The organism is Pseudomonas sp. 32_A (assembly GCF_017490905.1).
In the GTDB taxonomy this organism is placed as follows: Bacteria; Pseudomonadota; Gammaproteobacteria; order Pseudomonadales; family Pseudomonadaceae; genus Aquipseudomonas; species Aquipseudomonas inefficax.
Window position 1 is genome coordinate 1 of sequence record NZ_JAFGYI010000039.1, and the last position, 51,449, is coordinate 51,449.

The following is a 51,449-nucleotide window of genomic DNA, read 5'->3' on the forward strand; positions in this document are numbered from 1 at the left end:
GGAGCGGGTTTACCCGCGAAGAAGGCGACTCGGTCTTACAGTGTAGACACTCAGCCACTATCCGGGTGCGAGCATCAGGTTCGGTGCCAGGCGATGAAAGCCCTCCTCGTCCAGGCGAATGTCCAGCGCCAGGCTGGCCAGGTCGTCGGCCAGCGGTTCGGCCGCCGCATCGTTTTCCAGGTAGTTCTGTTTCAGGTAGCTGTCGCACCCCGGGCAACACTCGGCGCGCAGCGGCGCCTTGCCCGGCGCATGGCGGTCATCGTCGAGGCTGGTGTAGCGCAGGTCCTTGCTCGACTCGCAGTACACGCACTTGACCCGCACCACATGCCACTCGCAGGCACACAGTGAACAGGCCAGGTAGCGCAGGCCATTGTGCTTGCCACGGTTGCGCACCACCCCGGCCATCGCCGGCGAACCGCAGGCCGGGCACTGGGCAAGGCTGCCAGCAGGCTTGAGTTCGGGCGCGGGCAATGCCAACAGCCAGCTGGACCACGCCGCCTGCAAGGCCGCGCCAATGAACGGGACCAGCGCTGCGGGTACCGCGTCGTACTGGCCGCCGAGCAAGGCGATGCCCCAGCCCTTGCGCTGCTCGCCATCACTGCCGCGCAGCACCTGCAACGTATCACCCAGCGGACCGCCGGTTTCACCCTCAAAGCGTTCGAGCAAGGCCTGCAACCAGACCAGCCACGGCCCTTCACGCACCAGACTGTCCGCGGCCAACGGCGGCAAGCCATGACTTATGCACAGGCGCTGACGCTCCTCGGCCACCGGCATGCCAGCGGGCGGGTTATCCACAAGCTGCTGCTGGATACGGCACAAACGAGCCACCAGCTTCAGGTATTGGCCAAGGGCATTGCCCTCGGCCAGCTGCTCCAGGCGCGCGGCGCGCAGTTCGAACAGGTTGGCGGGGGGCAGGTGCAGAAACGGCGGCATCACCGCCGACGCTTCGATCTGCCCGGGTTCGAGTATCGTGCTCAAGCGCTCATCCTTCTTTTCGTCCGTGATTGCCCGGCGTCTTGTCACCGGTCACTTCCCGGTACCACAACTCATGGTGCTTGCGCGCCCAGGCGCGGCTGACCCAGCCATGCAGCATGGCGCCGATCGAGCCCTTGATCCAGATGCCGGCGTAGATGTGCACGATGATGCTGAGGATCAGCACGAACGCCGCCAGGGCGTGAAGCAAAGTGGCGAGGCGAATGGCGCCGATGTCGAAGTAATGACTGAACCAGGCACGCCAGATCACCACGCCGCTGATCAACAGCACCAGCATGCACAGCAACAAGGTCCAGAACAGCAGCTTCTGACCGGCGTTGTACTTGCCGATCGGTGGCACGCCGTCCTCCCTGTTCAGCATGACCCGATCGATACGCCGCAGCCATAGCCGATCATTGGCAGTGATGAAGTTCGCGCGCCAGAACCGCAACACCAGGCCGAGGAAGAACACGAACATCGCCACACCCAGGAACGGATGCAGAATACGCGTCCACGGCCCACCGCCGAACAGGTGGCTGAGCCAGAACAGCGCCGGATGGAACAGCGCCAGCCCCGACAGGCCAGCCAGGATGAACAGGATCGCGACGACCCAGTGGTTGCTGCGCTCGTTGGCGTTGTAGCGCAGGATGGGTTTGTTGTCGTTCATGGTCGCTGCTCCCCTTGCCCACCGGGCTTGGTCGGATCATAGACATGGACCGACGGGTCCACCTGTTGCACGCTTTCATCCGCAGGTGTCGGGTGTTCGTCCTCCTCCACCCGCTGTGGCCCGACCCGCACATAGTGGAAGAACCCGGCCAGCACCGCCGCGCCCATGGCCAGCAGCGCCAGCGGCTTGGTGATGCCCTTCCACAGCCCGACCAGCGGGCTGATCACCGGCTGATCCGGCAGGCCGGCATACAGCTTCGGCGTGTCGGCATGGTGCAGCACATACATCACGTGGGTGCCACCGACGCCATCCGGGTCGTACAGCCCGGCATTGTCGTAGCCTCGCGACTTGAGATCGACGATGCGCTCGGCAGCATGCACCTTCATTTCGTCCTTGGTGCCGAACACGATTGCGCCGGTCGGGCAGGTTTTCACGCAGGCCGGCTCCAGGCCCACGGTCACGCGGTCGGAACACAGGGTGCACTTGTATGCCTTGTGGTCCTTCTGCGAGATGCGCGGGATGTTGAACGGGCAACCGGTGATGCAGTAACCGCAACCGATGCAGTGGTCCTGGTTGAAGTCGACGATGCCGTTGGCGTGCTTGATGATCGCCCCCGGGCTCGGGCAGGCCTTCAGGCAACCTGGCTCGGCGCAGTGCATGCAGCCGTCCTTGCGAATCAGCCACTCCAGGTTGCCGTCGTCGCGCTCGTGCTCAGTGAAGCGCATCAGGGTCCAGGTCTCGGCAGTGAGGTCCTGGGGGTTGTCGTAAGTGCCGTGGTTGTGGCCGACCTCGTCACGCAGTTCGTTCCACTCCGAACACGCCACCTGGCAGGCCTTGCAGCCGATGCACTTGGTGGTGTCGATCAGCTTGGCGACTTCCTGCTGCTGGCGTACCGAAGGCGGTACGGTGGTGGTGGCCGAGCGGGCGATGATGTCTTGGCTGGCCATCAGAGTTTCTCCACTTTGACGAGGAACGACTTGGACTCTGGCGTCTGGGTATTGCCGTCACCCAGGAAAGGCACCAGGGTGTTGGTCAGGTAGCCATGCCGCGTAGTCCCGGTGAAGCCCCAGTGCAGCGGGATGCCGATCTGGTGCACGGTCTGGTTGTTGACCTTGAGCGGGCGAATCCGCTTGGTCACCACCGCCACCGCATCGATATGCCCGCGTTTGCTCGACACACGCACCCGGTCACCGGCCTTGATACCTTTCTCGTTGGCCAGGACCTCGCCGATTTCGACGAACTGCTCCGGCTGGGCGATAGCGTTGAGCCGGCAATGCTTGCTCCAGAAGTGGAAGTGCTCGGTCAGCCGGTAGGTGGTCGCCGCGTAAGGGAACTCGTCGTGCTTGCCGAGGGTGTCCCACACCGAGTCGAAAATCCGTCCGGCCGGGTTGCTGGTAGCCTTCTTGTTCTGCGGATGCAGCGGGTTGATGCCAATCGGCGTCTCGAACGGCTCGTAGTGCTCGGGGAACGGGCCTTCGGCCATCTTGTCGATGGCGAAGAACCGCGCCACGCCTTCAGGGTTCATGATGAACGGGTTCATCCCCGCCTCAGGTGGCGAGTCGACCTTGAAGTCGGGCACATCGGTGCCGGTCCAGGCCTTGCCATTCCACCATACCAGGCGCTTCTTCTCCGGGTCCCACGGCTTGCCTTGCGGGTCGCTGGATGCACGGTTGTAAAGGATGCGGCGGTTGGCAGGCCAGGCCCAGGCCCAGTTCTGCACCTGGTGCATGCCGTACGGGTCGCTGTTGTCACGGCGAGCCATCTGGTTGCCCTGCTCGGTCCAGCTGCCGGCGAAGATCCAGCAGCCGGACGCGGTGCTGCCGTCGTCCTTGAGCTGGCCGAAGCCCGCGAGTTGCTGGCCAGCCTTGAGCACTGCGCCAGTCGGGTCGGTGACGTCGGTCACCGCCCAGCCGTTCATTTCCTTGGCAAGCTCCTCCGGGGATGGCTCTTCAGGGACCTTGTATGGCCAGTTGATGTTCATCAGCGCATCTGGGTAGGCGCCGCCCTCGGCCTGGTAGCGTTGGCGCAAGCGCAGGAACAGCTCGCTCATGATGTGAACGTCGGTGCGGGTCTCGCCCGGACCGTCGGCACCTTTCCAGTGCCACTGCAGCCAGCGGCTGCTGTTGACCAGCGAGCCGTCTTCTTCAGCGAAGCAGGTGGTGGGCAGGCGGATCACTTCGGTCTGGATATTGGCCGTATCGACATCGTTGAACGGCCCGGCGTTGCGCCAGAACTCCGAGGTCTCGGTGGCCAGCGGGTCCATGATCACCAGCCACTTGAGCTTGGCCAGCGCCGCGGTGACGCGGTTCTTGTCCGGCAACGCGGCAATCGGGTTGAAGCCTTGGCACATGTAGCCGTTGACCTTGCCCTGGCCCATCATCTCGAACATGCGCAGCACGTCGTAGGCCGGCACATCGAGCTTGGGCAGCCAGTCGTAGCCCCAGTTGTTCTCCGCCGTGGCATTGGCGCCGTACCAGGCTTTCATCAGGCTGACATGGAACTTGCCGTAGTTCTGCCAGTACGACAGTTGCCCAGGGCGCAGCGGCTTGGAGGCGCGCTTGTCGATGTACGCGGCGTAGTCCTGCTCGGCATCGCCGGCCAGGGTCAGGTAACCCGGCAGCGAGTTGGACAGCAGGCCGAGGTCGGTCAGGCCCTGGATGTTGGAGTGACCACGTAAGGCGTTGACCCCGCCACCCGGCATGCCGACGTTGCCCAGCAGCAACTGGACCATGGCCGCACTGCGGATGATCTGTGCGCCGATCGAGTGCTGGGTCCAGCCAAGCGCGTAGAGGATCGTCATGGTCTTGCCCGGAATCGAGCAGGTGGCGATCTCTTCCCAGATCTTCAGCATGGCGTCTTGCGGCATGCCACAGGTCATGCTGGCCAGTTCCGGGGTATAGCGGCTGTAGTGCTGCTTCATCAGCTGGAACACGCAGCGCGGGTGCTGCAGGGTCGGGTCGACCTTGGCAAAACCGTCCTCACCCAGCTCGTACCCCCAGCCGGACTTGTCGGCATACACGCGCTTGGCCTCGTCGTAACCGCTGAACAGGCCATCCTCGAAGCCATAGTTCTCTTTGACGATGAACGACACGTCGGTGTAGTTGCGCACGTACTCGTGCTGGATCTTGTCGTTGCTCAGCAGGTAATTGATCAGCCCGCCCATGAAGGCGATGTCGGTACCGGTACGGATCGGTGCGTAGTAGTCCGCCACCGAAGCGGTACGGGTAAACCGTGGGTCGACCACGATCAGCCGCGCCTTGTTGTGCGCCTTGGCCTCGGTCACCCACTTGAAGCCGCAAGGATGCGCTTCTGCTGCGTTGCCACCCATCACCAGGACCAGATTCGCGTTGGCGATATCGGACCAGTGGTTGGTCATGGCGCCACGGCCGTACGTCGGGGCAAGACTTGCCACCGTCGGGCCATGTCAGACACGAGCCTGGTTATCGAACCCCAGCATGCCTGTTGCGCGGACGACCTTGTGGGTCAGGTAACCAGCCTCGCTGGAAGCGGCGGAGGCAGCGAGAAAACCGGTGGTGAGCCAGCGGTTGACCGTTTGCCCCTGGGCGTTCTTTTCGATGAAGTTGGCGTCGCGGTCCTGCTTCATCAGGTCGGCGACGCGATCGAGCGCCTCGTCCCAGCTGACCCGCACCCACTCCTTGCTGCCCGGCTTGCGTACCTCGGGGTACTGCAGGCGGCTCGGGCTGTGGATGAAATCCAGCAGGCCGGCGCCTTTAGGGCAGAGGGTGCCGCGGTTGACCGGGTGGTCGGCGTCACCTTCGATATGGATGATGTTCTGTTTGACGTTCTTGCCCGCATCGCCCTGGCTGTACATGATCAGGCCGCAGCCGACCGAGCAGTAGGGGCAGGTGTTACGGGTTTCCTTGGTATGCGCCAGCTTGAAGTGACGCACCTGCTCGGCGAATGCTGGTGTCGGGGCCATGCCCAACGCCGCAAGGCTCGAGCCTCCAAGGCCGACGGCGGCGACCTTGAAGAACTGCCGACGGTTCAGGTCCATCGTGCACTCCTGATCAGATGGTGGACGCACGGAACATGGCCGGCGCCTCTTGGTAGTCACGGTGGCGGCCGGTTGATGGCCGCCAACAGGTAAGACTAGCCAAGAATCAGGAAGGTGCGATGACATGGGTCAGCTGAGGGCGCTGTGTTGCCTGATTCGCGGGTGAACCCGCTCCCACAGGTACTGCACATGCCCAAGCCGTCGCGCTTTCCTGTGGGAGCGGGTTCACCCGCGAACACCGGCAACGCCGGTGCCATCCACCACCGGCCGATCAGCAGCGCGGCAGGTTGCGCACCACGTTCAGCGCTGCACTGCTCTGGGCCACCGGCATGATTTCGATGGTATTGATGTTCACATGTGCCGGCTGTTCGGCAATCCAGGCCACCGTGGCCGCAATGTCCTCGGGCAGGATGGCTTGCACGTCCCGGTACAGGGCCTGCACGGCATCCAGATCACCGTTCAGGCGCACCACCGAGAAATCGGTGCCCGAGCACAGCCCCGGCTCGATATTGCTCACCCGCACGCGAGTGCCTGCCAGGTCGGCGCGCAGGTTGAGGCTGAACTGGCGGACAAAGGCCTTGCTGGCGCCATACACATTACCGCCCGGGTAGGGGTAGGTGCCGGCGATCGAGCCGATGTTGATGATCATGCCGCTGTCGGCTTCCACCATCTGCGGCAGGACCTTGTGGGTGACCATGGCCAGGCCGGTAATGTTGGTGTCGATCATCCGCTGCCAGTTTTCTGCGCTGCTGGCCTGGGCACGGTCTACGCCCAGCGCCAGCCCGGCGTTGTTGACCAGCAGGTCGATCTGCAGCGAAGCATCGCGGATTTGCCCGACTGCCGCCTCGAGCGACGCCGGGTCGGTCACATCGAGTGTCAGCGGAATGAAGTTGACGCCCAGTTCGGCTTCCAGCGCCTGCAACTTGTCCATGCGCCGGGCGCCACCGATCACGCGGTAGCCTTTGCCGATCAGGGTACGGCAGATGGCGCGGCCAAAGCCCGAGGAGGCGCCGGTTACGAATGCGGTTTTCATCAGTTTTCTCCTATGGATGGGGTCAGGCCAGGTACTTCACGCCCAGGCTGGTGAACAGGCAGAGCATCGAGAACACCAGCACCTTGCGTACCACTTCGTTGCCCTTGCGCAGGGCCAGGGCGCTGCCCAAGTGGTTGCCGAGGATGTTGCAGGCCACCAGCGGCAACGCCAGCAGGTAGACGACCTTGCCGGCCATGATGAAGGCCACCAGGGCGCCGATGTTGGATGCGAAGTTGAAGGTCTTGGAGTTGGCCGAGCTGGAGACCAGGTCCATGCGCAGCAGGTAATGGAAGGCGATGATGAACATGCTGCCGGTACCAGGGCCGAAGAAGCCGTCATAGAAGCCGATGGCCAGGCAGGTCAGCGGGACCACGGTGAACAGCATCCGCGATGACAGTTCGCGCTCCTCGACCGGGCGATCCTTGGGCGTGAGGAAGATGAGGATGCCCAGCGGGATCAGCGCCAGGATGATCTTGCCCACGGTTTCCTGGGAGATCGACACGATCAGGTGTGCGCCCAGGTAGGCACCGAGCAGCGAAAACGGCACGCCGACCAGCGCCACCTGCCAGACCATCTTGCTGTTGGCCAGGAAGTTGCGGATGGCCGCCAGGGTGCCAAGGGTACTGACCAGTTTTTCCTGGCCGAGCGCCATTTGCGGCGGCATGCCGACCAGCAGGAAGCCCGGCACCAGGAACAGCCCACCGCCCCCGGCGATGCTATCGACGAAGCCGGCGACGAAGGCGATCGCGCCCAACATGAAAAGTGCCAGCAACCAGTGCTCCGCCCAGAAAGCGCCTAACAGCTCCATAACGGTATTTCCCTTACCTTGGCGATTGAATCGATTCAATGATTGTATTTATAGAAATAACATCGATTCAATTGGTTTTTTGCGCGATCACGCAGCCCATTTCAAGTAAAGTCTCAACTTATTGAATCTAATGAATTTTCTGATAATTGTTTGACCGGGCGCTTCGAGATCAAGCGGTACAGATTGCGGAGCAGTACACCTACCTGGGGAACGTGGCCGATGTAATCAAGGTAATTTATGCGCAGCGGCTGAGAATTACACCCCTCAGTCCTTTCATGCTAGGCTTCGGCGTTCTCGCAGATTCTGGTGCTTTCCATGTGGGTTCCTCACTACAGCGACCTGGCGCAGCCGGTCTACCTGATGATCGCCGATGCCTTGGAGCAAGACATTGGCAGCGGCCGGCTGGTGGCTGGCGAACGTTTGCCGACGCTCAAGGACTTGGCCGAATCCCTTGATGTGACCCCTGGCACCATTGGGCGAGCCTATGACGAAGCCGCCAAGCGCGGCTTGGTAGTGGGCGAAGTGGGCCGCGGTACCTTCGTACTGCCGCAACCACACTTGCAAAACCGTGCCCCGGTCATCCAGGCAAAACCCGTGGTTTCCGAGCACGCGAGCGACCAGATTGACCTGTCGATCATCAAGCCCAACGATGCCCACATGACCGACTGGCTGCGCGAAGCCATAATCGAGCTGGCTGCGTCGTCCGACCTGGCGCAGGTACTCGACTACGTCACCGATGGCGGCCATGCGACCCACAAGCAGGCCGGTGCCACCTGGATCCAGCGCTGGCTGCCCGAGGCGCGTTGGCAGCAGGTGGTGCTGACTTCCGGGGCCCAGCACGGCCTGCTGGTGGCCATCAGCAGCCTGTCGAAGAGCGACGATGTGGTGCTGTGCGAGTCGTTCTGCTACCCGGGCATCATCTCCCTGGCGCACAGCATGGGCCGCCGACTGCGCGGCGTGGCCATGGACGAGCACGGCCTGATTCCCGAGGCATTGCGCGCGGCGTGCCTGGAGCACCGCCCTTCCCTGCTGGTGTGCGTCACCACCCACCAGAACCCGACCAATTCGATCATGCCCCACGCACGGCGCCAGGCTATCGCCGAGATCGCCCGAGAGTTCGACTTGTTCATCGTCGATGACGATATCTACGGCTTTCTCGAGCCCGCACCGGATTACCAGCCACTGGCCGCTTATGCGCCCGAGCGCTCGGTGTACCTCACCAGTCTGTCCAAAAGTGTGCTGCCGGCGCTGCGCATCGGCTATCTGTACGCCCCACCGCAAACCCTCTCGCGGCTGTCGTCGATGGTACGCAGCAGTGTCTGGATGCCGTCACCGTTGATGGCGCAGCTGGCCAGTAACCTGATCAACAGTGGCATGGCCGACCAGCTTGTGCGGGAACAACAGGAGGAGGCGGCCGCGCGCCAGCAAATGGCCCGGGAGATTCTTGGCAAGTACAAGATCCGCAGCCAGCCGAACAGCTTCCACATCTGGCTGGAATTGCCGGAGCCGTGGACCAGCGACGAGTTCGCCAACCTGGCACGCAACAACGGCGTCACGGTAGTCAGTGGCAGCCAGTTCCTGCCAGAACGCAGCCACGCCACCTGCGGCGTGCGCATCGCCTTGATGGCGCCCAAGCGCGAGGAACTGGGGTTTGCCTTGACCAAGTTGGCCAGCTTGCTGGATTCCCCGGAGCCGCGGTTGTTCTATTGAAGCGTTGGCTGATTGGACCCGCCCTCACAGGATTGCGCCATAGCAGAAACCCACGCAGCGCTGTGGGAGCGGGCACGCCCGCGAACACCGGCGTAGCCGGTGCCATCCATCGCGTCGCCTGCTTCGCGGGCTTGCCCGCTCCCACAGGGCACGTCCCATGAAAAAGCTTCATCACCAAATGCTGAAATTAGCAACCGGTGATGTACTCGCCGGGAGATGAGCACCTGGCAGCCCTCACCTCCTCTTCTGCATTCCCCACAAATGAAAAAACCCAGGGCAACTGCCCTGGGTTTCTGGTCCTGCTAGACGCTCAAACGCTCTGATCAGAACGGAATATCGTCATCGAAGCTGTCGAAGTCAGCCGCCGGCTGCGGGGCTGGCTGCTGCGGTGCCGGGCGCTGAGGAGCCTGCTGCGGGCGCTGGGCCTGCTGGCGTGGCGGAGCCTGGTTGTACTGTTGCTGCTGGCCGCCACCGTAGTTGCCGCCACCCTGGTTGTATGGGTCACCGCCCTGCTGCTGGCCCTGCGGACGACCGCCGAGCAGCTGCATGGTGCCATTGATGTCGACGATGATTTCGGTGGTGTAGCGCTTGATACCGTCTTTTTCCCACTCGCGGGTCTGCAGCTTGCCTTCGATGTAGCACTGCGAACCCTTGCGCAGGTATTCGCCGGCAATTTCGGCAACCTTGCCGAACAGCGACACACGGTGCCACTCGGTACGCTCGACCTTCTGGCCCGATTGCTTGTCGGTCCACTGCTCGCTGGTGGCCAGGCTCAGATTGGTCACGGCGTTACCGTTGGGCAGGTAGCGGACTTCGGGATCCTGGCCACAAGTGCCGACCAGAATGACTTTGTTAACCCCACGGGCCATAACGTTCTCCTAGGCTTCGCACGCCGAAGAGGCCGGGTTCACCAGGCGCTCGAGGGTCGTACGGTCCAAAATTTTCGTATCCAGTTTGATATAGATGGCAGCTTCTTCCGCCACCACGACGGCGTCGGTCACACCCGGCACGGCCATCAGGCGCTCGATCAGGCCGGCTTCCCGGACCGCCTCTGGCGTCAGCGGCATGCGCAGGCTGGTCACATAGGGCGGCTCGTTCATGCGCAAGGCGACGACCAACCAGATGGCACACAGTACCGCACAACCGAGGAACACCATGTTCAGCCCGCCGTGCTGGAACAACCAGCCACCGAGGATTCCTCCCAGGGCAGCGCCGAGGAACTGGCTGGTGGAGTAGACCCCCATTGCCGTCCCCTTGCCACCTGCAGGCGACACCTTGCTCACCAGCGAAGGCAGCGATGCCTCCAGCAGGTTGAATGCAGTAAAGAATACCACGGTGCCGATCACCAGTCCGCGCAAACCGTCAGCCCACTGCCAGAAGAACACCTCCACCAGCAGCAACACACTGACCGCCCCGGCCAGCACGCGTTTCATCTTGCGCTTTTTTTCGCCATAGATGATGAATGGGACCATTGCAAAAAATGAGATGAACAACGCGGTCAGGTACACCCACCAGTGCTGTTCCTTCGGCAGGCCGCCGCGCTCGACGAAGGCCAGTGGCAATGCAACGAAGCTGGCCATGAGGATGGCGTGGAGGATGAAAATACCCACATCCAGGCGCAGAAGGTCCGGATGGCGCAGGGTCGGGCCGATGGCCTGGCGCGCCACACCTGACTCGCGGTGCTGCAGAATGCTGTGGGCATTGGGCACGACAAAGGCGATCAGCAGGATGCCGACCAGGGCAAGTCCTGCCGTGGCGAGGAACAATCCTGACAACCCGAAGGCGCTGGTCAACAATGGGCCGACGACCATGGCGACAGCAAACGACAGGCCGATGCTCATGCCGATCATGGCCATTGCCTTGGTCCGGTGCTGCTCGCGAGTGAGGTCGGACAGCAGCGCCATGACCGCAGCGGAAATCGCCCCGGCGCCCTGCAGGATACGCCCGGCAATCACCCCCCAGATGGAGTCGGCCTGGGCCGCCAATACGCTGCCCAGGGCAAAGATGACCAGCCCCAGATAAATCACCGGCCGGCGGCCGATGCGATCGGAAATCATCCCGAACGGGATCTGCAATACGGCCTGGGTCAGGCCATAGGCGCCAATGGCCAGGCCGATCAGCGCAGGCGTGGCACCGGCCAGGTCCATGCCGTAGGTGGCCAGCACCGGCAAGACCATGAACATGCCCAGCATACGAAAGGCAAAGACCAGGGCCAGGCCGCCAGCGGCGCGGGTTTCGCCGCCACTCATGCGCTCGTTGTGGGTGTCGTGCATGGATTAACCTCGTGTGAACCGGCGGCGATTCTATCAGTCCGACAGCTTGACGGCATCTACGCGACGCTTTGCCGCGTACTGGCAGGGGGCCGTATAATTCTTTGTTTATGCCCGCCAAGCGAGGCCGCAGTGGACAAGATCCTGATTCGTGGGGCACGCACCCACAACCTGAAGAACATCGACCTGACCCTGCCCCGGGACAAGCTGATCGTGATCACCGGCCTGTCCGGTTCCGGCAAGTCGTCCCTGGCGTTCGACACCCTGTACGCCGAAGGCCAGCGTCGCTATGTGGAATCGCTGTCGGCCTACGCCCGGCAGTTCCTGTCGATGATGGAAAAGCCCGACGTCGATACCATCGAAGGCCTGTCGCCAGCCATTTCCATCGAGCAGAAGTCGACCTCGCACAACCCCCGCTCCACGGTCGGCACCATCACCGAAATCTACGACTACCTGCGCCTGCTGTATGCCCGCGTCGGCACCCCACGCTGCCCGGACCACGATATCCCGCTGGAGGCGCAAACGATCAGCCAGATGGTCGACCTGGTACTCGAGCGACCGGAAGGCAGCAAGCTGATGCTGCTGGCGCCGGTGGTACGCGAGCGCAAGGGCGAGCACCTGGCGGTATTCGACGAGCTGCGCGCCCAGGGCTTCGTGCGCGCCCGGGTCAACGGCAAGCTCTACGAGCTCGACGAACTACCCAAGCTGGACAAGCAAAAAAAACACAGCATCGATGTGGTGGTGGACCGTTTCAAGGTCCGCGCCGACTTGCAACAACGCCTGGCCGAGTCGTTCGAGACCGCGCTCAAGCTGGCCGACGGCATCGCCCTGGTGGCACCGATGGATGACGAGCAAGGCGAAGAGACGATCTTCTCCGCGCGCTTTGCCTGCCCGGTCTGTGGCCATGCCATCAGCGAGCTGGAGCCGAAGCTGTTCTCCTTCAACAACCCCGCCGGCGCCTGCCCGACCTGCGACGGCCTGGGAGTGAAGCAGTTCTTCGACACCAAGCGCCTGGTCAATACCGAGCTCACCCTGGCCGAAGGCGCGATCCGCGGCTGGGACCGACGCAACGTGTACTACTTCCAGATGCTCGGTTCACTGGCCGCGCATTACGGCTTCAGCCTCGAGGAACCATTCGGCCAACTGTCGGCCGAGCACCAGAAGGTGATCCTGCAGGGCAGCGGCAAGCAGAGCGTCGACTTCAAGTACCTGAACGACCGAGGCGACATCGTCAAGCGCTCGCACCCGTTCGAAGGCATCGTGCCGAACCTGGAGCGTCGCTACCGCGAGACCGAGTCAGCCACCGTGCGCGAAGAACTGGCCAAGTTCCTCGGCACCCAGCCCTGCCCGGATTGCCGCGGCACCCGCCTGCGCCGTGAGGCAAGGCATGTGTGGGTGGGCGAAAAAACGCTGCCGGCAGTGACCAACCTGCCGATCGGTGAAGCCAGCAACTACTTCGGCAAGCTGACCCTGACCGGTCGCCGTGGCGAGATTGCGGCGAAGATCCTCAAGGAAATCTGCGAGCGCCTGCAGTTTCTGGTCAACGTCGGTCTCGACTATCTCACCCTCGACCGCAGCGCCGACACCCTGTCCGGTGGTGAAGCACAACGTATCCGCCTGGCCAGCCAGATCGGCGCCGGCCTGGTAGGGGTGATGTACATCCTCGATGAACCGTCCATCGGCCTTCATCAGCGCGACAACGACCGCCTGCTGGCCACCCTCAACCACCTGCGCGACCTGGGCAATACGGTGATCGTGGTAGAACACGATGAGGACGCCATCCGCTTGGCCGACTACGTGGTGGACATCGGCCCTGGGGCCGGCGTGCACGGCGGGCAGATCGTCGCCGAGGGGTCGCCGCAGGAGGTCATGGACCACCCCGACTCGCTGACCGGCAAGTACCTGTCCGGGCGCAAGAAGATCGTCGTGCCGGCCAAGCGCACGCCGCGCAACAAGAAGCTGCAACTCAAGCTGAAGGGCGCGCGAGGCAACAACCTGCAAAACGTCGATCTGGAAGTCCCGATCGGCCTGCTGACCTGCGTGACCGGGGTGTCCGGCTCGGGCAAGTCGACGCTTATCAACAACACCCTGTTCCCACTGGCCGCCACCGCCCTGAATGGTGCAAGCAGCCTGGAAGCGGCGCCGCATGCCAGCATGGATGGCCTGCAGCACCTGGACAAGGTGGTGGATATCGACCAGAGCCCGATCGGCCGCACCCCTCGCTCGAACCCGGCGACCTACACCGGCATCTTCACGCCGATCCGCGAACTGTTCTCCGGTGTGCCGGAGTCGCGTTCACGCGGCTATGGTCCGGGGCGTTTCTCGTTCAACGTCAAGGGTGGCCGTTGCGAAGCCTGCCAGGGCGATGGCCTGATCAAGGTGGAGATGCACTTCCTGCCGGACATCTACGTGCCGTGCGATGTGTGCAAGAGCAAGCGTTACAACCGCGAAACCCTGGAGATCAAGTACAAGGGCAAGAACATCCACGAGGTGCTGGAGATGACCATCGAGGATGCCCGCGAGTTCTTCGACGCCGTGCCGGCGCTGGCGCGCAAGCTGCAGACGTTGATGGATGTGGGGCTGTCCTACATCAAGCTGGGGCAGTCGGCGACCACCCTGTCGGGCGGTGAGGCACAGCGGGTGAAACTGTCGCGTGAACTGTCCAAACGTGACACCGGCAAGACCTTGTACATCCTCGACGAACCGACCACGGGTCTGCACTTTGCCGATATCCAGCAGTTGCTGGACGTACTGCATCGCCTGCGTGATCACGGCAATACGGTGGTGGTGATCGAGCACAACCTGGATGTGATCAAGACCGCGGACTGGCTGGTGGATCTGGGGCCGGAGGGTGGCTCGAAAGGTGGGCAGATCATTGCCTGCGGTACGCCGGAAGAACTGAGCGAGATGAAGCAGTCCTATACCGGGCATTACCTGAAACCGCTGCTGGAGCGGGATCGGGCTTAACAGTAATGGGGGCTGGTTTGCAGCCCTATCGCGACACAAGGCCGCTCCTACAAGCGATCGCGCAAATCCAAATATTTGCGATCGCCTGTAGGAGCGGCCTTGTGTCGCGATAGGGGCGCAAAGCGCCCCCAACATTTACATCTGCGATTGCAGGTAGTTTTCCAGGCCAATTGCCTTGATCAACCCCTGCTGCTTCTCCAGCCAGTAGGTGTGATCTTCTTCGGTATCAGCCAACTGAGCGCGCAGGATGTCGCGGCTGATGTAGTCCTTGTGCAGCTCGCACAGCTCGATGCCTTTGCACAGCGCGCCGCGTACCTTGTACTCGAGCTTGAGGTCGGCCTCGATCATTTCCGGCACGGTGCTGCCCACTTCCAGATCGTCCGCGCGCATGTCAGGGGTGCCTTCGAGCATGAGGATGCGACGCATCAGAGCATCGGCATGCTGCGTCTCTTCTTCCATTTCATGGTTGATGCGCTCGTAGAGCTTGGACAGGCCCCAGTCTTCGTACATACGCGAGTGAATGAAGTACTGGTCGCGCGCCGCCAGTTCGCCCTTCAGCAGCGTAACGAGGTAGTTGATTACGTCCGGGTGACCTTGCATCGCCCTGCTTCTCCATGTGAAAACGTCTATGCCACATAGTGTGAACCAGCTTTTGCCTGCGGTCACTGAGAACCGCGCAATAAGAAGCAAAAAAACGGTTAAACAGTAGTGATATTCATTGAAAAACCGCCCAAATGAGGGCGGTTCTTCTTATCACTTCGACTTAGGCGAGATTGACGCCCAAAGCCTTGGCAACCCCTTCGCCATAAGCCGGATCGGCCTTGAAGAAGTATTGCAGCTGGCGCTGAATCACATCTTCGCTTACGCCTGCCATGGTGCCGGCAATATTGCTTATCAGCAGGGCTTTCTGCTCATCATTCATCAGCCGGAACAGCGCGCCGGCGTGGCTGTAGTAGTCGGTGTCCTCGCGATGGTCGTAGCGGTCTGCGGAACCCTGCAGGGCCAGTGCGGGCTCGGCATGGCGTGGCGACTGCTTCGGTGCATCGCTGTAGCTGTTGGGCTCATAGTTCGGCGCGCTACCGTAACTGCCGGTAGCCATGGAACCATCACGCTGATAGCTGTTGACCGGGCAACGTGGCGCGTTGACTGGCAGCTGCTGGTGGTTGGTGCCGACCCGATAGCGGTGCGCATCTGCGTAGGCGAATACCCGCCCTTGCAGCATGCGGTCTGGCGACAGGCCGACGCCCGGCACCATGTTGCTCGGGCCAAACGCGGCCTGCTCTACCTCTGCAAAGTAGTTGAGCGGGTTACGGTTGAGTTCCAGCACGCCCACTTCAATCAGCGGGTAGTCCTTCTGCGACCAGGTCTTGGTCACGTCAAACGGGTTCTCGTCACGGCTGGCGGCCTCGGCCTCGCTCATCACTTGAATGCATACGGTCCAGCGTGGGTAATCGCCTCGCTCGATGGCTTCGAACAGGTCACGCTGGGCGTAGTCCGGGTCAGTACCTGCCAGGCGTGCGGCTTCTGCCGGTGCGAGGTTCTTGATGCCTTGCTGGGTCTTGAAGTGCCATTTGACCCAGGTGCGCTCACCTTTGGCATTGATCAGGCTGTAGGTATGGCTACCGAAGCCGTGCATGTGGCGGTAACCGTCCGGGATGCCGCGATCGGAGAACAGAATGGTCACCTGGTGCAGCGCCTCGGGAGAGTGCGACCAGAAGTCCCACATCATCTGGGCGTTCTTCAGGTTCGATTGCGGATGACGCTTCTGTGTATGGATAAAGTCTGGAAATTTCAGCGGGTCGCGGATGAAAAACACAGGCGTGTTGTTGCCGACGATGTCCCAGTTGCCTTCCTCGGTGTAGAACTTGACGGCAAAACCACGAGGATCGCGCTCGGTATCAGCGGAGCCACGCTCGCCACCAACGGTGGAGAAGCGCAGGAAGGTTTCGGTTTGCTTGCCAACCTGTTCAAACAACTTGGCACTGGTGTAACCGGTGATATCGCGGGTAACGGTAAAGGTGCCGTAGGCACCCGAGCCTTTTGCGTGTACGCGGCGCTCAGGAATGTTCTCGCGGTTGAAATGGGCGAGCTTCTCGATCAGGTGGAAGTCGTCGAGCAGCAGCGGGCCGCGCGGGCCGGCGGAACGGGAATTCTGGTTGTCTGCTACGGGTGCACCGCTGGCGGTGGTGAGAATCTTGCTCATGGGCTCTCCTTATCGGTCTTCAAGCGCCGGCTAATCGGCTCTGGAGAGAGTATTGACGAGCAAGGTTACAAGAACAAATGCATTACATGACTTGTATCAATAGAAATAAACAATGCAACTAGATACAAAAAACCGGGCACTAGGCCCGGTTCTTTGTAGCAGACAGAACGTCTTACTCAGCAGCTTCTACAGCACCGCCGACCGGACGATCAACCAGCTCGACGTACGCCATAGGGGCGTTGTCGCCAGCGCGGAAACCGCACTTCAGGATGCGCAGGTAGCCGCCCTGACGGGTGGCGTAACGCTTGCCCAGGTCGTTGAACAGCTTGCCAACAGCAGACTTCGAACGGGTACGATCGAAGGCCAGACGGCGGTTAGCTACGCTGTCTTCCTTGGCCAGGGTGATCAGCGGCTCGGCAACGCGGCGCAGTTCCTTGGCTTTCGGCAGGGTGGTTTTGATCAGCTCGTGCTCGATCAGCGACACTGCCATGTTCTGGAACATAGCCTTGCGGTGAGAGCTGGTGCGGCTCAGGTGACGTCCACTTTTACGATGACGCATGATTCATTCCTTACCAAACACTACGTTCGGTGATTACGACGATCAGGCGGTCGCCTTGTCGTCTTTCTTAAGACTTGCAGGCGGCCAGTTGTCGAGGCGCATGCCGAGAGACAGACCACGAGAGGCCAGGACGTCCTTGATTTCAGTCAGGGACTTCTTGCCCAGGTTAGGAGTCTTCAACAGCTCTACTTCGGTACGCTGAATCAGGTCGCCGATGTAGTAGATGTTCTCCGCCTTGAGGCAGTTGGCCGAACGTACAGTCAGTTCCAGGTCGTCAACCGGACGCAGCAGGATCGGATCGATCTCGTCTTCCTGCTCGACTACGACAGGCTCGCTGTCACCTTTGAGGTCGACGAACGCGGCCAGCTGCTGTTGCAGGATGGTCGCAGCGCGGCGGATAGCCTCTTCAGGATCCAGGGTGCCGTTGGTTTCCAGATCAATGACCAGCTTGTCCAGGTTGGTACGCTGTTCAACACGGGCGTTCTCGACCACATAGGCGATACGACGCACCGGGCTGAACGAAGCGTCCAACTGCAGACGGCCAATGCTACGGCTTTCGTCTTCGTCGGTTTGACGGGAGTCGGCCGGCTCGTAACCACGACCACGAGCTACGGTGAGCTTCATGTTCAGGGCGCCGTTCGACGCCAGGTTCGCGATTACGTGATCGGGGTTGACGATCTCGACATCGTGATCCAGCTGAATATCGGCAGCGGTAACCACCCCCGAACCCTTTTTCGACAAGGTCAGCGTAACTTCGTCACGACCGTGCAGTTTGATAGCCAGGCCTTTCAGGTTCAACAGGATTTCAATGACGTCTTCCTGAACACCTTCGATCGCGGAGTACTCATGGAGTACGCCGTCGATCTCGGCCTCGACTACTGCACAGCCAGGCATGGAGGACAACAGGATGCGGCGCAGCGCGTTGCCCAGGGTATGGCCGAAACCACGCTCGAGAGGCTCGAGCGTGATCTTGGCGCGGGTCGGACTGACTACCTGCACATCAATGTGGCGGGGAGTCAGGAACTCATTTACCGAAATCTGCATGGATGCACCTATTTTCTAGCCCTTACTTGGAGTAGAGCTCGACAATCAGGTTCTCGTTGATGTCGGCAGACAGGTCGCTGCGAGCAGGAACGTTCTTGAAAACGCCCGACTTTTTAGCAGCATCCACGTCAACCCACTCAACGCGGCCACGCTGGGCGCACAGTTCAAGGGCTTGAACAATGCGCAGCTGGTTCAGCGACTTCTCACGAACCGCGACCACGTCACCCGGACGAACTTGGTAGGATGGAATGTTTACAGTCTTACCGTTGACGCTGATCGCTTTGTGCGAAACCAGCTGACGGGACTCGGAACGAGTCGAGCCGAAGCCCATACGGTAGACGACGTTATCCAGACGGCACTCGAGCAGTTGCAGCAGGTTCTCACCGGTTGCGCCTTTTTTCGAGGCTGCAGCCTGGTAGTAACCGCGGAACTGACGCTCCAGAACACCGTAGATACGACGAACTTTTTGCTTCTCGCGCAGCTGGGTACCGTAGTCGGACTGACGGCCACGGCGCTGGCCGTGGATACCTGGGGCTGCTTCGATGTTGCACTTCGATTCCAGAGCGCGAACGCCGCTCTTCAGGAACAGGTCAGTGCCTTCACGACGAGACAGTTTGCATTTTGGACCAATGTAACGTGCCATTTATCTGTCTCCTGATTACACGCGACGCTTCTTCGGCGGACGGCACCCGTTATGCGGGATTGGCGTCACGTCGGTGATGCTGGCGATCTTGTAGCCGCAGCTGTTCAGTGCACGAACGGCGGACTCACGACCTGGACCTGGACCCTTGACGTTAACGTCGAGGTTCTTCAGACCGTATTCCAGCGCAGCTTGACCAGCACGCTCAGCAGCGATCTGGGCTGCGAACGGGGTGGATTTGCGCGAACCACGGAAACCCGAACCACCGGAGGTCGCCCAGGACAAAGCGTTGCCCTGACGGTCGGTGATGGTCACGATGGTGTTGTTGAAAGAGGCATGGATGTGGGCGATGCCATCAACCACTGTCTTTTTGACTTTCTTACGAGGACGAGCAGCAGGTTTTGCCATGTCTATATTCCTGGGCGATTACTTGCGGATCGGCTTACGCGGGCCCTTACGGGTGCGTGCGTTGGTCTTGGTGCGCTGACCGCGAACCGGCAGACCTTTACGATGACGCAGGCCGCGGTAGCAACCCAGGTCCATCAAGCGCTTGATCTTCATGTTGATGTCACGACGCAGGTCACCTTCGGTGGTGAACTTCGCGACTTCGCCACGCAGGGTTTCGATTTGCTCGTCGCTCAGATCCTTGATCTTAGCGGCTGGGTTTACACCAGCGTCTGCACAGATCTTCTGTGCAGTAGTGCGACCGACACCATAGATGTAGGTCAGCGAGATAACAGCATGCTTGTTATCTGGAATGTTGACGCCTGCAATACGGGCCATTCAGTGGGACTCCAATTGACAGCTACCTACGCCCCGGAAGCCAAGAAATAGGGCGCGAGATAATATCGCTGTAGAAACGAATAATCAACCCAGCAGCACACTAGCTGCTGGGTTTGAAGCGCAGATCACACTCAGCCTTGGCGCTGTTTGTGACGCGGTTCCGCGCTGCAGATCACTCGTACGACGCCTTCGCGACGGATGATCTTGCAGTTACGGCACAGCTTTTTCACCGATGCACGAACTTTCATTACCGACTCCTCGAACCTTAGGGGCGTATCAGCGCAGCAGACCGCTGCCACCGTAGCCTTTCAGGTTGGCTTTCTTCATCAGGGATTCGTACTGGTGCGAAACGAGGTGCGATTGTACTTGGGACATGAAGTCCATCACAACCACTACCACAATCAGCAACGAGGTCCCGCCAAGGTAGAACGGCACATTTGCTGCCACCACCAGGAACTGGGGCAGAAGGCAGACGGCCATCATGTAAAGAGCACCGAACATGGTCAGACGGGTCAGAACGCCATCAATGTAGCGCGCCGACTGCTCACCAGGACGGATACCCGGAATAAAGGCACCGGACTTCTTCAGGTTTTCCGCTACGTCTTTCGGGTTGAACATCAACGCTGTGTAGAAGAAGCAGAAGAAAATGATCCCTGCACTAAACAGCAGAATGTTCAACGGCTGACCAGGAGCGATCGACTGCGAGATGTCCTGCAGCCAGCCCATACCTTCGGACTGACCGAACCAGGCACCCAGCGAAGCCGGGAACAGCAGAATGCTGCTCGCGAAAATGGCCGGGATAACCCCCGCCATGTTCACCTTAAGCGGCAGGTGGCTGGTCTGCGCAGCGAAGACCTTGCGGCCCTGCTGACGCTTGGCGTAGTGAACGGCGATACGACGCTGACCACGCTCAATGAACACCACGAAACCGATAATCGCTACTGCCAGCAAACCGATAGCGACCAGGGCGAAAATGTTGATATCGCCTGTGCGCGCAGACTCGAAAGACTGCCCGATTGCTCTCGGAAGACCGGCAACGATACCTGCGAAGATCAACATCGAGATACCGTTGCCCACACCGCGCTCGGTGATCTGCTCGCCCAGCCACATCATGAACATCGCGCCCGCCACGAAGGTGGAGACGGCGACGACATGGAAGCCCAGCCCTACAGAAAACGCCACGCCCTGGTTGGCCAGGCCAATGGACATGCCAATGGCTTGAACCAGTGCCAGGATAACGGTGCCGTAGCGGGTGTACTGGCTGATCTTGCGACGGCCAGCTTCACCTTCCTTCTTCAACTGCTCCAGTTGCGGGCTGACCGCCGTCATCAGCTGCATGATGATCGATGCCGAGATGTACGGCATGATCCCCAGTGCAAAGATGCTCATGCGCTCGAGCGCGCCACCGGAAAACATGTTGAACAAGCTAAGAATGGTCCCCTCATTCTGCCGAAACAGATCCGCCAGACGGTCTGGATTGATGCCAGGAACCGGGATATGCGCACCTATCCGATAGACGATGATCGCCATGAACAGAAAGCGCAGACGAGCCCAGAGTTCCGACATCCCGCCCTTACCGAGCGAAGAGAGAGCACCTTGCTTAGCCATTTATTCCTCGAACTTGCCGCCAGCTGCTTCGATAGCCGCACGCGCACCCTTGGTGGCTGCGATACCCTTGATGGTGACTGCGCGAGTGACTTCGCCAGACAGCATGATTTTCACGCGCTGTACGTTCTGGCCGATCACGTTGGCATCCTTCAGGGATTGCACGGAGATCACGTCGCCTTCCACCTTGGCCAGCTCGGACAGACGCACTTCGGCGCGGTCCATGGCTTTCAGGGAAACGAAGCCGAACTTCGGCAGACGACGGTGCAGCGGCTGTTGACCGCCTTCGAAGCCAGGAGCGATCGAACCACCCGAACGGGAAGTCTGACCTTTGTGGCCACGGCCGCCGGTCTTGCCCAGACCGCTACCGATACCACGACCTGGACGATGCTTCTCGCGACGGGAACCCGGCGCTGGACTCAGATCATTGAGTTTCATCGATTAACCCTCGACCTTCAGCATGTAGTAAGCCTTGTTGATCATCCCGCGGTTCTCGGGAGTATCCTGGACTTCTACAGTGTGACCGATGCGACGCAGACCCAGGCCTTTAACGCACAGCTTGTGGTTAGGCAGACGGCCCGAGACGCTCTTGATCAGCGTTACTTTTACGGTTGCCATGATCAGAAGATCTCCTCGACGCTCTTGCCGCGCTTGGCAGCAATGGATTCAGGAGATTGCATGGCTTTCAGACCCTTGAAGGTGGCGTAAACCACGTTCACAGGGTTGGTCGAACCGTAGCACTTGGCCAGAACGTTCTGAACACCAGCAACTTCCAGGACAGCACGCATTGCGCCACCGGCGATGATACCGGTACCTTCCGAGGCAGGCTGCATGTAAACCTTCGAGGCGCCGTGGGCGGCCTTGGTGGCGTACTGCAGGGTGGTGCCCTTCAGGTCAACCTGGATCATGTTGCGGCGAGCAGCTTCCATGGCTTTCTGGATCGCGGCAGGTACTTCGCGCGACTTGCCACGGCCGAAGCCAACACGACCTTTACCATCACCTACCACGGTCAGCGCGGTGAAGGTGAAGATACGGCCGCCTTTTACGGTTTTGGCAACGCGGTTAACTTGAACCAGCTTCTCGATGTAGCCTTCGTCGCGCTTTTGATCGTTATTTGCCATAACTTAGAACTCCAGCCCGCCTTCACGAGCAGCATCAGCCAGCGCTTTGACGCGGCCATGGTACTTGAAGCCGGAACGGTCAAAGGCAACTTGAGATACACCGGCGGCTTTCGCACGCTCAGCTACCAGCTTGCCAACCTTAGTGGCCGCGTCGATGTTGCCAGTGGCGCCATCACGCAGTTCTTTGTCCAAGGTCGAGGCGCTTGCCAGAACCTTGCTGCCGTCGGCCGAAATGACCTGGGCATAGATGTGCTGCGAGGAGCGGAACACGCACAGGCGCACGACTTCGAGTTCGTGCATCTTGAGGCGTGCTTTGCGAGCGCGACGCAGTCGGATAACTTTTTTGTCGGTCATTTGCTAGGCCCTACTTCTTCTTGGCTTCTTTACGACGGACTACTTCGTCCGCGTAACGCACACCCTTGCCCTTGTAAGGCTCTGGCGGACGGAAGTCGCGGATTTCAGCGGCCACCTGACCCACCAGCTGCTTGTCGATACCCTTGATCAGGATGTCGGTCTGGCTTGGGGTTTCAGCGGTGATGCCGGCTGGCAGTTCGTAGTCCACTGGGTGCGAGAAGCCCAGGGCCAGGTTCAGGACGGTGCCCTTGGCCTGTGCCTTGTAACCAACACCGACCAGCTGGAGCTTGCGCTCGAAGCCTTGGCTTACGCCCTGGACCATGTTGTTCACCAGAGCACGGGTAGTACCGGCCATGGCGCGAGCTTGCTGGTCACCGTTGCGAGCGACGAAACGCAGCTCGCCAGATTCTTCGGTAACTTCAACAGACGAGTGAACGTTCAGTTCGAGAGTGCCTTTGGCACCCTTCACCGAAAGCTGCTGGCCGGCGAATTTGACTTCGACGCCTGCTGGCAGCTTAACGGGGTTCTTAGCGACGCGAGACATGCCTATCTCCCCTTAGAACACTGTGCACAGAACTTCGCCGCCGACACCGGCAGCGCGCGCAGCGCGATCAGTCATCACACCTTTGTTGGTGGAGACGATAGACACGCCCAGGCCGCCACGTACTTTCGGCAGTTCTGCGACGGACTTGTACTGGCGCAGGCCTGGACGGCTGGAGCGCTTCAGTTCCTCGATGACCGGACGGCCTTCGAAGTACTTCAGTTCGATCGACAGGGAAGGCTTGGCCTCACCAGTAACCTGGTAGCCAGCGATGTAACCTTCGTCTTTCAGAACTTTGGCAACCGCGACCTTCAGGGTGGAGGAAGGCATGCTTACGACGGACTTTTCAGCCATCTGGGCATTACGGATGCGAGTTAGCATGTCCGCTAACGGGTCCTGCATACTCATGGGCTAGATGCTCCTGATACAAGAATTATTAGCCTTGCGGCTATCACAACCACCTGAGCGGACAGGGCAAAAAACCCAGGCTCAGGTGAGCCGGTCATTCTAGACACAAGGTAGAAACGAAACAAGCCCCATATAGGGGCTTGTTTGTTGGCGAGGTCACCGGCGGTCGGAAGATTGCTCCCCTTCCGCCGGGATCCAGCCTGCAGTGATTACCAGGAGGCCTTGACCAGACCTGGTACGTCACCGCGCATTGCAGCTTGACGCAGCATGTTACGGCCCAGGCCGAACTTACGGTATACACCGTGAGGACGACCGGTCAGGCGGCAACGGTTGCGCAGGCGCGAGGCGCTAGCGTCACGTGGCTGCTTCTGCAGAGCGACAACGGCAGCGAAACGCTCTTCTGGAGAGGCGTTCTGGTTGACGATGGTCGCTTTCAGCTCAGCACGCTTCTTAGCGAACTTGGCTACCGTGAGCTGACGCTTCAGCTCGCGGTTCTTCATGCTCTTCTTGGCCATTTTCCTACTCCAATCAGTTGCGGAACGGGAACTTGAAAGCACGCAGCAGAGCGCGGCCTTCGTCGTCCGAACGAGCAGTGGTGGTCAGGGTGATGTCCAAACCGCGCAGAGCATCGATCTTGTCGTAGTCGATTTCCGGGAAGATGATCTGCTCTTTCACGCCCATGCTGTAGTTGCCACGACCATCGAAGGACTTGGCATTCAGGCCGCGGAAGTCGCGAACCCGAGGCAGGGAGATCGCCAGCAGGCGGTCCAGGAATTCGTACATCTTGTCGCTACGCAGGGTCACCTTGACGCCGATCGGCCAGCCTTCGCGGACTTTGAAGCCAGCGATGGATTTGCGAGCGAAAGTCACGACCGGCTTTTGACCGGTGATCTTTTCCAGGTCAGCTACTGCGTGCTCGATGACTTTCTTGTCGCCGATCGCTTCGCCCAGACCCATGTTCAGGGTGATCTTGGTAACGCGAGGAACTTCCATCACGTTCGACAGCTTAAGTTCTTCCTTAAGCTTAGGAGCGATTTCGTTCCGGTAAATCTCTTTCAGTCGTGCCATGGTCTTCTACCTAGCAGTGTTCAAGCATCAACCGCTTTTTGGGTCGACTTGAAGACACGAATTTTCTTACCGTCTTCTACTTTGAAACCAACGCGGTCAGCCTTGTTGGTTTCGCCGTTGAAGATGGCAACGTTGGAAGCGTGCAGAGGCGCTTCTTTCTCGACGATACCGCCCTGAACGCCCGCCATCGGGTTAGGCTTGGTATGACGCTTGACCAGGTTCACACCACCAACGACCAGACGGTCATCAGCCAGAACCTTCAGCACCTTACCGCGCTTACCTTTGTCTTTGCCGGCGATCACGATGATCTCGTCGTCACGACGAATCTTTTGCATGTCGGATCTCCTTACAGCACTTCAGGGGCGAGCGAGACGATCTTCATGAACTTCTCGGTACGAAGTTCACGGGTCACTGGCCCGAAGATGCGAGTGCCGATCGGCTCTTGCTTGTTGTTCAGCAGAACAGCAGCGTTGCCGTCGAAACGAATGATGGAACCGTCAGCGCGACGTACACCGTGACGGGTACGGACGACAACAGCGGTCATCACCTGGCCTTTCTTGACCTTACCGCGCGGAATTGCTTCCTTGACGGTTACTTTGATGATGTCACCGATGCCGGCGTAACGGCGGTGCGAACCGCCGAGAACCTTGATGCACATGACGCGACGAGCGCCGCTGTTATCGGCCACATCGAGCATGGATTGAGTCTGAATCATAAAATTTCTCCGACCCCTAGCCCTTAGACTTCAACAGCGCGTTCGAGGACTTCAACCAGTGCCCAGGACTTGGTCTTGGCCAGCGGACGGGTTTCACGGATGGAAACCTTGTCGCCGATCTTGCACTGGTTGGATTCGTCGTGCGCGTGCAGCTTAGTCGAACGCTTAACGTATTTACCGTAGATCGGGTGCTTTACGCGACGCTCGATCAGAACGGTGATGGTCTTGTCCATTTTGTCGCTGACGACACGGCCAGTCAGCGTACGGACGGTTTTTTCAGCTTCAGCCATGATCACTTACCTGCCTGCTGGTTGAGCACAGTTTTCACGCGAGCGATGTCACGCTTAACTTGCGAGAGCAGGTGCGACTGCCCCAACTGGCCAGTTGCTTTCTGCATACGCAGATTGAACTGGTCGCGCAGCAAGCCGAGCAGTTGCTCATTCAGTTGCTGTGCAGATTTTTCACGAAGTTCATTCGCTTTCATCACATCACCGTCCGCTTAACAAAGGAGGTGGCGAGAGGCAGCTTTGCAGCAGCCAGGGCGAAAGCTTCGCGCGCCAGCTCTTCAGAAACACCTTCGATTTCATACAGGACTTTGCCTGGCTGAATCTGGGCAACCCAGTATTCCACGGAGCCCTTACCTTTACCCATACGAACCTCGAGAGGCTTCTTGGAGATCGGCTTGTCCGGGAACACACGGATCCAGATCTTACCGCCACGCTTGACGTGACGGGTCAGCGCACGACGTGCGGACTCGATCTGGCGAGCGGTGAGGCGACCGCGAGCAACAGCTTTCAGGGCGAATTCGCCGAAGCTGACTTTGCTACCGCGCAGTGCCAGACCACGGTTGTGGCCAGTCATCTGCTTGCGGAATTTTGTACGCTTTGGTTGCAACATTTGGCGTACCCCTTACTTAGCAGCTTTTTTACGAGGCGCTGGTGCTTGTGGTTTCAGTTCTTCTTGGCGACCACCAATAACTTCGCCTTTGAAGATCCAAACCTTCACACCGATCACACCGTAGGTGGTGTGAGCTTCGTAGGTGTTGTAGTCGATATCGGCACGCAGGGTGTGCAGAGGCACACGACCTTCGCGATACCACTCGGTACGAGCAATCTCAGCACCGCCGAGACGACCGCTCACCTGGATCTTGATGCCCTTGGCACCAATACGCATGGCGTTCTGTACGGCGCGCTTCATGGCGCGACGGAACATTACGCGGCGTTCCAGCTGCTGAGCTACGCTCTGCGCAACCAGCATAGCGTCGAGTTCCGGCTTGCGGATCTCTTCGATGTTGATGTGCACAGGCACACCCATCTGCTTGGTCAGGTCCTGACGCAGCTTCTCGACATCTTCACCTTTCTTACCGATAACGATACCGGGACGAGCGGTGTGGATGGTGATGCGTGCAGTTTGAGCCGGACGATGAATATCGATACGGCTTACGGACGCGCTTTTTAGTTTGTCTTGGAGGTACTCACGCGTTTTCAGATCCTTCAACAGGTAATCTGCGTAAGTAGCACCGTCTGCGTACCAGACGGAGGTGTGCTCCTTGACGATTCCCAGGCGAATGCCAGTGGGATGTACTTTCTGACCCATCTGATCGACTCCGTTACTTGTCCGCAACCTTGACAGTGATATGGCAAGACCGCTTGACGATGCGATCAGCACGGCCTTTGGCACGTGGCATGATGCGCTTCAGCGAACGCCCTTCGTTGACGAAGACGGTGGAGACCTTCAGGTCATCAACGTCTGCGCCTTCGTTGTGTTCGGCGTTGGCAACGGCCGACTCGAGGACTTTCTTCATGATTTCAGCGGCTTTTTTGCTGCTGAAGGCCAACAGGTTGAGCGCTTCGCCCACCTTCTTCCCGCGGATCTGGTCGGCGACCAAGCGGGCTTTCTGGGCGGAGATGCGAGCGCCCGACAACTTAGCGGCTACTTCCATTTCCTTACCCCTTAACGCTTGGCTTTCTTGTCAGCCACGTGCCCGCGGTAGGTGCGGGTACCGGCGAACTCGCCCAGTTTGTGGCCGACCATGTCTTCGTTCACCAGAACTGGGACATGTTGACGACCGTTGTGTACCGCGATGGTCAGACCGACCATTTGTGGCAGGATCATCGAACGGCGCGACCAGGTTTTAACTGGCTTGCGATCGTTCTTCTCCACCGCCACTTCGACCTTCTTCAGCAGGTGAAGATCGATAAAAGGACCTTTTTTCAGAGAACGTGGCACTGTCGTATCCCTCTAGTTACTTGCGACGACGGACGATCATGTTGTCGGTACGCTTATTACCACGGGTTTTAGCACCCTTGGTTGGGAAGCCCCATGGCGATACCGGATGACGACCACCGGAGGTACGACCTTCACCACCACCGTGTGGGTGGTCAACCGGGTTCATGGCAACACCACGAACGGTTGGGCGAACGCCGCGCCAGCGTTTGGCACCAGCTTTACCCAGCGAACGCAGGCTGTGCTCGGAGTTCGAGACTTCGCCCAGGGTCGCACGGCACTCAGCCAGGACTTTACGCATTTCACCAGAGCGCAGACGCAGGGTCACGTAGACACCTTCGCGAGCGATCAGCTGAGCCGAAGCACCAGCGGAACGAGCGATCTGAGCACCTTTACCCGGCTTCAGTTCGATGCCGTGAATGGTGCTACCTACTGGAATGTTGCGCAGCTGCAGGGAGTTACCGGCCTTGATTGGGGCCAGGGCACCTGCGATCAGCTGGTCGCCAGCGCTCACGCCTTTAGGGGCGATGATGTAGCGACGCTCACCGTCTGCGTAGCACAGCAGGGCGATGTGAGCAGTACGGTTCGGGTCGTATTCGATACGCTCGACAGTGGCTGGAATGCCATCTTTGTCGTTGCGACGGAAGTCGACCAGACGGTAATGCTGCTTGTGACCACCACCAACGTGACGAGTGGTAATGCGGCCATTGTTGTTACGACCACCAGACTTCGATTTTTTCTCGATCAGCGGTGCGTGAGGAGCGCCTTTGTGCAGCTCCTTGTTGACCACCTTGACCACGAAACGGCGGCCAGGGGAAGTCGGTTTGCATTTAACGATTGCCATGATGCACCCCTTCCTTACTCAGCACTGCTGCTGAAATCGAGATCTTGGCCTGGCTGAAGGGAGACGATCGCCTTCTTCCAGTCATTACGCTTGCCCAGACCACGTGCGGTACGCTTGGTTTTACCCAGGACGTTAACAGTCGACACGTTTTCAACTTTTACGTTGAACAGGCCTTCGACAGCTTTCTTGATTTCCAGCTTGGTTGCATCGGTAGCAACCTTGAATACGAACTGGCCTTTTTTCTCAGCCAGAACGGTAGCCTTCTCGGAAACGTGCGGGCCAAGGAGGACTTTGAATACGCGTTCCTGGTTCATCCCAGCAGCTCCTCGAATTTCTTCACGGCCGAGACAGTGATCAACACTTTCTCGTATGCGATCAGACTGACCGGGTCGGAACCTTGTACGTCACGTACATCGACGTGCGGCAGGTTGCGAGCAGCCAGGTACAGGTTCTGATCAACAGCGTCGGAAACGATCAGTACGTCGTTCAGACCCATGCCGTTCAGCTTGTTCAGCAGATCTTTGGTTTTCGGCGCTTCAACAGCGAAGTCCTGAACCACGACCAGACGGTCGCTACGCACCAGCTCAGCGAGGATGGAGCGCAGGGCTGCGCGGTACATCTTCTTGTTGAGCTTCTGCGAGTGATCTTGAGGGCGAGCTGCGAAGGTTACACCACCGCCACGCCAGATCGGACCACGAGTAGTACCAGCACGAGCACGGCCAGTACCCTTCTGACGCCATGGGCGCTTACCGCCACCAGCCACGTCGGAACGGGTCTTCTGCTGCTTGGTGCCCTGACGGCCGCCGGCCATGTAGGCCACGACTGCTTGGTGTACCAGCGTCTCGTTGAATTCGCCACCGAAAGTCAGTTCGGAAACTTCGATCGCCTGAGCGTCATTTACATTGAGTTGCATGTCAGTTTCCCCTTAACCGCGAGCCTTGACAGCTGGACGTACAACCACGTCGCCGCCAGTAGCGCCTGGAACGGCACCCTTGACCAGCAGCAGGTTGCGTTCAGCGTCTACGCGAACAACTTCCAGGGACTGAACAGTCACGCGCTCGGCGCCCATGTGACCGGACATTTTCTTGCCCTTGAACACACGACCAGGAGTCTGGCACTGGCCGATGGAACCTGGGACACGGTGCGACACGGAGTTACCGTGGGTGTTGTCCTGGCCACGGAAGTTCCAGCGCTTGATGGTACCGGCGAAGCCTTTACCTTTGGACTGACCAGTAACGTCTACCAGCTGGCCTGCAGTGAAGAGTTCAGCTTTGATCAGATCGCCAGCCTGGAAATCGCCTTCTTCAAGACGGAACTCCCAGACACCGCGACCAGCGGCAACGTTGGCCTTGGCGAAGTGACCTGCCTGAGCGGCAGTCACACGCGAAGCACGACGCTCGCCGACAGTGACTTGCACTGCACGGTAGCCATCGGTTTCTTCAGTTTTGAACTGGGTGACGCGATTCGGCTCGATCTCAATGACCGTGACCGGAATGGAGACACCTTCTTCGGTGAAAATGCGGGTCATACCGCACTTGCGACCGATTACACCAATAGTCATGTTGTAAACCTCATGAGTGTACGGGGCTTTCACCCGCTATGGCCGCCCATTTCAGAGCGTTACACGACTAGACCGAAGTCTTAGCCGAGGCTGATCTGTACTTCCACACCTGCCGCCAGATCAAGCTTCATCAGCGCGTCAACGGTTTTATCCGTTGGCTGGACGATGTCCAGAACACGCTTATGAGTGCGGATCTCGTACTGGTCACGCGCGTCTTTGTTGACGTGCGGGGAAACCAGAACGGTGAAACGCTCTTTGCGGGTAGGCAGTGGAATTGGACCACGCACTTGTGCACCAGTACGTTTCGCGGTTTCCACGATTTCCTGGGTGGATTGGTCGATCAGGCGATGGTCGAAAGCCTTCAACCTGATACGGATTTGCTGATTTTGCATTGGATTTCAGACTCCAGGCTGTTCCCAACGGACGCACTACGCCCGCTAAAAGGAGGCGTGATTCTATAGACGCCCCCATTTAGTGTCAACCCAATAAAAAAAACCCCCGCTGAGCGGGGGTTTTTTCAATCGGTCGAGTGATTACTCGATGATTTTGGCTACGACGCCGGCGCCGACGGTACGACCGCCTTCACGGATAGCGAAGCGCAGACCGTCTTCCATTGCGATGGTCTTGATCAGGGTAACAGTCATCTGAATGTTGTCACCCGGCATTACCATTTCAACGCCTTCCGGCAGTTCGCAGTTACCGGTCACGTCAGTGGTACGGAAGTAGAACTGAGGACGATAGCCTTTGAAGAACGGAGTGTGACGACCGCCTTCTTCCTTCGACAGAACGTAGACTTCTGCGGTGAACTTGGTGTGCGGCTTGACCGAACCTGGCTTGACCAGAACCTGGCCACGCTCAACGTCGTCACGCTTGGTACCACGCAGCAGAACGCCGCAGTTCTCGCCAGCACGGCCTTCGTCCAGCAGCTTGCGGAACATCTCAACACCGGTGCAGGTGGTGGTGGTGGTGTCACGCAGACCAACGATTTCCAGCGGATCCTGAACGCGGACGATACCACGCTCGATACGACCGGTAACAACGGTACCACGACCCGAGATCGAGAATACGTCTTCGATCGGCATCAGGAACGGCTGGTCAACGGCACGAACTGGCTCAGGGATGTAGGCATCCAGAGTTTCTACCAGCTTCTTGACAGCGGTAGTACCCATTTCGTTGTCGTCTTTGCCTTCCAGCGCCATACGAGCCGAACCGATGATGATCGGGGTGTCGTCGCCTGGGAAGTCGTAGGTGGACAGCAGGTCGCGAACTTCCATCTCGACCAGTTCCAGCAGCTCGGCGTCGTCTACCAGGTCAGCCTTGTTCAGGAAGACCACGATGTAAGGAACGCCTACCTGACGGGACAGCAGGATGTGCTCACGGGTTTGCGGCATCGGACCATCGGCGGCCGAGCAAACCAGGATCGCGCCGTCCATCTGGGCAGCACCGGTGATCATGTTCTTCACGTAGTCAGCGTGACCTGGGCAGTCAACGTGAGCGTAGTGACGAATGTTCGAGTTGTACTCGACGTGAGCGGTGTTGATGGTGATACCGCGCGCTTTTTCTTCCGGAGCCGAGTCGATCTTGTCGAACTCAACGACTGCCGAACCGAAAACTTCGGAGCAGACGCGAGTCAGAGCTGCGGTCAGAGTGGTCTTACCGTGGTCAACGTGGCCGATAGTGCCGACGTTAACGTGGGGAAGGGAACGATCAAATTTTTCTTTAGCCACGACAGTGAACCTCTTGCCTAAAGGGGATTAGCCTTGTTTTTTAACGAGTGCTTCGACGATGTTCGACGGAGCTTCGGCGTATTTGGAGAATTCCATGGAGTAGCTTGCGCGACCCTGAGACATGGAACGAACGTCGGTTGCGTAACCGAACATCTCTCCGAGCGGAACTTCAGCGCGGACGACGCGGCCAGAGACCGACTCATCCATACCCTGGACCAGACCACGACGACGGTTCAGGTCACCCATCACGTCACCCAGGTAGTCTTCCGGGGTTACAACTTCGACCTTCATGATCGGCTCGAGAACCACGCCACCGCCTTTCTGGGCCAGTTGCTTGGTTGCCATCGAAGCAGCGATCTTGAACGCCATTTCGTTGGAGTCGACGTCGTGGTACGAACCGTCGAATACCGCGGCCTTCAGGCCGATCAGAGGATAACCGGCAACAACGCCGTTTTTCATCTGCTCTTCGATACCCTTCTGGATCGCAGGGATGTATTCCTTAGGAATCACACCGCCAACGACTTCGTTGGAGAACACCAGACCTTCGGTGATGTTGCCCTTGTCGTCCTGATCCGGCTCCGAGAAACGGATCCAGCAGTGACCGAACTGACCACGACCGCCCGACTGACGAACGAACTTGCCTTCGATCTCGACGTTGGACTTGGTGATCTTCTCGCGGTACGAAACCTGCGGCTTGCCGATGTTGGCCTCGACGTTGAACTCGCGCTTCATGCGGTCAACGAGGATGTCCAGGTGCAGCTCACCCATACCGGAGATGATGGTCTGACCAGTTTCTTCGTCGGTCTTGACGCGGAACGACGGGTCTTCCTGAGCCAGCTTGCCCAGTGCGATACCCATCTTCTCCTGGTCGGCCTTGGTTTTCGGCTCTACGGAGAGCGAAATCACAGGCTCAGGGAAGTCCATACGCTCGAGGATGATCGGCTTGTCGGCGTTGCACAGGGTGTCACCGGTGGTGACGTCCTTCATGCCGATCAGAGCAGCGATGTCGCCTGCACGTACTTCCTTGATTTCTTCACGCTGGTTGGCGTGCATCTGCACCATACGACCAACGCGTTCTTTCTTGCCCTTGACCGAGTTGATGACGGAGTCACCGGAGGTCAGGAAGCCCGAGTAAACACGAACGAAGGTCAGAGTACCAACGAACGGGTCGGTGGCAATCTTGAACGCCAGGGCCGAGAACGGCTCGTTGTCGTCAGCGTGACGCTCGTCGAACTGCTCAGGCTTGACTTCGTCCTTCGGCACGTCGATCAGGTCAGGGTGGATACCCTTGATCGCCGGGATTTCGGTCGGAGCAGGCAGGAAGTCGATAACGGCGTCGAGAACCAGGGGAACGCCCTTGTTCTTGAACGACGAACCGCAGACAGCCGGAACGATCTCGCTGGCCAGGGTGCGCGCGCGCAGGCCTGCCTTGATCTCTTCGACGGTCAGCTCACCTTCTTCAAGGTACTTGTTCATCAGCTCTTCGTTGGCTTCGGCGGCGGCTTCAACCATGTTGTTGCGCCATTCGTTAGCCAGCTCGACCATATCCGCAGGAATTTCTTCCTCGCGGTAGGTAGTGCCCTTGTCGTCGTCGTTCCAGTAGATGGCTTTCATCTTGATCAGGTCGACCTGACCCTGGAAGTCGTCTTCTGCACCGATAGCCAGCTGGACCGGAACCGGGGTGTGACCCAGGCGGTTCTTGATCTGGCCGACAACGCGCAGGAAGTTGGCACCGGCACGGTCCATCTTGTTCACGTAGACAACACGTGGAACGCCGTACTTGTTGGCCTGACGCCATACGGTTTCGGACTGCGGCTCAACGCCGGAGGTGCCGCAGAACACAACGACCGCGCCGTCGAGTACACGCAGCGAACGCTCTACTTCAATGGTGAAGTCAACGTGGCCGGGGGTATCGATGACGTTTACGCGGTAGTTGTCGTACTGACCACGGGAACCTTTCCAGAAGGTGGTAACGGCAGCGGAGGTAATGGTGATACCGCGCTCCTGCTCCTGCACCATCCAGTCGGTGGTCGCGGCGCCGTCGTGCACCTCGCCCATCTTGTGGCTCAGACCTGTGTAGAACAGGATCCGCTCGGTAGTGGTAGTCTTGCCCGCGTCAACGTGGGCACAGATACCGATGTTACGGTAGCGGTTAATTGCTGTAGTACGAGCCATAAAGCCCTCGCAAAATAATTGATGCTTGAATTAGAAGCGGTAGTGCGAGAACGCTTTGTTGGCTTCGGCCATACGGTGCACGTCTTCACGCTTCTTGACTGCAGCACCCTTGCCTTCAGCAGCATCCAGCAGTTCGCCGGCCAGGCGCAGGGCCATCGACTTCTCGCCGCGCTTGCGGGCGTAGTCTACGAGCCAGCGCATTGCCAGAGCGTTACGACGGGATGGACGAACTTCAACCGGAACCTGGTAAGTGGCACCGCCGACACGGCGGGACTTTACTTCGACCAGCGGAGCGATGGCGTCGAGAGCTTTCTCGAAGATTTCCAGGGGGTCGCTGTTCTTGCGTGCTTTGACGGTATCCAGGGCACCGTAAACGATGCGCTCGGCTACGGCCTTCTTGCCGCTTTCCATCACATGGTTCATGAACTTGGCGAGAATCTGGGATCCGTACTTCGGATCGTCAAGGATCTCACGTTTTGCTGCTACACGACGTCTTGGCATGATAAGCCCTCAAACGGTCTTCAGGTTAGCCCGGGACGTGGGTCTTCGACCCCTGCCCGACCTTACTCTTATCGACTCAAATAAATGGATGTCTGCAAACGACCGATTACTTCGGACGCTTGGTACCGTACTTCGAACGACCCTGGTTACGGCCTTTGACGCCCGAAGTATCCAGAGAGCCGCGAACGGTGTGGTAACGAACACCTGGCAAGTCTTTTACACGGCCGCCACGAATCAGGACGACGCTGTGCTCTTGCAGGTTGTGGCCTTCACCACCGATGTACGAGGAAACCTCGAAACCGTTGGTCAGACGCACACGGCATACTTTACGCAGTGCCGAGTTAGGTTTTTTCGGCGTGGTGGTGTACACGCGGGTGCACACGCCACGACGCTGCGGGCAGTTCTGCAGCGCAGGAACGTCGGACTTCTCGACCGAACGCTTACGCGGCTGACGTACCAGCTGGTTGATAGTTGCCATCTACTAGCTCCACTGATTGTCTTGCGACTCTATTGTCTTGCAAGAAAGCCAAAAATTGGCGAGACGGAGCCTCACCAAATTTAAGGGTACAAAAGTCTAAAGAGGATCTTGCACCCAGTCAAGACGAGGCCCCGGCCCTCCCCGCCCGATCATCGGCAACATTTCATGTCGTCGATGACCGTTCGAGGCTTGCCGGGGCCCTGCCCTGTACTTAGTTACCGCTGGAGTTCAGCGCTTCGGTCAGTGCGGCTTCCACCTCACTGGCGCTCACACGCAGCGGCTTGTCGGCATCACGGCGACGCTTGCGCTCGCTGTGGTAGGCCAGACCAGTACCGGCCGGGATCAGACGACCCACGACCACGTTCTCTTTCAGGCCGCGCAGGTAATCGCGCTTGCCGGTTACCGCCGCTTCGGTCAGCACGCGGGTGGTTTCCTGGAAGGAAGCCGCGGAGATGAACGACTCGGTCGACAGCGACGCCTTGGTGATACCCAGCAGCACGCGGGTGAACTTGGAGACGAACTTGTCCTCGGCGGCGAGACGCTCGTTCTCTACCAGTACCTGGGTCAGTTCCATCTGGTCGCCCTTGATGAAGCTGGAATCGCCCGACTCGGAGATCTCGACCTTGCGCAGCATCTGACGCAGGATGGTCTCGATGTGCTTGTCGTTGATCTTAACGCCTTGCAGACGGTAAACGTCCTGGATCTCGTTGACGATGTACTTCGCCAGCGCGCTCACACCCAGCAGACGCAGGATGTCGTGCGGATCGCTCGGGCCGTCGGAGATAACTTCGCCGCGGTTTACCTGTTCGCCTTCGAAGACGTTCAGGTGGCGCCACTTCGGAATCAGCTCTTCGTACGGATCGCTACCGTCGGTCGGAGTGATGACCAGACGACGCTTGCCCTTGGTCTCCTTACCGAACGCGATGGTGCCGCTGACTTCAGCCAGAATCGAGGCTTCTTTCGGACGGCGCGCTTCGAACAGGTCGGCAACGCGCGGCAGACCACCGGTGATGTCACGGGTCTTCGACGTTTCTTGCGGGATACGCGCGATAACGTCACCAACGCCGATCTGGGCACCGTCAGCCACACCGACAAGGGCGTTGGCCGGCAGGAAATACTGGGCAGGTACGTCGGTACCTGGCAGATACAGATCCTTGCCAGAAGCATCGACCATCTTGATCGCCGGACGGATTTCCTTGCCAGCGGCAGGGCGATCCTTGACGTCCAGGACTTCGATGTTGGTCAAACCGGTCAATTCGTCGGTCTGACGCTTGATGGTGATGTTTTCTTCCATGCCCACGAAGGTCACGGTACCTTTCAGCTCGGTAACGATCGGGTGGGTGTGCGGGTCCCACTTGGCGACGATGGCGCCAGCTTCGACCTTGTCACCTTCCTTGACCGAAATCACCGCACCGTAAGGCAGCTTGTAGCGCTCACGCTCACGACCGAACTCGTCGGCAATCGCCAACTCGCCCGAACGCGATACGGCAACCAGGTTGCCATCGGCACGCTCTACCTGCTTCAGGTTGTGCAGACGCACCATACCGCCGTTCTTCACCTGGACGCTGTCGGCAGCCGAGGTACGGCTTGCAGCACCACCGATGTGGAACGTACGCATGGTCAGCTGGGTACCCGGCTCACCGATCGACTGTGCAGCGATAACGCCGACAGCTTCACCGATGTTCACCTGGTGACCGCGAGCCAGGTCACGACCGTAGCACTTGGCGCAGATGCCGTAGCGGGTTTCGCAGTTGATCGGCGAACGCACGACCACTTCGTCGATGCTGTTCAGCTCGATGAACTCTACCCACTTCTCGTCGACCAGGGTACCGGCCGGAACGATGACGTCCTCGGTGCCTGGCTTGAACACGTCACGGGCGATGACACGACCCAGTACACGCTCACCCAGCGGCTCTACAACATCGCCGCCTTCGATGTGCGGGGTCATCAGCAGGCCCTGGTCGGTGCCGCAGTCGATCTCGGTAACCACCAGATCCTGGGCAACGTCTACCAGACGACGAGTCAGGTAACCGGAGTTAGCAGTCTTCAGTGCGGTATCCGCCAGACCCTTACGAGCACCGTGGGTCGAAATGAAGTACTGCAGAACGCTCAGACCTTCACGGAAGTTCGCCGTGATCGGCGTCTCGATGATGGAGCCGTCCGGCTTGGCCATCAGGCCACGCATACCGGCCAGCTGACGGATCTGGGCTGCGGAACCCCGCGCACCGGAGTCAGCCATCATGTACATCGAGTTGAAGGACTCTTGCTCGACTTCCTTGCCTTCGCGGTCGATGACCTTCTCTTTCGAGAGGTTGGCCATCATCGCCTTGGACACTTCGTCGTTCGCCTTCGACCACAAGTCGATGACCTTGTTGTACTTCTCGCCCTGGGTTACGAGGCCGGAGGCGTACTGGCTCTCGATCTCCTTCACTTCGTCGGTAGCGGTACCGATGATGCGGGCTTTTTCATCCGGGATAACGAAGTCGTTAACACCGATGGAAACGCCGGAAATGGTCGAGTAAGCGAAACCGGTGTACATCAGCTGGTCAGCGAAGATCACGGTCTCTTTCAGACCAACCACGCGATAGCACTGGTTGATCAGCTTGGAGATCGCCTTCTTCTTCATAGGCTGGTTGACCACGTCGTACGGCAGACCTGCCGGTACAACCTGGAACAGCAGCGCACGGCCGACGGTGGTGTCGACGATGCGGGTGTTCTTGACCACGGAACCATCACGCTCTTTCACGGTTTCGTTGATACGAACCTTGATTTTCGCGTGCAGGGCAGCCTCGCCGGCGCGGAATACGCGGTCGACTTCCTGCAGGTCGGCGAATACGCGACCTTCGCCCTTGGCATTGATGGCTTCACGGGTCATGTAGTAAAGACCCAGTACCACGTCCTGCGACGGAACGATGATTGGCTCACCGTTGGCTGGCGACAGGATGTTGTTGGTCGACATCATCAGCGCGCGCGCTTCGAGCTGGGCTTCCAGGGTCAGCGGCACGTGAACGGCCATCTGGTCACCGTCGAAGTCGGCGTTGTACGCGGCGCAGACCAGTGGGTGCAGCTGGATGGCCTTACCTTCGATCAGAACCGGTTCAAAGGCCTGGATACCCAGACGGTGCAGGGTCGGTGCACGGTTGAGCAGCACGGGGTGTTCGCGGATCACCTCGGCGAGCACGTCCCACACCTCTGGCAGCTCGCGCTCGACCATCTTCTTGGCAGCCTTGATGGTGGTCGCCAGACCACGCATTTCCAGCTTGCCGAAAATGAACGGCTTGAACAGCTCGAGAGCCATTTTCTTCGGCAGACCGCACTGGTGCAGACGCAGGGTCGGGCCTACGGTAATTACCGAACGGCCGGAGTAGTCCACACGCTTACCGAGCAGGTTCTGACGGAAGCGACCTTGCTTACCTTTGATCATGTCGGCCAGGGACTTCAGCGGACGCTTGTTCGAGCCAGTGATGGCGCGACCGCGACGGCCGTTGTCCAGCAGGGCGTCGACCGCTTCCTGCAGCATGCGCTTTTCGTTGCGCACGATGATGTCCGGCGCCGACAGATCCAGCAGGCGCTTCAGACGGTTGTTACGGTTGATCACCCGACGATACAGGTCGTTCAGGTCGGAGGTCGCGAAGCGGCCACCATCCAGCGGTACCAGCGGACGCAGGTCCGGCGGCAGCACTGGCAAGACGGTCAGGACCATCCACTCAGGCAGGTTGCCCGAGCCCTGGAAAGCTTCCATCAGCTTCAGGCGCTTGGACAGCTTCTTGATCTTGGTTTCCGAGTTGGTCTGCGGAATCTCTTCGCGCAGGCGACCGATCTCGTGCTCCAGGTCGATAGCGTGCAGCAGCTCGCGGACAGCTTCGGCACCCATGCGGGCGTCGAAGTCGTCACCGAACTCTTCCAGCGCTTCGAAGTACTGCTCGTCGTTCAGCAGCTGACCCTTTTCCAGAGTGGTCATGCCCGGGTCGATAACGACGTAGCTCTCGAAGTAGAGCACGCGCTCGATGTCACGCAGGGTCATGTCCATCAGCAGGCCGATACGGGACGGCAGCGACTTCAGGAACCAGATGTGGGCAACAGGCGAGGCCAGTTCGATGTGCGCCATGCGCTCACGACGAACTTTTGCCAAGGCAACTTCAACGCCGCACTTCTCGCAGATCACGCCGCGGTGCTTGAGGCGCTTGTACTTGCCGCACAGGCACTCGTAGTCCTTGACTGGGCCAAAGATCTTGGCGCAGAACAGGCCGTCACGCTCAGGTTTGAACGTACGGTAGTTGATGGTTTCCGGCTTCTTAACTTCACCGAACGACCACGAACGGATCATTTCAGGCGACGCCAGACCGATGCGGATGGCGTCGAACTCTTCGACTTGACCCTGGTTTTTCAGCAAATTCAGTAGGTCTTTCAAGGCCTTTCCTCCTGGCGGAGCAGGGAGCGGGCATTACCTGCCCCACTCCCCTTCGCGTCACGTGTTATTCGGTTTCCAGATCGATATCGATACCGAGCGAACGGATCTCTTTGATCAACACGTTGAAGGACTCGGGCATGCCCGGCTCCATACGGTGATCGCCATCCACGATGTTCTTGTACATCTTGGTACGGCCGTTCACGTCGTCCGACTTCACTGTGAGCATTTCTTGCAGGGTGTATGCCGCGCCGTATGCTTCCAGCGCCCACACTTCCATCTCCCCGAAACGCTGACCACCGAACTGCGCCTTACCACCCAGCGGCTGCTGGGTAACCAGGCTGTAGGAACCAGTGGAACGCGCGTGCATCTTGTCGTCCACCAAGTGGTTCAGCTTGAGCATGTACATGTAACCAACGGTCACAGGACGCTCGAACTTGTTGCCGGTACGGCCATCGAACAGCACCATCTGGCCGCTCTCTGGCAGGTCGGCCAGCTTCAGCATGGCCTTGATCTCGCGCTCCTTGGCACCGTCGAAGACCGGGGTAGCCATTGGCACGCCCTTCTTCAGGTTGTGGGCCAGGGCCAGGATCTCTTCGTCGGTGAACTCGTCGAGGTTTTCCTGACGACCGCCGATCTCGTTGTAGACCTCGGTCAGGAACACGCGCAGTTCAGCGGCCTTGCGCTGCTCTTCGATCATGCGATCGATCTTCTCGCCCAGCCCTTTGGCTGCGAGGCCCAGGTGGGTTTCGAGGATCTGACCGACGTTCATACGCGAAGGTACGCCCAGCGGGTTCAGTACGACATCGACCGGAGTACCGTTGGCGTCGTGCGGCATGTCTTCGACCGGCATGATTACCGAGACAACACCCTTGTTACCGTGACGACCGGCCATCTTGTCACCCGGCTGGATGCGACGGCGGATTGCCAGGTAAACCTTGACGATCTTCAGTACGCCCGGTGCCAGGTCATCGCCCTGCTGCAGCTTGCGCTTCTTGTCTTCGAACTTGTCGTCCAGCAGACGGCGACGGTCGACGATGTACTGCTGAGCCTTTTCCAGCTGCTCGTTCAGTGCATCTTCAGCCATGCGCAGTTTGAACCACTGGCCGTGCTCCAGACCGTCCAGCACTTCGTCAGTGATCACGGTGCCTTTCTTCAGGCCCGCGCCACCGTCGACCACCTGGCCGTTCAGGGCGGAACGCAGACGCTCGAAGGTTGCGCCTTCGACGATGCGGAACTCTTCGTTGAGGTCCTTGCGGATCTCGTCCAGCTGCATCTTCTCGATGGCCAGGGCGCGGCTGTCGCGCTCGACGCCATCACGGGTGAAGACCTGTACGTCGATGACGGTACCCTTGGTGCCGGTCGGCACGCGCAGGGAGGTGTCCTTAACGTCGCTGGCCTTCTCACCGAAGATTGCGCGCAGCAGTTTTTCTTCCGGAGTCAGCTGGGTTTCGCCTTTTGGCGTGACCTTGCCGACCAGGATGTCGCCAGCGCCGACTTCGGCACCCACGTAGACGATACCGGCTTCGTCCAGCTTGTTCAGTGCGGCTTCACCCACGTTCGGGATGTCCGCAGTGATTTCCTCTGGGCCAAGCTTGGTGTCACGCGCCACACAGGTCAGTTCCTGGATGTGGATGGTGGTGAAGCGGTCTTCCTGGACCACACGCTCGGACAGGCAGATGGAGTCTTCGAAGTTGAAGCCGTTCCACGCCATGAACGCGATGCGCATGTTCTGACCCAGTGCCAGTTCACCCATATCGGTGGACGGGCCGTCGGCCATGATGTCGCCACGCTGAACCTTGTCACCCTTGCTCACCAGCGGACGCTGGTTGATGCAGGTGTTCTGGTTCGAACGGGTGTACTTGGTCAGGTTGTAGATATCCACACCTGCTTCGCCGGTTTCCACTTCGTCGTCGGCAACGCGAACAACGATACGGCTGGCATCGACCGAGTCGATCACACCACCGCGGCGAGCAACCACGCAGACACCGGAGTCACGAGCAACGTTGCGCTCCATGCCGGTACCTACCAGCGGCTTGTCGGCGCGCAGGGTCGGTACAGCCTGACGCTGCATGTTCGAACCCATCAACGCACGGTTGGCGTCGTCGTGCTCGAGGAACGGAATCAGCGACGCAGCGACCGAAACAACCTGCTTCGGCGAAACGTCCATCAGGGTGACGTCTTCCGGCGCCTTGACGGTGAATTCGTTCAGGTGACGAACAGCTACCAGCTCATCGATCAGTTGCTTCTTCTCGTTCATCGCGGCCGAAGCCTGGGCGATGACATGATCCGCTTCTTCAATGGCCGACAGGAACACGATGTCGTCGCTGACCACGCCTTCCTTCACCACGCGGTACGGGCTTTCCAGGAAGCCGTACTGGTTGGTGCGGGCATAGGCTGCCAGGGAGTTGATCAGACCGATGTTCGGACCTTCAGGGGTCTCGATCGGGCACACACGGCCGTAGTGGGTCGGGTGTACGTCACGGACTTCGAAGCCGGCACGCTCACGGGTCAGACCGCCAGGGCCGAGCGCGGAGACGCGGCGCTTGTGGGTGATCTCGGAGAGCGGGTTGTTCTGGTCCATGAACTGGGACAGCTGGCTGGAACCGAAGAACTCTTTCACTGCCGCCGCTACCGGCTTGGCATTGATCAGGTCCTGCGGCATCAGGCCTTCGCTTTCCGCCATCGACAGGCGTTCCTTGACCGCGCGCTCGACGCGCACCAGGCCAACGCGGAACTGGTTCTCGGCCATCTCGCCGACGCAACGTACGCGACGGTTACCCAGGTGGTCGATGTCGTCGACGATGCCTTTGCCGTTACGGATGTCGACCAGGGTCTTCAGAACCTCGACGATATCTTCCTTGCTCAGCACGCCCGAACCTTCGATCTCGGTACGACCGATACGACGGTTGAACTTCATGCGGCCAACGGCGGACAGGTCGTAACGCTCGGCGCTGAAGAACAGGTTGTTGAACAGGGTCTCGGCAGCGTCCTTGGTTGGCGGCTCGCCAGGACGCATCATGCGGTAGATCTCGACCAGGGCTTCCAGCTGGTTGCTGGTAGTGTCGATCTTCAGGGTATCGGAGATGAACGGACCGCAGTCGATGTCGTTGGTGTACAGGGTCTCGATACGGACGACCTGTGCCTTGGCGACCTTGATCAGCAGTTCGGTGGTCATCTCGGTATTGCATTCGGCCAGGATCTCGCCGGTAGCCGGATGCACGATGGCCTTGGCGGTAGTGCGGCCCAGGACGTATTCCATAGGAACGTCCAGCTGCTTGACGCCGGCCTTCTCGAGCTGGTTGATGTGGCGCGCGGTAATACGGCGGCCCTGCTCGACGATGACTTTGCCGGTTTCGTCATGGATATCCATGACTGCAACCTCACCACGCAGACGCTGCGGTACCAGTTCCAGGCTGAGTTTCTCGCCGGAAATGTGGAACACGTTGGTGGTGTAGAAGGTGTTCAGCACTTCTTCAGTGCTGTAGCCCAGGGCACGCAGCAGCACCGAGGCCGGCAGTTTGCGGCGACGGTCGATACGTACGAACACGCAGTCCTTCGGGTCGAACTCGAAGTCCAGCCAGGAGCCGCGGTAAGGGATGATGCGAGCGGAGTACAGCAGCTTGCCGGAGCTGTGAGTCTTGCCACGGTCGTGGTCGAAGAACACACCAGGCGAACGGTGCAGCTGGGAAACGATCACACGCTCGGTACCGTTGATAACGAAGGTACCGTTCTCAGTCATCAGGGGGATTTCACCCATGTAGACTTCTTGCTCTTTGATGTCCTTGATCGCTTTGTTCGACGATTCCTTGTCGAAGATGATCAGGCGCACCTTGACCCGCAGTGGGACTGCAAAGGTCACGCCACGCAGGACACATTCCTTCACATCGAAGGCGGGTTCGCCCAGGCGATAGCCTACGTACTCCAGGGCAGCATTGCCGGAGTAGCTGATGATCGGAAATACCGATTTGAAGGCCGCGTGCAGGCCGACGTCGCGGAACTGATCCTTGGATGCTCCCGCTTGCAGGAATTCGCGATACGAATCCAGCTGGATGGCCAGGAGGTAAGGCACATCCATGACGTCCGGCAACTTGCTAAAGTCCTTGCGGATACGTTTTTTCTCAGTGTATGAGTAAGCCATCAGCGTTCCCCAGCTTGGTCACCTGCTTGTTTGGCTTCTCCCGGCGGGAGCAGCCAGAAAATCGTGCAAACCCCTTGGTTTGCGCCACCCACATGGGTGTCTTGCAGCTTGTTATCGGGGCCGGCCTGACCGGCCACCAATAACGGAAAAAGGCCGGTGGCATAAGCCACCAGCCATCAGCCCTTCGCTCAACGCTCGGACTGGAGTCGCAAGGTCGAGATTACTTCAGCTCGACTTTAGCGCCAGCTTCTTCCAGCTTCTTCTTAGCGTCTTCAGCGGCTTCTTTCGAAACGCCTTCAGCTACAACCTGAGGAGCGCCATCGACTTTCTCTTTGGCTTCTTTCAGGCCCAGACCGGTCAGTTCGCGAACGGCTTTGATCACGTTCACTTTCTTGTCGCCGGCTTCAACCAGAACAACGTTGAACTCGGTCTGCTCTTCAACAACGGCAGCAGCAGCAGCTGGGCCAGCAGCGGCAACAGCAGCGGTAACGCCGAAGGTTTCTTCCATAGCTTTGATCAGCTCAACAACTTCCAGAACGGTTTTCTGGCCGATTGCTTCGATGATTTGTTCGTTAGTCAGAGACATGACTTAAATCCTGTATTGGGGTGACAGCCTACGCAGCCATCAAATTAAACGTATGATTTTGAAAGAGTTCGCACGCGTTAGGCGGCGGTAGCTTCTTTCTGGTCGCGAATGGCTGCCAGAGTACGAGCCAGCTTGCTGGTGGCGCCTTGAATAACGCTCATCAGTTTTGCGATAGCTTCGTCGCGGGTCGGCAGGGTAGCCAACACGTCGATCTGGTTCGCTGCAATGAAATTGCCGTCAAACGCAGCTGCCTTGATCTCGAACTTGTCCTGACCCTTGGCGAACTCTTTGAACAGACGAGCAGCAGCGCCCGGGTGTTCGTTGGAGAAAGCAATCAGGGTCGGGCCTTTGAACGCGTCGTTGAGGATCGAGAATTCGGTGCCTTCAACAGCGCGCTTGAGCAGGGTGTTACGTACGACACGTACGTAAACGCCAGCTTCGCGGGCCTCTTTACGGAGTCCGGTCATTGCGCTTACAGTCACACCACGGGCATCAGCCACGACAGCGGACAGAGCGACTTTGGCAGCCTCGTTGACTTCAGCGACGATGGCCTTCTTGTCTTCGAGTTTAATTGCCACGGGTTTACTCCTGGTTTTTACCGTTTCATCTGGCCGAAGCCGGATGTCGTTTTGGTGTCTGATTCGGTAACGAATCGGGAGCACCATCTGCGTGGGCTGGTGTTTTAAGGCTCGCGCCGCCTACGGTCTTGGATAGCCCCCGCCAGGCAGGGACCCCAATTTTTGCAGGTGGCGCGACAAGTCGCGCCACCATGTTCTTACACGTTCAGCGAGCTCTGATCGATGACCAGACCTGGGCCCATGGTGGTGCTCAGGGTAACGCGCTTGACGTAGATACCTTTCGAGGAAGCTGGCTTGATACGCTTCAGATCAGCGATCAGGGCTTCAACGTTTTCCTTCAGCTTGCCGGCTTCGAAGCCGATCTTGCCAACGGAGGTGTGGATGATACCGTTCTTGTCGGTACGGTAGCGAACCTGACCAGCCTTGGCGTTCTTGACGGCGCCGGCTACGTCTGGGGTTACGGTACCAACTTTCGGGTTAGGCATCAGGCCGCGAGGACCCAGAACCTGACCCAGCTGACCTACAACGCGCATGGCATCAGGCGATGCGATGACGACGTCATAGTTCAGGTCGCCGCCTTTCATTTCGGCAGCCAGATCGTCCATACCTACGCGGTCAGCGCCGGCAGCCAGAGCGGCTTCAGCAGCTGGACCCTGGGTGAAGACAGCAACGCGAACGGTCTTGCCAGTGCCGTGTGGCAGCACGGTAGCGCTACGTACGACCTGGTCGGATTTACGCGGGTCAACACCGAGGTTAACGGCGATGTCGTAGGACTCTACGAACTTGGCAGCCGGCAGCGAAGCCAGCAGAGTGGCCGCTTCTTCGAAGTTGTAGGCCTTGCCTGCTTCGATTTTCTCGGCGATTGCCTTTTGGCGTTTGGTCAGCTTAGCCATTACACACCCTCCACGTTCAGGCCCATGCTGCGGGCAGAGCCAGCGATGGTGCGTACAGCAGCGTCCAGGTCAGCGGCAGTCAGATCAGCCTGTTTAGCCTTGGCGATGTCTTCCAGCTGAGCACGGGTAACGGTACCGACTTTAACGGTGTTCGGACGAGCCGAACCACTGGTCAGGCCAGCAGCTTTCTTCAGCAGAACCGAGGCAGGGGTGCTCTTGGTCTCGAAGGTGAAGCTACGGTCGCTGTAGACAGTGATGATCACAGGAGTCGGCAGGCCGGCTTCTTGACCCTGAGTACGGGCGTTGAAGGCCTTGCAGAATTCCATGATGTTCACACCGTGTTGACCCAGTGCTGGACCAACGGGTGGGCTTGGGTTGGCCTGGCCGGCCTTAACTTGCAGCTTGATGTAAGCCTGAATCTTCTTAGCCATGAGCTACTCCAAAATCGGGTACGAACGCCTGATGGCTCCCCGGATGACTTGCGTTTTATCCCAGTGACGACAAAACCCCGCAGCACACAGGGCTGCGGGGTATGGGATGCTTCGTCCGCCTAGACCTTTTCGACCTGGCTGAACTCGAGCTCTACCGGAGTAGAGCGACCGAAAATGAGCACTGCAACCTGCAGGCGGCTCTTCTCGTAGTTAACCTCTTCGACACTACCATTGAAGTCAGCGAACGGACCGTCAATGACTCGAACCACTTCACCCGGCTCGAACAGTGTCTTCGGCTTCGGCTTGTCGCTACCGTCGGCTACGCGACGCAGGATGGCCTCAGCTTCTTTATCAGTGATCGGCGCAGGCTTGTCTGCGGTACCACCAATAAAGCCCATCACACGAGGGGTATCCTTGACCAAGTGCCAAGTCCCTTCGTTCATCTCCATCTGGACCAATACATAGCCAGGGAAGAATTTACGCTCACTCTTGCGCTTCTGGCCGTTGCGCATTTCGACGACTTCTTCGGTCGGGACCAGGATCTCGCCGAAACCGTCTTCCATGCCAGCCAGCTTGACGCGCTCGATCAGGGAGCGCATTACATGCTTCTCGTAACCCGAGTAAGCATGCACAACATACCAACGCTTAGCCACGGATCACCTTTAGCCAACGATCAAGGAGACCGCCCAGCCGAGCAGGGAATCAAGACCCCACAGCAGCAGTGCCATAACCAGCACGACAGCCACGACAATCAGCGTGGTCTGGGTGGTTTCCTGGCGGGTCGGCCACACGACTTTACGAATCTCGGTACGAGCTTCCTTCGCCAGCGTAAAGAACGACTTGCCCTTCGCAGTCTGCAAGGCAACAAAGCCCGCGACAGCAGCCAGGACGAGAAGTGCAAGGACGCGATACAGGATCGGGGACGCGGAGTAATACTGGTTACCCACTACGCCGACAACCACCAAAGCCACTACAGCCAGCCACTTGAACAGATCAAAACGCGATTCTTGGGCTTCAGTTTTGGGAGTCATCGAGGAGGATCCTGTAAGAAGAAAGCCATCACACCGAAGTGAAATGGCAGGTCAGGAGGGAATCGAACCCCCAACCTACGGTTTTGGAGACCGTCGCTCTGCCAATTGAGCTACTGACCTGTAACGCTGTATCAGGCCGGCCATTATACCGGCCTGATCAAGTAAATCAACTACTTATTCAATAATTTTTGCTACGACGCCGGCGCCGACGGTACGACCGCCTTCACGGATAGCGAAGCGCAGACCGTCTTCCATTGCGATGGTCTTGATCAGGGTAACAGTCATCTGAATGTTGTCACCCGGCATTACCATTTCAACGCCTTCCGGCAGTTCGCAGTTACCGGTCACGTCAGTGGTACGGAAGTAGAACTGAGGACGATAGCCTTTGAAGAACGGAGTGTGACGACCGCCTTCTTCCTTCGACAGAACGTAGACTTCTGCGGTGAACTTGGTGTGCGGCTTGACCGAACCTGGCTTGACCAGAACCTGGCCACGCTCAACGTCGTCACGCTTGGTACCACGCAGCAGAACGCCGCAGTTCTCGCCAGCACGGCCTTCGTCCAGCAGCTTGCGGAACATCTCAACACCGGTGCAGGTGGTGGTGGTGGTGTCACGCAGACCAACGATTTCCAGCGGATCCTGAACGCGGACGATACCACGCTCGATACGACCGGTAACAACGGTACCACGACCCGAGATCGAGAATACGTCTTCGATCGGCATCAGGAACGGCTGGTCAACGGCACGAACTGGCTCAGGGATGTAGGCATCCAGAGTTTCTACCAGCTTCTTGACAGCGGTAGTACCCATTTCGTTGTCGTCTTTGCCTTCCAGCGCCATACGAGCCGAACCGATGATGATCGGGGTGTCGTCGCCTGGGAAGTCGTAGGTGGACAGCAGGTCGCGAACTTCCATCTCGACCAGTTCCAGCAGCTCGGCGTCGTCTACCAGGTCAGCCTTGTTCAGGAAGACCACGATGTAAGGAACGCCTACCTGACGGGACAGCAGGATGTGCTCACGGGTTTGCGGCATCGGACCATCGGCGGCCGAGCAAACCAGGATCGCGCCGTCCATCTGGGCAGCACCGGTGATCATGTTCTTCACGTAGTCAGCGTGACCTGGGCAGTCAACGTGAGCGTAGTGACGAATGTTCGAGTTGTACTCGACGTGAGCGGTGTTGATGGTGATACCGCGCGCTTTTTCTTCCGGAGCCGAGTCGATCTTGTCGAACTCAACGACTGCCGAACCGAAAACTTCGGAGCAGACGCGAGTCAGAGCTGCGGTCAGAGTGGTCTTACCGTGGTCAACGTGGCCGATAGTGCCGACGTTAACGTGGGGAAGGGAACGATCAAACTTTTCCTTAGCCATCGATACAATCCTCCGCAGAAGAAATAGTCTTGCGCTGATAAAACAAAGGCAGATATTTTCATATCTGCCTTGTTTATATGGAGCTCTTGAGCGGACTTGAACCGCTGACCTCACCCTTACCAAGGGTGTGCTCTACCAACTGAGCTACAAGAGCGAAACACTTTGTGCAAAATCCAGCAAACTTGGAGCGGGTAGCGGGAATCGAACCCGCATCATCAGCTTGGAAGGCTGAGGTTCTACCACTAAACTATACCCGCGGAGCTTGCGGCTCTCGCTAAAACTGGTGGAGGGAGAAGGATTCGAACCTTCGAAGCTCTCGCAACGGATTTACAGTCCGTCCCCTTTGACCGCTCGGGAATCCCTCCAGATGTGGCCGGCATTCTATTTGTCTGCCGCCCTAGTGTCAAGCGTTTTTTCAAATTTTTTCAATCAAATCTGAAACTTAGCTGCTTTGACACCGCTTCCAGCTCTACCACCTGAGTGGTGTTCCCTGTGAAGCGGGCGCCATTCTATCAAGCTATTCGCCAGTTGCAATACCCTGGCAGAAAATAATTTTGTGTTTTAAGTCTTTGAAATCGTTGGAAAGAATTGCGATGACGGTTTGGTCCAGCAAACGCTCGCTTTCAGCGGCAACCTTGAGCCAACGACCCTCCGCTCCCGCTAGCTGGCCCGCCACCGGTAGCGTGGAAATATCCAGGCTTAACAGACGCTGACGCAGTGCATCGAGCTCCCCCTGACCCATAACGCCGCCGACTACCAGGCACTCATCCCGACGTTTGGGTGGCGCCGACACACCTGTTTCACGCAACAGACGGATTTCTTGCTGATTCCCCTTGTACAGCGAAAGGGGTGCCACTTCCTTGACCTTCAGCGGGGCTTCCTGCTGGTGCCACACGTAATAAAAGACGTTGAGCACCAGTAACAGCAGAAACAACCAACGCATAGGCACCTCAATCCAATGGGCAGGCCATGGCCAAGCCAACGAAAACCAGGTCAGGCACGACGCGCGCCTGCGGCACGGCCTCTTTTACCAACGGCGCATCACCGCCGGTGAGAAAGACTGCAAAATCGTCCCCCCACAGCGCCCGCGCCTGTTCGAGCTGGGTACGCGCGAAACCCTGGAGCATCAAAACGCATCCGCGCTCGACCGCCTCGACAGTCGAACGCCCTGGCGCCAGGCTGGCCAATGCACGCTCAGCCGAGGCATCGTCATAACGGATACGCCGGGTGTGCGTACGCAACTGGCTACGCATCAATGGCATACCCGGGCAGATGTAGCCACCCAGGTGCTCGCCGTCCGCTGCAACGAAATCCGCTTTTGCAGCGGTGCCCAGATCAATGACCAGGCATGAGCGCCCGGCCAGGTGAAAGGCTCCCAACGCCGCCAACCAACGGTCCATGCCCAGGCGCTGGTAGTCGTCATAGCCATTGCGCACACCCGCCAGTTCCTGGGCCGGGTGCGCCACTCGCGCTTGCACGGCAAACGCCTGGGCAATCAGCGCGCAAAGCGCGTCGGTTTCTTCTTCACTGCGCACACTGACAATGCGGCAGCCGGTAAGACGCACGGAAGCAAGTGCAGCCACCTCGGCCACCAGCGCCTGATCGGAGTCGACGATACCGCCGCTTTCGATCGCTGCATCAGCGACATGGATTACCCGCCACTTGATGAAACTGTTACCGCAATCGAGCTCAAGAATCATCGCGCAACCTCAAACTGAGCTCACCACCACTAAAGCTCTTTTCCACCCCGTCCACCTCAAGGCGCAAACCGCCCTGCCCGTCGACACCAAGAACCACACCATCGATATGTGTGTTACCGGCAATCAGAGAAACCTTGCGCCCCTGCCAGAGGTGCGCCTGCTCCCATTCTTCCTGGAATGCAGCAAACCCGTAGCGACGATGCCGCGCCAATTCGTGCTGCAACTGCTGGCTGAGCAACGCTACCAGCCGGTTACGGTCGACTGCCGCCCCTGCTTCGCGGCGCATCGAGGTCCACAGCTGGTCGACCTGATCGTTGAGCTGCATGTTCACATTGATGCCGATACCCAGCACCACATGGCATACATCTGCCGGGTCGCCCACCAATTCCAAGAGGATACCGGTGATCTTCTGTCCGCGAACGAGGACATCATTGGGCCATTTGAGCCCTACATCCTTCACCCCAAACGCCTGCAGGGTACGCATAACCGCCAACCCCACCACTAGACTCAAGCCCTCGAGCTGGCGCATGCCGCCATCCACACGGAGTACCAGGCTGTAATACAGGTTTTCGGCAAACGGGCTGACCCACTGCCGACCGCGCCGACCACGGCCGGCGCTCTGGCGCTCAGCCAGGATCAGGAATGGAGCAATCTGCCCTTCCGCGGCGAGCCGCAGGCCTTCGGCATTGGTCGAATCGATGGTGTCGTGGATAAAAACAGGCCACTGCTCGCCTTCGGTAAACTCGGCAATCGCTTGTGCATCGAGCAAAGCCAGTGGCGCCGATAGCTGATAGCCGCGCCCACGAACCTTGTGAATAGTGAGGTTCAGTTCGCTCTCCAGGTGCTGCAGCTGCTTCCAAACAGCGCTGCGACTTACCCCGAGGGCGGCCCCCAGAGCTTCTCCGGAATGGAACCGTCCATCCTTGAGGAGATTCAACAACTTCAGCATGCCAGTCTCGACTTGGAATAAGGCAGGCATGATAGCTATGGGCTGTTGGCTTGCATAGGAAAAGGGCCTGCCGGCAGGATGGAGGCCACCCCCCGCAGCCCCCCCCCTCGAAGACCGCGCCGCACTTGAGGGCTTTAACCGCGAAGCAGACAGCGCGGTGGATGGCACCGGCTTTGCCGGTGTTCGCGGGTGAACCCACTCCCACAGAGAAGGGTTGTGCAGGCCTGTGGCTTCCGGGCCACAAAGACAAAACCCCTACCTGCATGCGCAGATAGGGGTTTTGCGAAATGAATCTTGACGATGACCTACTCTCACATGGGGAAACCCCACACTACCATCGGCGATGCATCGTTTCACTGCTGAGTTCGG

Annotated in this window: 56 protein-coding genes and 4 tRNA genes; 2 read left to right on the forward strand and 58 right to left on the reverse strand. The window is 59.0% G+C overall.

The annotated features are described in order from the left end of the window. Window positions 1–57: 57 nt before the first annotated feature. From fdhE to J5M58_RS20555, 6 genes are all read right to left on the reverse strand, one after another. Window positions 58–978, reverse strand: a complete 921-nt coding sequence (fdhE, locus tag J5M58_RS20530) for a formate dehydrogenase accessory protein FdhE (RefSeq protein ID WP_112254075.1) — start codon at window positions 976–978, stop codon at window positions 58–60. A 4-nt stretch (window positions 979–982) separates the two neighbouring features. After that, complete coding sequence (locus tag J5M58_RS20535) at window positions 983–1,639, reverse strand: formate dehydrogenase subunit gamma (RefSeq protein WP_112254074.1); 657 nt, start codon at window positions 1,637–1,639, stop codon at window positions 983–985. Further along, on the reverse strand, window positions 1,636–2,586 hold the full coding sequence (gene fdxH, locus J5M58_RS20540; protein WP_112254073.1) for a formate dehydrogenase subunit beta: 951 nt from the start codon (window positions 2,584–2,586) through the stop codon (window positions 1,636–1,638). Before fdxH ends, J5M58_RS20535 begins: the two co-directional genes overlap by 4 nt. Further along, on the reverse strand, window positions 2,586–5,654 hold the full coding sequence (gene fdnG, locus J5M58_RS20545; protein ID WP_207879399.1) for a formate dehydrogenase-N subunit alpha: 3,069 nt from the start codon (window positions 5,652–5,654) through the stop codon (window positions 2,586–2,588). The genes fdxH and fdnG overlap by 1 nt, the downstream gene beginning before the upstream one ends. A 271-nt stretch (window positions 5,655–5,925) precedes the next feature. Beyond that, the gene (locus J5M58_RS20550) at window positions 5,926–6,687 is read right to left on the reverse strand and encodes an SDR family NAD(P)-dependent oxidoreductase (protein WP_112254071.1); all 762 of its coding nucleotides are present in this window, start codon (window positions 6,685–6,687) and stop codon (window positions 5,926–5,928) included. Between the two features lie 22 nt (window positions 6,688–6,709). Continuing rightward, entirely contained in the window at window positions 6,710–7,495 is a 786-nt protein-coding gene (locus tag J5M58_RS20555) for a TSUP family transporter (protein WP_112254070.1), read from the reverse strand. Window positions 7,496–7,810: 315 nt separating this feature from the next. On the opposite strand from J5M58_RS20555, the gene J5M58_RS20560 reads away from it, so the two are divergent. Continuing rightward, entirely contained in the window at window positions 7,811–9,205 is a 1,395-nt protein-coding gene (locus tag J5M58_RS20560; RefSeq protein ID WP_207879401.1) for a PLP-dependent aminotransferase family protein, read from the forward strand. A gap of 323 nt (window positions 9,206–9,528) precedes the next feature. Here J5M58_RS20560 and J5M58_RS20565 read toward each other — a convergent pair whose 3' ends face one another. Continuing rightward, complete coding sequence (locus J5M58_RS20565) at window positions 9,529–10,074, reverse strand: single-stranded DNA-binding protein (protein ID WP_003255446.1); 546 nt, start codon at window positions 10,072–10,074, stop codon at window positions 9,529–9,531. Between the two features lie 9 nt (window positions 10,075–10,083). After that, window positions 10,084–11,478, reverse strand: a complete 1,395-nt coding sequence (locus J5M58_RS20570) for an MFS transporter (RefSeq protein WP_112254067.1) — start codon at window positions 11,476–11,478, stop codon at window positions 10,084–10,086. Window positions 11,479–11,607: 129 nt separating this feature from the next. Between J5M58_RS20570 and uvrA the strand changes: the two genes are divergently transcribed. After that, the gene (uvrA, locus tag J5M58_RS20575; protein ID WP_166674209.1) at window positions 11,608–14,442 is read left to right on the forward strand and encodes an excinuclease ABC subunit UvrA; all 2,835 of its coding nucleotides are present in this window, start codon (window positions 11,608–11,610) and stop codon (window positions 14,440–14,442) included. 135 nt (window positions 14,443–14,577) lie between these two features. On the opposite strand, the gene bfr is transcribed toward uvrA, so the two are convergent. From bfr to birA, 50 genes are all read right to left on the reverse strand, one after another. Further along, on the reverse strand, window positions 14,578–15,042 hold the full coding sequence (gene bfr, locus J5M58_RS20580; RefSeq protein WP_003257116.1) for a bacterioferritin: 465 nt from the start codon (window positions 15,040–15,042) through the stop codon (window positions 14,578–14,580). A gap of 163 nt (window positions 15,043–15,205) precedes the next feature. Continuing rightward, on the reverse strand, window positions 15,206–16,645 hold the full coding sequence (locus J5M58_RS20585) for a catalase (RefSeq protein WP_112254066.1): 1,440 nt from the start codon (window positions 16,643–16,645) through the stop codon (window positions 15,206–15,208). 172 nt (window positions 16,646–16,817) lie between these two features. Continuing rightward, complete coding sequence (rplQ, locus tag J5M58_RS20590) at window positions 16,818–17,204, reverse strand: 50S ribosomal protein L17 (RefSeq protein WP_003255451.1); 387 nt, start codon at window positions 17,202–17,204, stop codon at window positions 16,818–16,820. Window positions 17,205–17,246: 42 nt separating this feature from the next. Continuing rightward, window positions 17,247–18,248 carry a DNA-directed RNA polymerase subunit alpha gene (gene rpoA, locus J5M58_RS20595; protein ID WP_003255452.1) on the reverse strand — a complete coding sequence of 334 codons (1,002 nt, stop codon included), beginning with the start codon at window positions 18,246–18,248 and terminating at the stop codon, window positions 17,247–17,249. A 22-nt stretch (window positions 18,249–18,270) separates the two neighbouring features. Further along, entirely contained in the window at window positions 18,271–18,891 is a 621-nt protein-coding gene (rpsD, locus tag J5M58_RS20600) for a 30S ribosomal protein S4 (protein WP_003257114.1), read from the reverse strand. A 15-nt stretch (window positions 18,892–18,906) separates the two neighbouring features. Further along, window positions 18,907–19,296 carry a 30S ribosomal protein S11 gene (gene rpsK, locus J5M58_RS20605; RefSeq protein ID WP_003255454.1) on the reverse strand — a complete coding sequence of 130 codons (390 nt, stop codon included), beginning with the start codon at window positions 19,294–19,296 and terminating at the stop codon, window positions 18,907–18,909. A gap of 18 nt (window positions 19,297–19,314) precedes the next feature. Further along, on the reverse strand, window positions 19,315–19,671 hold the full coding sequence (gene rpsM, locus J5M58_RS20610; protein ID WP_003257112.1) for a 30S ribosomal protein S13: 357 nt from the start codon (window positions 19,669–19,671) through the stop codon (window positions 19,315–19,317). 131 nt (window positions 19,672–19,802) lie between these two features. Beyond that, on the reverse strand, window positions 19,803–19,919 hold the full coding sequence (gene rpmJ, locus J5M58_RS20615) for a 50S ribosomal protein L36 (protein ID WP_002555468.1): 117 nt from the start codon (window positions 19,917–19,919) through the stop codon (window positions 19,803–19,805). 28 nt (window positions 19,920–19,947) lie between these two features. Further along, entirely contained in the window at window positions 19,948–21,279 is a 1,332-nt protein-coding gene (gene secY / locus J5M58_RS20620) for a preprotein translocase subunit SecY (RefSeq protein WP_003257108.1), read from the reverse strand. Beyond that, window positions 21,280–21,714, reverse strand: a complete 435-nt coding sequence (gene rplO / locus J5M58_RS20625; RefSeq protein WP_003257107.1) for a 50S ribosomal protein L15 — start codon at window positions 21,712–21,714, stop codon at window positions 21,280–21,282. A gap of 3 nt (window positions 21,715–21,717) precedes the next feature. Further along, window positions 21,718–21,894 (reverse strand): 50S ribosomal protein L30, encoded by a 177-nt coding sequence (gene rpmD, locus J5M58_RS20630; protein WP_003255463.1) that lies wholly within the window; start codon window positions 21,892–21,894, stop codon window positions 21,718–21,720. A 2-nt stretch (window positions 21,895–21,896) separates the two neighbouring features. Beyond that, window positions 21,897–22,397 carry a 30S ribosomal protein S5 gene (rpsE, locus tag J5M58_RS20635; RefSeq protein ID WP_003255465.1) on the reverse strand — a complete coding sequence of 167 codons (501 nt, stop codon included), beginning with the start codon at window positions 22,395–22,397 and terminating at the stop codon, window positions 21,897–21,899. Window positions 22,398–22,400: 3 nt separating this feature from the next. Further along, on the reverse strand, window positions 22,401–22,751 hold the full coding sequence (gene rplR, locus J5M58_RS20640) for a 50S ribosomal protein L18 (protein WP_009681973.1): 351 nt from the start codon (window positions 22,749–22,751) through the stop codon (window positions 22,401–22,403). A gap of 10 nt (window positions 22,752–22,761) precedes the next feature. Continuing rightward, window positions 22,762–23,295: a 50S ribosomal protein L6 gene (rplF, locus tag J5M58_RS20645; RefSeq protein ID WP_009681972.1), complete on the reverse strand. Its 534-nt coding sequence runs from the start codon at window positions 23,293–23,295 to the stop codon at window positions 22,762–22,764. Window positions 23,296–23,307: 12 nt separating this feature from the next. Beyond that, window positions 23,308–23,700 carry a 30S ribosomal protein S8 gene (gene rpsH, locus J5M58_RS20650; RefSeq protein ID WP_009681971.1) on the reverse strand — a complete coding sequence of 131 codons (393 nt, stop codon included), beginning with the start codon at window positions 23,698–23,700 and terminating at the stop codon, window positions 23,308–23,310. Window positions 23,701–23,909: 209 nt separating this feature from the next. Then, the gene (gene rpsN / locus J5M58_RS20655) at window positions 23,910–24,215 is read right to left on the reverse strand and encodes a 30S ribosomal protein S14 (protein ID WP_110637824.1); all 306 of its coding nucleotides are present in this window, start codon (window positions 24,213–24,215) and stop codon (window positions 23,910–23,912) included. 13 nt (window positions 24,216–24,228) lie between these two features. Continuing rightward, complete coding sequence (rplE, locus tag J5M58_RS20660; RefSeq protein ID WP_003255474.1) at window positions 24,229–24,768, reverse strand: 50S ribosomal protein L5; 540 nt, start codon at window positions 24,766–24,768, stop codon at window positions 24,229–24,231. A gap of 20 nt (window positions 24,769–24,788) precedes the next feature. Next, on the reverse strand, window positions 24,789–25,103 hold the full coding sequence (rplX, locus tag J5M58_RS20665) for a 50S ribosomal protein L24 (RefSeq protein WP_016715319.1): 315 nt from the start codon (window positions 25,101–25,103) through the stop codon (window positions 24,789–24,791). A gap of 11 nt (window positions 25,104–25,114) precedes the next feature. Next, the gene (gene rplN, locus J5M58_RS20670) at window positions 25,115–25,483 is read right to left on the reverse strand and encodes a 50S ribosomal protein L14 (protein WP_002555479.1); all 369 of its coding nucleotides are present in this window, start codon (window positions 25,481–25,483) and stop codon (window positions 25,115–25,117) included. Window positions 25,484–25,506: 23 nt separating this feature from the next. Further along, window positions 25,507–25,773, reverse strand: a complete 267-nt coding sequence (gene rpsQ / locus J5M58_RS20675; protein ID WP_008089812.1) for a 30S ribosomal protein S17 — start codon at window positions 25,771–25,773, stop codon at window positions 25,507–25,509. Window positions 25,774–25,775: 2 nt separating this feature from the next. Continuing rightward, a complete protein-coding gene (rpmC, locus tag J5M58_RS20680; RefSeq protein ID WP_002555481.1) occupies window positions 25,776–25,967 on the reverse strand; it encodes a 50S ribosomal protein L29 in 192 nt (63 codons plus the stop codon). Then, window positions 25,967–26,380, reverse strand: coding sequence for a 50S ribosomal protein L16 (gene rplP, locus J5M58_RS20685; RefSeq protein WP_003255479.1), 414 nt, complete (start codon window positions 26,378–26,380; stop codon window positions 25,967–25,969). Before rplP ends, rpmC begins: the two co-directional genes overlap by 1 nt. A 12-nt stretch (window positions 26,381–26,392) precedes the next feature. After that, entirely contained in the window at window positions 26,393–27,079 is a 687-nt protein-coding gene (gene rpsC, locus J5M58_RS20690; RefSeq protein ID WP_003255481.1) for a 30S ribosomal protein S3, read from the reverse strand. 13 nt (window positions 27,080–27,092) lie between these two features. Further along, entirely contained in the window at window positions 27,093–27,425 is a 333-nt protein-coding gene (rplV, locus tag J5M58_RS20695) for a 50S ribosomal protein L22 (protein WP_003103908.1), read from the reverse strand. A gap of 11 nt (window positions 27,426–27,436) precedes the next feature. Then, the gene (rpsS, locus tag J5M58_RS20700) at window positions 27,437–27,712 is read right to left on the reverse strand and encodes a 30S ribosomal protein S19 (RefSeq protein ID WP_003255482.1); all 276 of its coding nucleotides are present in this window, start codon (window positions 27,710–27,712) and stop codon (window positions 27,437–27,439) included. Window positions 27,713–27,728: 16 nt separating this feature from the next. Further along, entirely contained in the window at window positions 27,729–28,553 is an 825-nt protein-coding gene (gene rplB / locus J5M58_RS20705) for a 50S ribosomal protein L2 (protein ID WP_003255483.1), read from the reverse strand. A 14-nt stretch (window positions 28,554–28,567) separates the two neighbouring features. Next, window positions 28,568–28,867, reverse strand: coding sequence for a 50S ribosomal protein L23 (gene rplW, locus J5M58_RS20710; protein ID WP_003255484.1), 300 nt, complete (start codon window positions 28,865–28,867; stop codon window positions 28,568–28,570). After that, complete coding sequence (gene rplD / locus J5M58_RS20715) at window positions 28,864–29,466, reverse strand: 50S ribosomal protein L4 (protein WP_008089819.1); 603 nt, start codon at window positions 29,464–29,466, stop codon at window positions 28,864–28,866. Before rplD ends, rplW begins: the two co-directional genes overlap by 4 nt. 12 nt (window positions 29,467–29,478) lie before the next feature. Then, window positions 29,479–30,114, reverse strand: coding sequence for a 50S ribosomal protein L3 (rplC, locus tag J5M58_RS20720; protein ID WP_003257089.1), 636 nt, complete (start codon window positions 30,112–30,114; stop codon window positions 29,479–29,481). Between the two features lie 80 nt (window positions 30,115–30,194). Continuing rightward, on the reverse strand, window positions 30,195–30,506 hold the full coding sequence (gene rpsJ / locus J5M58_RS20725) for a 30S ribosomal protein S10 (RefSeq protein ID WP_003186070.1): 312 nt from the start codon (window positions 30,504–30,506) through the stop codon (window positions 30,195–30,197). Window positions 30,507–30,647: 141 nt separating this feature from the next. Beyond that, window positions 30,648–31,841, reverse strand: a complete 1,194-nt coding sequence (gene tuf, locus J5M58_RS20730) for an elongation factor Tu (protein WP_013970626.1) — start codon at window positions 31,839–31,841, stop codon at window positions 30,648–30,650. Between the two features lie 27 nt (window positions 31,842–31,868). Further along, on the reverse strand, window positions 31,869–34,016 hold the full coding sequence (gene fusA / locus J5M58_RS20735) for an elongation factor G (RefSeq protein WP_112249305.1): 2,148 nt from the start codon (window positions 34,014–34,016) through the stop codon (window positions 31,869–31,871). A 30-nt stretch (window positions 34,017–34,046) separates the two neighbouring features. After that, complete coding sequence (gene rpsG / locus J5M58_RS20740; protein WP_003246741.1) at window positions 34,047–34,517, reverse strand: 30S ribosomal protein S7; 471 nt, start codon at window positions 34,515–34,517, stop codon at window positions 34,047–34,049. A gap of 106 nt (window positions 34,518–34,623) precedes the next feature. Continuing rightward, window positions 34,624–34,995, reverse strand: a complete 372-nt coding sequence (gene rpsL, locus J5M58_RS20745; RefSeq protein ID WP_003255492.1) for a 30S ribosomal protein S12 — start codon at window positions 34,993–34,995, stop codon at window positions 34,624–34,626. Window positions 34,996–35,206: 211 nt separating this feature from the next. After that, window positions 35,207–39,406, reverse strand: coding sequence for a DNA-directed RNA polymerase subunit beta' (gene rpoC, locus J5M58_RS20750; RefSeq protein ID WP_112249306.1), 4,200 nt, complete (start codon window positions 39,404–39,406; stop codon window positions 35,207–35,209). A 64-nt stretch (window positions 39,407–39,470) separates the two neighbouring features. Beyond that, on the reverse strand, window positions 39,471–43,544 hold the full coding sequence (gene rpoB / locus J5M58_RS20755) for a DNA-directed RNA polymerase subunit beta (RefSeq protein ID WP_013970631.1): 4,074 nt from the start codon (window positions 43,542–43,544) through the stop codon (window positions 39,471–39,473). A 220-nt stretch (window positions 43,545–43,764) separates the two neighbouring features. Beyond that, entirely contained in the window at window positions 43,765–44,130 is a 366-nt protein-coding gene (rplL, locus tag J5M58_RS20760; protein WP_003255496.1) for a 50S ribosomal protein L7/L12, read from the reverse strand. Window positions 44,131–44,207: 77 nt separating this feature from the next. After that, window positions 44,208–44,708: a 50S ribosomal protein L10 gene (gene rplJ, locus J5M58_RS20765; protein WP_016715872.1), complete on the reverse strand. Its 501-nt coding sequence runs from the start codon at window positions 44,706–44,708 to the stop codon at window positions 44,208–44,210. Window positions 44,709–44,905: 197 nt separating this feature from the next. Further along, the gene (rplA, locus tag J5M58_RS20770) at window positions 44,906–45,601 is read right to left on the reverse strand and encodes a 50S ribosomal protein L1 (RefSeq protein ID WP_085626170.1); all 696 of its coding nucleotides are present in this window, start codon (window positions 45,599–45,601) and stop codon (window positions 44,906–44,908) included. Further along, window positions 45,601–46,032 (reverse strand): 50S ribosomal protein L11, encoded by a 432-nt coding sequence (gene rplK, locus J5M58_RS20775; protein ID WP_003255500.1) that lies wholly within the window; start codon window positions 46,030–46,032, stop codon window positions 45,601–45,603. The genes rplA and rplK overlap by 1 nt, the downstream gene beginning before the upstream one ends. 119 nt (window positions 46,033–46,151) lie before the next feature. Next, entirely contained in the window at window positions 46,152–46,685 is a 534-nt protein-coding gene (gene nusG, locus J5M58_RS20780) for a transcription termination/antitermination protein NusG (RefSeq protein ID WP_003255501.1), read from the reverse strand. A gap of 9 nt (window positions 46,686–46,694) precedes the next feature. Further along, window positions 46,695–47,063 carry a preprotein translocase subunit SecE gene (gene secE, locus J5M58_RS20785; protein WP_112249307.1) on the reverse strand — a complete coding sequence of 123 codons (369 nt, stop codon included), beginning with the start codon at window positions 47,061–47,063 and terminating at the stop codon, window positions 46,695–46,697. Between the two features lie 44 nt (window positions 47,064–47,107). Continuing rightward, window positions 47,108–47,183: transfer RNA gene (locus J5M58_RS20790), tRNA-Trp, on the reverse strand. A gap of 54 nt (window positions 47,184–47,237) precedes the next feature. Further along, window positions 47,238–48,431, reverse strand: a complete 1,194-nt coding sequence (gene tuf, locus J5M58_RS20795) for an elongation factor Tu (protein ID WP_013970626.1) — start codon at window positions 48,429–48,431, stop codon at window positions 47,238–47,240. A 78-nt stretch (window positions 48,432–48,509) separates the two neighbouring features. After that, window positions 48,510–48,585: transfer RNA gene (locus J5M58_RS20800), tRNA-Thr, on the reverse strand. A 29-nt stretch (window positions 48,586–48,614) separates the two neighbouring features. Further along, window positions 48,615–48,688 (reverse strand) — tRNA-Gly (locus J5M58_RS20805). 24 nt (window positions 48,689–48,712) lie between these two features. Then, window positions 48,713–48,796: transfer RNA gene (locus J5M58_RS20810), tRNA-Tyr, on the reverse strand. A gap of 152 nt (window positions 48,797–48,948) precedes the next feature. Beyond that, entirely contained in the window at window positions 48,949–49,374 is a 426-nt protein-coding gene (locus J5M58_RS20815; RefSeq protein WP_112254065.1) for a hypothetical protein, read from the reverse strand. A 7-nt stretch (window positions 49,375–49,381) separates the two neighbouring features. Further along, window positions 49,382–50,131, reverse strand: a complete 750-nt coding sequence (locus tag J5M58_RS20820; RefSeq protein ID WP_207879403.1) for a pantothenate kinase — start codon at window positions 50,129–50,131, stop codon at window positions 49,382–49,384. Further along, window positions 50,121–51,080 carry a bifunctional biotin--[acetyl-CoA-carboxylase] ligase/biotin operon repressor BirA gene (gene birA / locus J5M58_RS20825; RefSeq protein WP_112254064.1) on the reverse strand — a complete coding sequence of 320 codons (960 nt, stop codon included), beginning with the start codon at window positions 51,078–51,080 and terminating at the stop codon, window positions 50,121–50,123. Before birA ends, J5M58_RS20820 begins: the two co-directional genes overlap by 11 nt. Window positions 51,081–51,449 lie beyond the last annotated feature (369 nt).

Excerpts from the sequence above, each read along its gene's own strand:
- J5M58_RS20535 (WP_112254074.1), bottom strand. The coding sequence starts at position 1,639 with ATGAACGACAACAAACCCATCCTGCGCTACAACGCCAACGAGCGCAGC.
- fdxH (WP_112254073.1), bottom strand. The coding sequence starts at position 2,586 with ATGGCCAGCCAAGACATCATCGCCCGCTCGGCCACCACCACCGTACCG.
- J5M58_RS20550 (WP_112254071.1), bottom strand. The coding sequence starts at position 6,687 with ATGAAAACCGCATTCGTAACCGGCGCCTCCTCGGGCTTTGGCCGCGCC.
- J5M58_RS20555 (WP_112254070.1), bottom strand. The coding sequence starts at position 7,495 with ATGGAGCTGTTAGGCGCTTTCTGGGCGGAGCACTGGTTGCTGGCACTT.
- J5M58_RS20560 (WP_207879401.1), top strand. The coding sequence starts at position 7,811 with ATGTGGGTTCCTCACTACAGCGACCTGGCGCAGCCGGTCTACCTGATG.
- J5M58_RS20565 (WP_003255446.1), bottom strand. The coding sequence starts at position 10,074 with ATGGCCCGTGGGGTTAACAAAGTCATTCTGGTCGGCACTTGTGGCCAG.
- J5M58_RS20570 (WP_112254067.1), bottom strand. The coding sequence starts at position 11,478 with ATGCACGACACCCACAACGAGCGCATGAGTGGCGGCGAAACCCGCGCC.
- bfr (WP_003257116.1), bottom strand. The coding sequence starts at position 15,042 with ATGCAAGGTCACCCGGACGTAATCAACTACCTCGTTACGCTGCTGAAG.
- J5M58_RS20585 (WP_112254066.1), bottom strand. The coding sequence starts at position 16,645 with ATGAGCAAGATTCTCACCACCGCCAGCGGTGCACCCGTAGCAGACAAC.
- rplQ (WP_003255451.1), bottom strand. The coding sequence starts at position 17,204 with ATGCGTCATCGTAAAAGTGGACGTCACCTGAGCCGCACCAGCTCTCAC.
- rpoA (WP_003255452.1), bottom strand. The coding sequence starts at position 18,248 with ATGCAGATTTCGGTAAATGAGTTCCTGACTCCCCGCCACATTGATGTG.
- rpsD (WP_003257114.1), bottom strand. The coding sequence starts at position 18,891 with ATGGCACGTTACATTGGTCCAAAATGCAAACTGTCTCGTCGTGAAGGC.
- rpsK (WP_003255454.1), bottom strand. The coding sequence starts at position 19,296 with ATGGCAAAACCTGCTGCTCGTCCTCGTAAGAAAGTCAAAAAGACAGTG.
- rpsM (WP_003257112.1), bottom strand. The coding sequence starts at position 19,671 with ATGGCCCGTATTGCAGGCGTCAACATTCCAGATAACAAGCATGCTGTT.
- rpmJ (WP_002555468.1), bottom strand. The coding sequence starts at position 19,919 with ATGAAAGTTCGTGCATCGGTGAAAAAGCTGTGCCGTAACTGCAAGATC.
- secY (WP_003257108.1), bottom strand. The coding sequence starts at position 21,279 with ATGGCTAAGCAAGGTGCTCTCTCTTCGCTCGGTAAGGGCGGGATGTCG.
- rplO (WP_003257107.1), bottom strand. The coding sequence starts at position 21,714 with ATGAAACTCAATGATCTGAGTCCAGCGCCGGGTTCCCGTCGCGAGAAG.
- rpmD (WP_003255463.1), bottom strand. The coding sequence starts at position 21,894 with ATGGCAACCGTAAAAGTAACGCTGATCAAGAGCGTCTCGGGCCGTCTG.
- rpsE (WP_003255465.1), bottom strand. The coding sequence starts at position 22,397 with ATGGCAAATAACGATCAAAAGCGCGACGAAGGCTACATCGAGAAGCTG.
- rplR (WP_009681973.1), bottom strand. The coding sequence starts at position 22,751 with ATGACCGACAAAAAAGTTATCCGACTGCGTCGCGCTCGCAAAGCACGC.
- rplF (WP_009681972.1), bottom strand. The coding sequence starts at position 23,295 with ATGTCTCGCGTCGCTAAGAACCCCGTTAAGCTGCCAGCAGGCGTCGAA.
- rpsH (WP_009681971.1), bottom strand. The coding sequence starts at position 23,700 with ATGAGTATGCAGGACCCGTTAGCGGACATGCTAACTCGCATCCGTAAT.
- rpsN (WP_110637824.1), bottom strand. The coding sequence starts at position 24,215 with ATGGCCAAGAAGAGCATGAAGAACCGCGAGCTGAAGCGTCAGCTCACG.
- rplE (WP_003255474.1), bottom strand. The coding sequence starts at position 24,768 with ATGGCACGACTGAAAGAGATTTACCGGAACGAAATCGCTCCTAAGCTT.
- rplX (WP_016715319.1), bottom strand. The coding sequence starts at position 25,103 with ATGCAAAAGATTCGTCGTGACGACGAGATCATCGTGATCGCCGGCAAA.
- rplN (WP_002555479.1), bottom strand. The coding sequence starts at position 25,483 with ATGATTCAGACTCAATCCATGCTCGATGTGGCCGATAACAGCGGCGCT.
- rpsQ (WP_008089812.1), bottom strand. The coding sequence starts at position 25,773 with ATGGCTGAAGCTGAAAAAACCGTCCGTACGCTGACTGGCCGTGTCGTC.
- rpmC (WP_002555481.1), bottom strand. The coding sequence starts at position 25,967 with ATGAAAGCGAATGAACTTCGTGAAAAATCTGCACAGCAACTGAATGAG.
- rplP (WP_003255479.1), bottom strand. The coding sequence starts at position 26,380 with ATGTTGCAACCAAAGCGTACAAAATTCCGCAAGCAGATGACTGGCCAC.
- rpsC (WP_003255481.1), bottom strand. The coding sequence starts at position 27,079 with ATGGGTCAGAAAGTACATCCCACTGGCATTCGCCTGGGAATCGTCAAG.
- rplV (WP_003103908.1), bottom strand. The coding sequence starts at position 27,425 with ATGGAAGTAGCCGCTAAGTTGTCGGGCGCTCGCATCTCCGCCCAGAAA.
- rplB (WP_003255483.1), bottom strand. The coding sequence starts at position 28,553 with ATGGCAATCGTTAAATGCAAACCGACTTCCCCTGGCCGCCGTTTCGTG.
- rplW (WP_003255484.1), bottom strand. The coding sequence starts at position 28,867 with ATGAACCAGGAACGCGTATTCAAAGTCCTCCTTGGCCCGCACGTTTCC.
- rplD (WP_008089819.1), bottom strand. The coding sequence starts at position 29,466 with ATGCAACTCAATGTAAATGACGCTCAGGCGATCGAAGTTTCCGAACTG.
- rplC (WP_003257089.1), bottom strand. The coding sequence starts at position 30,114 with ATGACTATTGGTGTAATCGGTCGCAAGTGCGGTATGACCCGCATTTTC.
- rpsJ (WP_003186070.1), bottom strand. The coding sequence starts at position 30,506 with ATGCAAAATCAGCAAATCCGTATCAGGTTGAAGGCTTTCGACCATCGC.
- fusA (WP_112249305.1), bottom strand. The coding sequence starts at position 34,016 with ATGGCTCGTACTACAGCAATTAACCGCTACCGTAACATCGGTATCTGT.
- rpsG (WP_003246741.1), bottom strand. The coding sequence starts at position 34,517 with ATGCCAAGACGTCGTGTAGCAGCAAAACGTGAGATCCTTGACGATCCG.
- rpsL (WP_003255492.1), bottom strand. The coding sequence starts at position 34,995 with ATGGCAACTATCAACCAGCTGGTACGTCAGCCGCGTAAGCGTTCGGTC.
- rpoB (WP_013970631.1), bottom strand. The coding sequence starts at position 43,544 with ATGGCTTACTCATACACTGAGAAAAAACGTATCCGCAAGGACTTTAGC.
- rplL (WP_003255496.1), bottom strand. The coding sequence starts at position 44,130 with ATGTCTCTGACTAACGAACAAATCATCGAAGCAATCGGCCAGAAAACC.
- rplA (WP_085626170.1), bottom strand. The coding sequence starts at position 45,601 with ATGGCTAAGCTGACCAAACGCCAAAAGGCAATCGCCGAGAAAATCGAA.
- rplK (WP_003255500.1), bottom strand. The coding sequence starts at position 46,032 with ATGGCTAAGAAGATTCAGGCTTACATCAAGCTGCAAGTTAAGGCCGGC.
- secE (WP_112249307.1), bottom strand. The coding sequence starts at position 47,063 with ATGACTCCCAAAACTGAAGCCCAAGAATCGCGTTTTGATCTGTTCAAG.
- tuf (WP_013970626.1), bottom strand. The coding sequence starts at position 48,431 with ATGGCTAAGGAAAAGTTTGATCGTTCCCTTCCCCACGTTAACGTCGGC.
- J5M58_RS20815 (WP_112254065.1), bottom strand. The coding sequence starts at position 49,374 with ATGCGTTGGTTGTTTCTGCTGTTACTGGTGCTCAACGTCTTTTATTAC.
- J5M58_RS20820 (WP_207879403.1), bottom strand. The coding sequence starts at position 50,131 with ATGATTCTTGAGCTCGATTGCGGTAACAGTTTCATCAAGTGGCGGGTA.
- birA (WP_112254064.1), bottom strand. The coding sequence starts at position 51,080 with ATGCTGAAGTTGTTGAATCTCCTCAAGGATGGACGGTTCCATTCCGGA.